The sequence below is a fragment of the Pseudoalteromonas aliena SW19 genome (genome assembly GCF_014905615.1).
In the GTDB taxonomy this organism is placed as follows: domain Bacteria; phylum Pseudomonadota; class Gammaproteobacteria; order Enterobacterales; family Alteromonadaceae; genus Pseudoalteromonas; species Pseudoalteromonas aliena.
In genome coordinates this window covers 403,699-453,684 of sequence record NZ_AQGU01000026.1, presented here as the reverse complement: position 1 = coordinate 453,684, position 49,986 = coordinate 403,699, and the positions used below count along the sequence as shown (strand labels likewise).

The following is a 49,986-nucleotide window of genomic DNA, read 5'->3' as shown; positions in this document are numbered from 1 at the left end:
ATATGACTAAAGTAGATATTACTGAAAGAACGACTTAAAAAATATTATCAGATATTTTCCAAATTCAGTTAGTACGTAGGAATACGGATTAACGCCCAAATTTGCTTGGTGACAATAGCGTTTTGGACCCACCTGATTCCATGCCGAACTCAGTAGTGAAACGAAACAGCGCCGATGATAGTGTAGCATTTGCTATGTGAAAGTAGGACATTACCAGGCTTCAAATTAAAGAAACCCGTTACAGCAATGTGACGGGTTTTTTGCTGTTTAGAATTTAATAAATAGCCAAGAGCCTATGTTGAACTCAGTAGTGAAACAAAACAGCTCGAAGGCGAGCCCCACGGAAGGCCGCCCCGACGCAAAGATAGTATCCCATTTGCACTGTGGCTCTCCACCGCTGTGGGCACTACGACATTCTACTGCGTAGGGCACCGACTTCAAATTAAAGAGAGCCCGAACCTAACGATTCGGGCTTTTTTACGTCTGTAGGAAAGTAAAAAGTGGGGTGGATAAGCGTAGCTTAGCCAATTTTTCTTCATAATGAGCTCTGTCATAACTTCACATTAATTTTTTAATTAAATCTTTTTCAACTTTTATAACAAAGTTAGCCGTAGTTAATCTTAGCGTGTTAAAATTTATTTTTATGTTACTACTTTTTGAGGTGCCGATTGCCTACTGCTGATTATCAAGATGTATTGAACGAAATAACCCAAGAAGTAGCACCTTTACTATCACAAGGTAAAGTAGCTGATTATATACCAGCTCTTGCGGAGGTTGACCCTAAGCAATTTTCAATTGCTATATACACTACTGAAGGTGAAACTATTTGTGCTGGTGATTGCACGCAACGTTTTACTATTCAATCGGTTTCTAAAGTGATGACTCTCACTATGGCGCTGCAACGTTATGGTGATGAGCTTTGGCACCGAGTAGGAAAAGAACCATCAGGCACTGCATTTAACTCGCTTACACAGCTTGAATTCGAAAAAGGGATACCACGTAACCCTTTTATTAATGCAGGCGCAATTGTAACGTGTGACGCGTTGTATAGTCGTTTATCTGCCCCGATGCACTCTATGCTTGAAACGTTTAGATTGTTAGCAGATAACCGAGGTATTGTGATCGATAAAAAAGTAGCTAATTCAGAGTATGAGTTTAGACATCGTAATGCGGCTATGGCGCATTTAATGAAATCGTTTGGTAACTTTGAAAATGAAGTTGATGATGTTTTATGGTCTTACTTTAATTTTTGTTCTATTGAGCTCAATTGCATTGAATTAGCTAAAGCTTATAATTTTTTAGCTAATAAAGGTGTTGATAATAGATCGGGTAATCGTGTTTTAAGTAGTCGTCAAAACAAGCAGTTAAACTCGCTTTTATTTACCAGCGGTTTATACGATGCAGCAGGTGATTTTGGTTACAGAGTGGGTATGCCTGGTAAATCAGGTGTATCGGGGACTATTTTAGCGGTATTACCAAATAAGTTTACTGTGGCGGTTTATTCTCCGGGGCTTAATTCGTTTGGTAATTCTGTGGCAGGAATAGCAGCACTTGAGCTGCTATCCAAAAAGCTTGATATTTCTATTTTTTAGATCCCATCAGGGAGCAATAATTGCTCCCTCAGTGATTTACTGTTCCCAATAAACCTGCTCTAAACAATCTTCACGCTCAGGTAAGCCGCGAGATAAACGAGGCGAATGCTGAACTAATACTTCATAGCTAGCTCGGTTAGCATATTTACTAATTTGCGATAGTGATGAATAAGTAATAGCTTGTTGCTGATGTTTAGCTGAGTTTTCTACGTTAAGTTTATGATAAACATTCGCTGATAAATCATGCAATACAGCAGCTAGAGCACAATCGCCTGCACCATTGGTGTTTTTGATTGAATCAGGTCCACCCATAAAGGGGGCTGTATGGCTGTATGCTCTGATTGGTTCGGCGCATTCATCTTTACGCATAGCTCGTGAGAATTCGTAACGGTTAAAGTCAGGGATTGCACCTGGTAATAACGGGTATTCGGTTTCACGTTTTAAACTGTCATCAACGTAGCCGGCCATAAACAAGCCTTTTTCGCCTGCTGTACAAATAACTAAGTCTACCCAATCAAGCGCTTTGTCAGCGGCTAAAAGGGGGTCTTCAAAGCCTGTAATTGCTAGGCCTTCTTCTTCGTTCATAGCAAGTATATCAACATGCTGTTCAACAAAGTTTGCCCACCAAGCAGGGTCTTGTTCAATTAAGAACTTGGTACCGAGTGTTAATACAACGGGCACGCCTGCATCATTAGCGTATTTAACCGCTTGCAGAGTGGCTTCAGTCATTGTTTCACTGCCTTGAGTACGCATCAGGTAAGCACTGATCACTAGTGCAGATGAGTTTTCAATAAGTTTTTTATCGATTGACTCAGGACGTAAGTGATTCATTAGACCTGCACTTATTGCGAAGGTACGTTCACCGGTTTCATCAATTAACGTAAAGCAGCGGCCAATAGGTCCGTCAACCGGTTGAAGGTAGTCTAAATCTACACGGCTTGAGGTGTTACATAAAAAACGATAGGCGTAGCTACCTATTTTTATGTTTTCGCTCATTACGCCTAACAGAACTGAGCGATCATCTGCAAGTACAGAGTAGTTGTGCATAGTGTTACCAATAGTGCCACCTGCAAACTCGTAATCAACCATGTCGTTTAATTTTAAACGATCGTATAAAGCGTTTGTTATATCGCTATCAATAACTTGCGACATACCTCTGCGCAATTGAAACTCGTCAAGGAAAGCCTGATCAACTTTTGCCTCTATATCAACAACGATTTGATCGATACCCGTAATATAACTACGTTGTAACCGTTCAGTTGCGTTAAGTTGATTGGTAAGTGGATCTTTGGCTTCCACTGGAAAATAATGTTTATGCCTGCGGCGTCCAGGAAATTTCATTTGCTACCCGTGTTGTGAGCTAAATAAAAAAAGCGTGAGATTATAGCGTAAATCAGCACGAGTGAGCCATTACAAACGGGTAAATATTGTTTTATTTTTGCAATAAACTAATCAATAACGCACTTTCAATCGCTAACTAGGTATAATTACAACATAAAAAGTTATTTAAGTAGAAATTATGAACGAGCCATTTGACGATTCTTATTGGATGGAACAAGCACTTTTGTATGCTAAACAAGCAGAACAGCTTAATGAAATACCAGTAGGTGCAATTGTAGTGAAAGATAACCAACTAGTTTCAGCTGGCTATAACCGTTCAATAACGGATAACGATCCCTCCGCGCATGCCGAAATGATTGCAATACGTGAAGCTGGAAAAGTACTAAATAATTACCGCTTAATTGATTGTACGTTGTACGTGACGCTAGAGCCTTGCTCCATGTGTGCGGGATTGTTAGTTCATAGTCGAATAAAGCGTTTAGTTTTTGGTGCTGCGGATGCAAAAACAGGATCTGCAGGCTCTATAATGAATTTGCTGCAAGAGCCTAGATTGAATCATCAGGTAGAAGTGTTTGGTGGCATTTTAAGTGAGCAGTGTGGGAATGCTATTTCGGATTTTTTTAAATCTAGAAGGGCACAAATTAAAGCAGCTAAAAAAGCTGCTCGTGATGCCGCTGATTTTAATTAGTCTCTGTCTTAATTTCTAGTTCTGCCATTTCTTGCACTGCAAACATACGTCTGCGCCAGATTATTTTCTTATGAAGTTTACGTAACATAACACGACGACGTGTGGCGGTAGAGTAAATTACATTACGTTTTAATTTTTGTGTGCGTCTACGTTTTAGCATGTGTTCTCCTAATGCAAGAGTGAGAAAGGCACAATATATACTCAAATCACCTTAAAATGCAGAATTCAGCATTTCACAGGGACTTAATATCAAGGCGTTACTTTGCAATAATGGCAGTCCCTTTTAAGAAGTAACAACGAAGAGAGTAAGCCCCTGTGAAATGCCCTTAGGGTTGGTTTAAAAGCAATTTATACGGCGTTATTGATTTTAACAAGGGAATGACCATCCTTTACAATCAATGCCTTGTCTAAATTGCTTTTAATTCCAACTGAAACTCGTATCTTGAGGTGGTTTGGGTATCTATCTTATAAAATAATGATATACGATAAACACACATTAGTGATCATTTGATGACAAGTAAACAGATATTTAATTTACTTAAATTCTACTTATTAATATGCTCAAAAAAACGGATGCCTGATTAATCTTGGTTATTATTTTCACTCGGCTGTTCAGGCTCAATTAAAGCTTGTTGTTTTTTCTGTTTGAGCTCCACTTGTCTCACTTTTTACGTCACTTGTTTCGTTTAGCTTTGGCTTGGTATCAGTATCAGTGCTCAGCTCTGTGATTGGTTCTGGCTCACGTTCTTCTGTAATGGCATTATTTTCATCTAACCAAACAAGTGCGTCGTAATAGCGACGGATATTATCAACGTATTTAACAGCGACATCGCCACGAGCATAACCGTAGCGGGTTTTACGGTAATAGCGCTTTTTAATTAAAAATGGCAGGCGTTTTTTAACGTCAGCCCATTTATCGGGGCTTGCACCTTGTTGTTCGGTAATTATGCGAGCATCGTTAACGTGGCCCCAACCTACATTGTAAGCTGCTAATGCAAGCCATGTTCTATCCGGTTGCGGGATTCTGTCTGGAATGCGTTTAATCAGCTTAGTTAAATATTTTGCACCACCGCGAATATTTTGTTCAGGTTCTAATCTGTTAGTGACACCAACCTGCTTTGCCGTGCTGCGAGTAAGCATCATTATACCGCGCACGCCAGTAGGAGATTTAGCGCGTGGATTCCACATCGATTCTTGATAACTAAGTGCTGCTAATAAACGCCAATCAAGACTCCCAGCATATTGTTCAAACCATGGCTGATAGGTGGGTAAAGTTTCTTTAATTGCTTCTATATAGGCGAGAGTGTTTACATAATTAAATTGGCGTACGTGACCAAAGTACTTTTCTTCAAGTACGTAAAGTTGGTTGCTTTGTTTTATATCACCAAAAAAAGGTACGAGTAAAGCATATAATGAATCGTCTTTTGTTTTTTGAAGTATCCATGCAATAGGGTCGTTATGACTCACTGAAAAACCAATACTTAAATTTGGGTGATAACGACGAAATAATGACAACGTATGTGTGTCGGCAAGTGTGTAATCTATCTCACCATCAATAACCGCTTGCAGAAGCTCTTCTTCGTCAAACTCTTCGCTTTCTGTCCAAGTTAGCTTGGGGTTGTTTTTCTTTATTTTTTGTAGAGTAAGCGAGTGACTACTTTTAGCTATAACGGTAAAGTTACCATCTAGGTCGTCAAAGTCACGTGGGCGAACACGCCCTTGTTTATAAACTAACTTTTGGCTAATTGTGCGATAAGTTGGGCCATAGCGATATTGCTCTGCCCGAGCTTTATTATAGGTAAGTCCTGAGGCAATTAAATCTAAGTCGCCGTTTTCAAGGCGTTCAAACATATCAGATAAGTTAAAAAATGGTACTATTTCAAGCTCTACACCTAAATATTCGGCAAAAGCTTGTGATAATTCATATTCAAAACCTTGCTCGCCTTGTACCGCTTGATAATAGTTACTAGCACTGGCAAGTGTGCCTACACGAATTTTATTTTGCTCTTTTATTTGGGCGAGTTGAGTTGGTTGTTCTTGCATATCACATGCACATAACAACATAACTAAAGTAATGATTATTATTAGTTTTTCTTTGAACATTGTGTGCCCCTTAATCTCGCTAGCCACCGTTATAGCAAAACTAAGCCATCGCGTCACTTTACGTTTTATTTTATTAACTAAAATAGACTATAAATAAAGCCAAAAAGTTAATTTTATGAAAAGCGTAATTTTGAGTTAAATCTGAATGCTAATTGGACTATAATGCGTGCCTAAAATATCGTTCAATCCCTAACCCCGGATGAAATTATCTATGTTGATCCTTCGTGGTGCACCAGCACTTTCAGAGTTCAGAGTTAATAAAATTTTAGCGCGTTGCCAACAATCGCAACTTCCTGTCACTAACGTATATGCCGAGTATACTCACTTTGCCGATTTAACATCGCCTTTGAGTGCTGCTGAGCAAACCAAGCTTGAAAAGCTATTAACTTACGGTCCAACTATTGCTGAGCATACCCCAGCAGGCAAACTTGTACTCGTTACACCTCGCCCTGGTACCATTTCACCTTGGGCATCTAAAGCAACTGACATTGCCCACAATTGTGGTTTAAAGCAAGTTCATCGCGTTGAACGCGGTATTGCTTATTATGTAGAAGGCGATTTAAACGCAGGGCAATTTGCACAAGTCACGGCGTTATTACACGACCGTATGACTGAAGCCACGCACTGTGAGTTTGAAAATGCAGCGCAGTTATTTCGCAGTGATGCACCGCGCCAAATGTCGTCTGTCGATATTCTAGGTGGTGGACGCGAAGCGTTAGCTAAAGCGAATGTTGAGCAAGGTTTTGCCCTTGCTGATGACGAAATAGACTACTTGGTAGAAAACTTTATAAAGTTAGGGCGTAACCCTAACGACATCGAATTATTTATGTTTGCACAAGCAAACTCAGAGCATTGTCGTCATAAAATATTTAATGCTGACTGGACAATCGATGGAAAAGAACAGCCAAAATCGCTGTTTAAAATGATTAAAAATACGTTTGAGCTAAATCCTGAAAATGTATTGTCGGCGTATAAAGATAACGCGGCAGTAATGAAAGGCTCAAAAGCGGGTCGCTTCTTCCCCAATGCGCAAGGTGAATATGCGTATCATCAAGAAGACATTGAAATACTAATGAAGGTTGAAACTCATAACCACCCAACCGCTATTGCGCCATTCTCTGGTGCGGCTACAGGCTCTGGTGGTGAGATTCGCGATGAAGGCGCAACAGGTCGTGGCTCTAAGCCAAAAGCAGGTTTAGTTGGCTTTACTGTATCAAACTTACGTATTCCAGGTTACGAGCAACCATGGGAAAGCGATTTTGGTAAGCCGGGTCGTATTGTTAACGCACTTGATATAATGACAGAAGGTCCGCTAGGTGGCGCTGCATTTAATAATGAGTTTGGTCGTCCTAACTTATTAGGTTACTTCCGTACTTACGAAGAAAAAGTAACAAGCCATAATGGCGAAGAAGTACGTGGTTATCATAAACCAATTATGCTTGCCGGTGGTTTAGGTAATATTCGCTCTGATCATGTTCAAAAAGGCGATATTCCTGTTGGCGCTAAATTAATTGCGCTAGGTGGGCCTGCAATGAACATTGGTTTAGGTGGTGGTGCTGCATCAAGCATGGCTTCTGGTCAATCGAACGAAGATTTAGATTTTGCTTCAGTACAACGCGAAAATCCAGAAATGGAACGTCGTTGCCAAGAAGTTATCGATAAATGCTGGCAGCTAGGTGATGAAAACCCAATTGCATTCATCCACGATGTAGGTGCTGGCGGTTTATCAAATGCGTTTCCTGAGCTTGTTAATGATGGCGGACGTGGTGGTAAGTTCCAATTACGTAGCATTCCTAACGATGAGCCAGGCATGGCACCACACGAAATTTGGTGTAATGAATCACAAGAGCGTTATGTACTCGCTGTTGGCGTAGAAGACTTTGACCGCTTTGAAGCAATTTGTAAGCGTGAACGTGCCCAGTACGCTGTTATAGGTGAAGCAACCGCTGAACCTCACTTAACAGTGTCAGACAGCCATTTTGAAAATAACCCTGTTGATTTACCGCTGGACGTATTATTAGGTAAAGCACCTAAAATGCACCGCGATGTAACGTCAAAGCAAGTTGTTGGTAAAGCGCTTGATACTACATTAATAAATGCAGCAGATGCAGCGCAGCGCTTAATGCGTTTACCAGCCATTGCAGAAAAAACATTCCTAATAACAATCGGCGATCGCTCAGTTACGGGTTTAGTAGCGCGCGATCAAATGGTTGGTCCTTGGCAAGTACCTGTTGCTAACTGTGCCGTCACTGCAGCAACGTACGATACATACCACGGTGAAGCTATGTCACTTGGTGAACGTACTCCTGCAGCATTACTTAATTACGGTGCATCTGCTCGTTTAGCGGTAGCTGAGTCGTTAACTAATATTGCCTGTGCAAACATTGGTAGCCTTGAAAACATTAAGTTATCGGCAAACTGGATGGCAGCAGCGGGTCACCCAGGTGAAGATGCTGGTTTATATGAAGCTGTTAAAGCCGTTGGCGAAGAGCTTTGTCCTGCGCTTGGTTTAACAATTCCTGTAGGTAAAGATTCTATGTCGATGAAAACGACATGGAAAGATGAAGGTGACTCACAAGAGCAATCAGTAACATCACCGCTTTCACTGGTTATAACTGCGTTTGGTCGTGTTGACGACGTACGTAAAACAGTAACACCAGAGCTACGTACAAATAAAGGCGATACATCGCTTATATTAGTTGATTTAGGTGCGGGTAAAAACCGCATGGGCGCATCAAGCCTTGCACAGGTTTATAAGCAATTGGGTGATGTAACCCCTGATGTTGATAACCCAGAGTTATTAAAAGGCTTTTATAACGCAATGCAAGCGCTTGTGGCTGATAGTAAGTTACTTGCTTATCATGACCGCTCAGACGGTGGTTTATTTACCACGGTTGCTGAAATGGCGTTTACGGGTCATACCGGTGTAACGGTTGATTTAGCAGCTTTAACAGGTTCAGACATTGAAGCGCTTTATAACGAAGAGCTAGGTGCAGTAATTCAAGTTGCAAATAGTGATTTAGATGCAGTAAATGCGGTGTTTAAACAACATGGTATTGCAGCAATTAGCCACAACATCGGTACACTTAATAGCGACGATACGATTATATTTAACCGTGGCGAAAACACGGTACTTAATCATACGCGTACTGAGCTTCGTACTATTTGGGCTGAAACAACGTATCAAATGCAAGCCCGTCGTGATAATCCTGAGTGTGCTAAGCAAGAGTTTGATGCAAAATTTGATGCAAAAGATCCAGGCTTAAATGTAAAGCTTAACTTTGATTTAAACGAAGACATAGCAGCGCCATACATTGCAACCGGTGCTAAACCGCAAATGGCTATTTTACGTGAGCAAGGTGTTAATTCTCATTTAGAAATGGCGGCAGCGTTTAACCGTGCAGGCTTTGCAGCCGTTGATGTACACATGAGCGACATTTTAGAAGGTCGTTTAACACTAGAGCAGTTTAAAGGTTTAGTGGCATGTGGTGGTTTCTCATACGGTGACGTACTAGGTGCGGGTGAAGGTTGGGCTAAGTCTATTTTGTTTAACGACATGGCACGCGATCAGTTCCAAAACTTCTTCCATCGTGAAGATACCTTTAGCTTAGGTGTATGTAACGGTTGCCAAATGTTATCAACGTTGAAAGAGTTGATCCCTGGCACTGAGCACTGGCCGCGTTTTGTAACGAATAAATCAGAGCGTTTTGAAGCTCGCTTTAGTTTAGTAGAAATACAAGAGAACCCGTCTGTGTTCTTTAATGGAATGGCAGGTTCACGTATGCCTATAGCGGTTTCTCATGGTGAAGGTCATGCTGAGTTTGCAAACGATGCAGCCACTAAAGCGGCGCTTAATAGCGGCACTGTCGCGGTTAAGTTTGTAGATAACTACGGTAACCCTACAACGCAGTACCCAGCGAATCCTAATGGTTCCCCAGAAGGTATTACAGGTATTACGTCAACTGATGGCCGCGCCACTGTAATGATGCCGCATCCAGAACGCGTATTCAGAAGCGTTGCCAATTCTTGGCATCCTGATGAGTGGATCGAGGATAGCCCGTGGATGCGTATGTTCCGTAACGCACGCAAAAACGTAGGGTAATTTAATTACTTTTATACAAGTTAGATTCATAATCTAGCTGTAAAATAAAAAAGGCTGCATTGTGCAGCCTTTTTTGATTAGTATAGTTTTAGCTAAAAGCACAAAGCATTTAAGGATAGTATGTTTAAGCGAGTTGGTTTAATTGTTGGAGCTGTATTACTAAGCATCTTGCTGCTTGGTTATGTATTTCGCTTGCCATTATTACAGTGGGTTATAGCGCCTGAGCTTAAAAAAGCAGGCATTACGTTAAGTTGTCTCGATTTTTCAATTACGTCTAGCTTAAATATCCATTCTGATAAAGTGTGTGTAAATTATCAAAATCAACAGTTACAACTCACTGGTATTACTGTAAATACAAAGCGTGTAGACATTGAAAATGCAGTGCTAACAGTTAATCCACTCCCTAAAAGTAAAAATGCCAATCAGCTTGCTAAAAACCTTGATTTAGCACTTCCCTTAAATCGCCCATTAATCAATATTAAACAGCTTGTAGTAAAAAGCGAAGAGCTCAATAAGCCACTTAAAATAAGTATATTAGAACCCGAGCTAAATAAATTTAATGTCTCAGGTGATATAAAAGCGAGTGCAATTTTGACTGCTAATAAAGTAAGTGGTCAGTTTTTAATTAATGACGCTCTTTTAAAGCAAGTTATAAACACTAAAAATACATTAATCTCAGATGCTAATTTTAATTCTCAGCAAGCGTTTAGCTTTGACGGTATAGAACTTGAGTTAAATGGCGATATTAGCTCCCAGTTTACTCACATGTATGAGTTTTCTCATACAAATCAGCAGTGCCAAGTTAACGTATTAACCACTGGTAAATTAGCGACTCGTTTTAATTTAAATAGCCAAGCGTTAATGTTTAATACCGATTTGCTTGATAACAAAATTTATTTAACACCAAGCTGTACTGAGTTAATTCCACCGAGTGTATATGCAGACTTTGTGAGCAATCAAGTTCCTTTAAATTGGCAACTTAAACTCCCTCAATCAATTCGCTTAGAGGGGAGTGAGCTCAGTGTACCTGTAATTAATTTGGTGAGTGAAGGCGATAAGCAATTTGATATTTTAATAACAGATACAACACTAAATATTACATCTCCACTTGAAAACTTACAGACAAATTTATTAGCTCAAATAAATACACCCGATATAAATAATATTAGCGCTAATGCTCAGTTATCTGGCGCTGTGATTAAAGGCGATTACGCCGTTATGCTTGAAAGCTTGCCTGAGTTTGTCCCTGCAACAGCGAATGGGCTTAGCCTTAGTGGTCGCTTTGATATAAGTGAGTTTATAGACTCAAAACCAATTGGGCTTATAAATGCTAAATTAACGCTTAGTAGTGTAGATGCGTTTGATATAAGTGCAGTGCAATACCAAGGTGATTTAACAGCAAAAATGGATACAGAATTAAATGCAGAAGTAACGTTAACCCAACAATTAAAAAGCGCAGAATATAAAGAGTTTACAGTCTCGGGTATAAATAACACACTAACGGCAAAGGCTAATTTAGGTGTAGGTGAGTTATTTGCTGATCTAACAGCAAAAACGAATATAAAGGCTGTTAATAGCCCTGACATAAAACTTAATAATATAAAAGTAGAGTCTACAGGCTTGCAAAGCCGTGCACTAAAAGCCACGCATCACGCATTTATAAACGATGTTGAGTTAGTTATAAATCATCATATGTCGTCGCAAGCTCATCCGTTTGAAGTCATTATTCCTGAACAGAATGCGCTGCCGTTAAATAAATTTATTAGGCAATTTGAGCCACTTGCACAACTAACTAAGGGCGAGTTTAATGGTTATATTAGTGGCGATGTAAACTTACAAAATGCATTGTTCAATATGGGGATTAGTCATACAAGTGCACTGTATAACGATTACCTTGCGAGTGATTTAAATAGCGTGTTTAGTGGGGAATATAATTCAGGTAAGCTTAATGTAAAACCCACTACCTTTAATTTAAATGAGTTTAGAGCCGGTGCCGTAGTTAAAACGATTGAAGGGCAATGGCAAGTGAGTAGCAATACCGCGCTGATAAATGATGTAAAAGGAAGTGTGTTTGGTGGCGAGTTTTCGTTAGATACCTACACAATAGGGAAGCCAAACCAAGTTGCCAATGTTAAGTTTGAAAACATTGATGCAAGTAAACTCGTTACACTCGACGATAAGTCGGGCATTGTATTAACGGGGCGCTTGGCGGGGTCTTTACCTGTTCACTTTGATAATGGAAAAATTGAAATAATTGACGGAAGCTTATTTAGCCAAGGAACAGGTAATTTAAAAATTACCAATAATGCCGCGTTTGATGCAGTAATGCAGCAACAGCAAGAGTTACAACCTGTGTTAGGGTTATTAACTAATTTAGATATTCAAAAACTTAATAGCAGTGTGGCACTAAAAAATGATGGTTGGTTAAAACTAGGGGTTAATTTGCAAGGCTATAATAAAGCAGAGCAGCAACAGGTTAACTTTAATTATAACCACGAAGAAAACGTATTTACACTTTTGCGCGCACTGCGTTTAAGTGACGAAATTACACAGAAAGTTGAGCAACAATACTCACAAAAAGGAAACTAATAATGAGACAGTCGTTATTGATAAAAGTACTGCTCGCGCTGAGTGCTATTAGTGCACTAAGTGCTTGCACGCATCGTGTTGAGGTGTCTGCTAAAGAGCCCATTACTATTAATTTAAATGTGAAGGTCGATCACGAAATTCGCGTAAAAGTAGATAAAGAACTCGACAATTTATTTAGTGACGACAGTGAGTTATTTTAAGGAGCTAGAACATGAATACGAAGAAAAAATTAAACATTATTACGTTAGTTAGTGCAGTATGTATGTCGTTCTCTGCTTGGGCTATTAGCCTTGATGACGCTAAAAACCAAGGTTTAGTAGGTGAAGACAGCTCCGGTTATTTAGGACTTGTTATACAAAACGCAGAAGCTAAAGCCGTTGTTGATGACATAAATGCAAAGCGTAAAGCGCAGTACTTAAAGTTGGCTAAAAAGAATAACTTGTCACTTTCACAAGTAGAAGCGCTTGCTGCCGCTAAAACAATTGAAAAAACCCAAAGTGGCCATTACGTTGAAGTGAATGGTAACTGGGTTAAAAAATAAGCGTTAGTTATTGCTTTTTTTTTGCACAAGGTTTTGCACAAAGCTTGTATAAGCCAAAATAAAACCGAGCATTTAAGCGCTCGGTTTTTTACAGCCTTCAAGTAACTGCTGCCAAAAATCAATCCCCTTACGTCTTGCTAAATTTATATTATGCTCTGGAATCGATTCAGGCTCGTTATAACTATCAAGTGCTTCGCTCATACTTGCTTCGCGAATTAAATGCAAAGTAGGAAAAGGTGCTCTATTTGTGTAGTTTGCGGCATCGGTTTCATCACTGTCGGCAAATACGTAATCAGGATGAAAATTAGCAATTTGATACTTTCCTTCAAACCCTTGCGCGACTAAAAGTGCATTAGCTAAATCGACCAAGTCTAAAAAATCTTCAAAGTCACTAAAGCCGTTGTCAAACATGATAAGCGTTGTTTCGCGCTCTGGTTCGCGGTCAAGCTCAACACATTGCTCAAGCATATCCATTACAGCATCATCCATACTTGCTGCTGGACTTACGATGTAATGAATACAGTTGTTTTCTACTTCTTTGCGAGCAAACGGGCAAAAGTTATATTTAACAATAACAGATGACACCCATTCGCGGGTTTGGCTTATAGCTATGTTGGTCACGGTTTTGGCTCTAAATATTGATTAATAATGGTAAGTGTTTTTTGTATAGCACCTTGATTTTTAGCTACGCATTGCGCAGCTTTAATACCTAAGGTTTGGCATGCTTTGGTGTTTTGGCTAAACGTTATAAGCTGCTTTGCGAGTTCGTCGTTACTATCAACCACTACGGCGCCTTTAAGCTTTATAAGCTCGGGATATACATGATCAAAATTGTATGTGTGCGGACCGGTTATTACGCCTACCGAAAACGCAGCTGATTCGAGTGGGTTATGCCCACCTCTGCGAATTAAGCTGCCGCCAATAAAACTCACATTTGCAGCACCATATAAACACTGTAACTCACCAAGCGTATCAGCAAGGAGTACTTGCTCATTGCTATAGTTATTTTGGCTGCGACGGCTAAAACTAAGTGGGCTTTGTGTTAAAAGCTCTGCCACTTTATCAAATTGCTCTGGATGGCGCGGGGCAATTATAAGTAATACATTGGGTTGCTTTTTTAGTAACTGTTGATGGGCTGTAAGTATCAACTCATGTTCTACAGGGTGTGTTGAGCCTGCTACCCATACAAAGCGTTCATCATTGTTGTGTTTATTACTGTTATAAAGCTGTTTAAGATTAAGTACTTTGGCTAATTGCTCGTCACTTGGTGTTATATCAAATTTTATTGAGCCTGTTACATGGCTTTTTGAAGTTTCGAGACCAAGCTGTATAAAACGCTCCGCATCTGCCTTGTTATGACTCGCAAGTACTGTAATTGAGCGCATGATAATATGCGTTAATTTAGCGACCTTTTGATAGCCTTGCTGCGACTTTTCAGAGAGTCTTGCATTGATAACAAGTACCGGTATATTTTTTTTGTGACTTATCGCCATTAAATTTGGCCATAGCTCGGTTTCTAAAATACATAATGCTTGTGGCTTAATACGCTTTAAAAATCGGGCTGTCGCAAACGGAAAATCGATTGGTAAGTAGCTACACGCCACAGTATTTTTAAACTGGCTAAGTATTTGCTCTCTGCCTGTTGGGGTATTACAGGTTATAAGTATATTTAAATTTGGATGCGCTTTTTGAAGAGCTTTAATAAGCGGCGTTGCGGCAAGTACCTCACCAACAGAAGCACAATGAAAAACTAAAGGTTTGGTTTTAGTCGTAAATAAAGACTTACTGATAAACCCAAAGCGCTCTTTAAAGTGTGCACGATAGCCTTGGTTTTTTTTACCTCGTAATATATAGAGATAAAATACAATCAGTGGGCTAATAAAAATTAATGCGGATGAGTAAAAAATGCGTGCCATACTGATCTTTCTTAAAGGGAGATGGCGTTAGTTTACCGTGAAATAGCCGTTTTCTAAACATACTCACAATAAAATATGGTCTGGGTTCAGTTATTACCCGATAAAATGCACACAATTAAATAAAATTATGGAATAATGGATTTAATTTTCCCTGCTATTTCAGTTCCTAGAGGAATTTTTCATGTCAATTATCGATTCAGTGGCAACTAGCTACGTTGAAACACTAAACCGTCATCAAGCATTATTTGAAACGATGGAAGCTTATCATCAAGAATCTATGCAACTGTTAGAAGCCTGCCACAGTGCATTACAAGCTGGTGGCAAGATTGTTTGGTTTGGTAACGGCGGTAGTGCCGCCGATGCGCAGCATTTAGCAGCAGAATTTGTAGTGCGTTACAAATTAGAGCGTGGCCCGCTTGCCTCAATGGCATTGACTACAGATACATCAATTTTAACAGCACACAGCAACGATTATCACTTTGATACGGTGTTTGAGCGCCAGGTTCAAGCGCTATGTAAGCCAGAAGATTTGGTAATTGGTTTAACCACATCAGGTACTAGTAATAATATTAATTTAGCATTAGAAGCAGCAAATAAACTAGGCGCTTTTACAGTGGCATTAACTGGGCGAGATGGCGGTAAAGTAAAAGATATTGCTAAGTTACCTATCATTATAAAAAATGATGAAACAGCACGCATTCAAGAGGCCCACATGTTTATAGGTCACTGGTTATGTGAAGCCATGGATATGGTTGTTGCGGAGCAGCAGTAATGGATTTATCGTTATTAAAAAACTTATCAGCGGCACGAATATTAGTTGTTGGCGATGTAATGCTAGACCGTTACTGGTATGGCGACACAGGTCGAATTTCGCCAGAAGCGCCAGTCCCTGTAGTAAAAGTAAGCAAGTTTGAAGACAAAGCGGGTGGTGCAGCTAACGTTGCAAAAAATATAGCGCGTTTAGATGCAAAAGTTGGCTTACTGGGCTTAATTGGTGAAGACGAAAGCGGGCAGATTTTAGAGACTATTCTAAAAGGTGAAAAAATAAGTTCACAATTAGTCAGTGTATGTGATTTACCGACTATTTCAAAAATGCGTGTTATTAGCCGTCATCAACAACTCGTTCGTCTTGATTTAGAAGAAACGTTTACTGAGCAACACAGCCAGCTTTTATTAAACCGCTTAGAGTTGGTACTTGATGAATACGACTTTATTGTGTTCTCTGATTACAGCAAAGGATCTTTAAGCTTAATTAAAGAGATGGTAAGCCTTGCTAAGGGCGCCGGAAAAACGGTTTTAATCGACCCTAAATCGCCTGATTTACATTTATATGAAGGTGCTGATTACATTACGCCTAATTTACATGAGTTTAAGTTAGCGGGTGGTCAAACCGATTCAGAAGAAGCTTTAGCTGCAAGTGCGCGTGATTTAATTAGCAAAAATGGCATTAAAGCCATGTTGCTTACGCGTTCTGAGCAAGGTATGTCGTTAATTAATGCAGATGAAAAGTTTGATTTTGCAGCACAAGAGCTTGAAGTAAGCGATGTGACTGGGGCCGGTGATACGGTTATAGCTACATTAGCCGTTATGCTTGGTGCGGGCATGGAACCCAAAGATGCTGTCGAAATTGCTAATTTAGCGGCAGGTATAGCGGTTAGTAAATTTGGTGCAGCAACTGTCTCGCCAGAAGAATTAAGTCGTAAGCTTGGTCAGTATTTACATACTACTGGTGAGCATTACCAAACACCATTTGATGATGTACTTCAGCATATTGAATTTGCAAAACAAAACGGTGAAACCATTGTATTCACTAATGGCTGTTTTGATATTTTACATGCTGGGCATGTGCGTTATTTAGCACAAGCTAAAGCGCGAGGCGATAGGCTCGTTGTTGGATTAAATAACGATGAATCTATTACGCGCTTAAAAGGGGCGGATCGTCCTATTAACCCACTAGATGAGCGTGCAATGGTACTTAGCGCACTTTCATCTGTTGATTGGGTTATTCCGTTTGGTAGCTTAGATGATAACGATACTCCCGCTAAATTAATTGAGCAAATAAGCCCTGATATTTTAGTTAAAGGTGGCGACTATACCGTAGAGCAAATAGCGGGTGCTGAGCATGTACTTCGCCATGGCGGAAAAGTTGAAGTGCTTGAATTTTTAGATGGGTGCTCAACATCAAAGGTAATTAGTAAAATTAAGCAGTAATACCAATTTTATTAAAAACATGATCATTCTAGCGTATTAAATAACTCACTAACTACGTTAAAAATTATTTATATAGAACAAGTATGTATCATAATTTTAGCCTTGTTATTGAGCTGCTTTTTTATCGCTATAATAGATCACTAATTTAATGCAATTGGTATAATTAACCTGAGCTCTGGATAATAAATCTATCTCGAGCAGCTATTTTCAGCGCTAACTGCGTTGAATTTACTTGCAATAGGCCAGCTATTGACGCGTAAATTCGCCTTGTTTTCACTGAAAATCTCTTGCTAGAGAAAATAAATTTAAATATCACCATTATTCAATGCGTTAGTAAATATCTTAACCAAAGTTCAGGTTAATTACTGATTTAAGTTACTAAAAATACAAAAAAAGGGATGAAAACACGGTTTTCATCCCTTTTGCTTTTAATATCTTACTTTATTAAAAATAACGTATTAAAAGTTATATTCGTACTTGGCAAATGCTGATGTATCGTTTTCAGCGCCGTCATTGTTAGAAGCAAAAGCACCTAGCGTTAAGCGTCCGCCCATAGAAAGCATTCTGTAACGTAATTCTAACTGCTTACTATTAAATCCTGTTTTGGTAATTGTATTACCTAAGTTAGGGTTGTTAGGGTAACGGTCGCGATTATCACTGTTGTAATCAACATTGCGCAATTTAACCTGCCAATCATCGCCATTAGATAGTTGGCCTAATAAAGTTAAAACAACGGATTGTGCATCGTTATCATAGGTTGAACCAATAGTGCGACCATGGTAGCGATAACCTGATTTATATTCAGTGTGTTCGTAATAGCAATTTTCAGTGGAAGACTCAGAACTACAAGATACGCCCGTATCTATGTATTCAACATTCACCAATATATTTTGATCGTATATGCGCTGTGTTGTTTGTACACCAAATAAATAGGCTCTATCAGCAGGTTTAAATTGCGAACTTGCATCTTCACCAATTGTGCTCGCATATAATGCATAAGGTTGCTCAAAGAGTGTGTCAGACCAGCGAATGTCGACACCGGCAAGTTGGTTGCCAATTTTTGAATCCAGTGCGCTGTCACAGCTTTCACTGCCATTAGCACACGTCGTTTGCCCGGTGATAACATCAATAAAATCACCCGCTGAACTTGGCTGACCGTCACCAGCCCATTGTGCTGACCAGCTAAGTGCAATTTCTAACTGTTGGAGTGGGCGAAAATTAACACGGCTACTCCAAAGTAACGCATCAGGAATTACACGAGTTGATTCAAGCTTTGCCATTTGGGCGGTAAAGCCCCATTGGCCGATCCAACTTAACCAAGGGGTTTCAAAGGCAGTACTTTGCTCTCGCGTTACGCTTACTGCTGGGAGTGGCTTGGCATTGCCAGACATTATTAAACTGTTATCAACACCAGGTCCCCAAAACTGTTCAACAGCACCTGCTCTAAAAATCCAGTTACCTAAGCGATACGCTAAATAACTATCGTCGAACGAGGTATCTTTACAGTCTATAAGTGCTTGTTCATTAGTAACAATATCATCTGTTTTTTTGTCTTTGGCTAAACACTTCTTTCCATCACTTCTTGAGTTAACGGCGATTTTAGCTGCAAAGTTATTGCCTAAATAAGTGTAAGCTGCTGAAAGTTCAGACTCTTGCGTGTTAGTAGCACCAAAACTGGTTGCAATAATAGAATCTGTGGCTGCAAAAGCGGCAAGTTGAACGTTATGCGAACTACTATTTTCTGATTTATAGCGATGCTTTACGCGCAGTAACGCATCTTGCAAGCTTGGCGTTAATTGCTCAAGTGGCGTGCTGTCAACATCATTTATAAAGCTCTTCCACATCAGCGGGTAAGTGGTTACAGGGGCTAAAATAACACCAGCATCAGCTAATTGTTGAATATCAGCTCTTAAGCCATAATCATCTGGTTTTACCCATGGTTCAGCATTAACTGATACGCTTATTGCACAAAAGAGAGTAGAAAGAAGAAAAATTCTGTTTCGCAAAGTTCAGATCCTTATGATTGAAATTGCCGCCAAGTTTATCAACCTAAGCTAGCTATTGCAGCAAATAATAAAATAAAGAGGGTTAATTTTTTGTATAAAAATGTAAGCTATCTATCGTAATAAGTATGCGATTGATATACTGGATGCAAAATAGGAAATAAGGAATGTAATGAGCAACAAACGACTTTTATTTATTCCGGTATCATCACCACAAGGCATTGGTGAATATATGCGTTCGTTGCTATTGGCGCAAAGTTTACAAATCGAATTTGCGAACTCTATTGATATCCACTTCATATTAAATAAGCATACGGCGTATGCAAAAAATTGCCCTTTTGAAACCACATTACTTGAACATTCAGCCACTAAAGAACTTGATTATGTTTGCGAATTTATAGAGCAATTTAGACCTGATGTTGTGGTTTTTGATTGTGCGGGACGCGCAGGGCATATGAAAGCAGCTAAAAAAGTAGGGGCTAAAGTCGTTTTTATTTCCCAGCATGCTAAAAAAAGAGCAAAAGGCTTAAAGCTTAATCGAGTTAATTTAATTGATGTACATTGGGTTGTGCAGCCCGATTATTGCATAGAGCCACTAACTTGGGCTGAAAGCACCAAGTTAGCAATGTTTTCTCTGGCATACCCAAATAATGTAGGTCCTTTTGTTGCTTTTGCATCTAGTGAGCAAAAACGGGATGTGTTGAATCGATATCATTTAGAGCCAAATAGCTACTTTATTGTTAATGCGGGCTCCGGTGGGCACAGTGTAAATAACTTAAATTGTGCGGATGTTTATTTTAATGCTGCTCTTAAAATTACTAAACGTACAGGGTTAACAGGTGTTGTGGTTTTTGGTCCAAATTATCCTGGCGTTATCCCAAACTCTAATGAACTTATTTGCTTATCAAGCTTACAAAATACTGATTTTTTGGCGCTAATGAGCCAAGCTAAAGTCGCGCTGCTTAGTGGTGGCGATACTTTACTGCAAGCTATTGCAGTTCAAACTCCTGTTGCTGCATGCGCTATATCTAAAGACCAAGCAGCACGTTTAGCGCACTGCGTTGGTACAGGCGTTGTGCTAAAAGCGAATTTTGATACTGATGATATATCGGCTAAAGTCGAGCATATTATTGAGACGTCTTTTTATAATGGGCTTGTTAATAAATATGCTCAGCTTGAAAATATACACAGCTATGATGTTATTACTGAAGGTGTAAAAAATATGCTCATAGGAGAACATTCATGAACGTTGTAATTGTTATTGATTCATTGGTTGGCGGTGGCGCTGAAAAAGTGATGCTTACGCTTGCCGAGGAATTGGTAAAACTACAGCATAATGTCACTATTTTATCTCTTGCTAGCAGTGTTGAATACGATATTCCAGACATGGTAAATGTTGAAAGTTTACTTTCAGATAGAGCATCTAAAGTTGATAGATTTTGGCAGCGTAAAAACAGTGTTTTGAAACTCGAAGCGTGGTTTGAAAAAAAACAGAGCGAGATTGGCAGTATTGATTTAGTTCTTTCTAACCTTGATAGAAGTAATAACTTACTCGCACGCAGTAATATCAAAAATGTTCATTTTGTTATTCATAACTCCGTTAATGCTGAACTTGCTCGTCAAAAAAAGTTAGGTCCATTTTCTTACTTATACCTTAAAAAAAGTAAACAAAATTTAAATGGTAAATCACTGATTTGCGTATCAAAGGGGGTTGAAAAAGAAATAACACAAGGGGATTTAATTCGCCCAAGTGCAATTACGACTATTTATAACCCGTTTGATTTTGAAAAAATAAATCAGCAAGCGAACGAGCAAAATAACAATATCCCAAATGAGCCCTACTTAATTCATGTAGGAAGACTCGCCAAACAAAAACGCCACGATATATTATTTGCAGCATTTGCAAAGCTTGATAAAAAATACAAGTTAGTACTTTTATGTAATAAACCTGCAAAAGCGATAAAGCTTGCACAGGCGTACGGCATAGAAAAGCAGTTAGTAGTGCCAGGGTTTCAACAAAACCCGTACAACTGGATTAAGCATGCCAAAGCTTTAGTGTTGAGTTCTGATTTTGAAGGACTCCCAACGGTATTAATTGAGGCTTTAGCGGTGGGTGCTCCGGTAGTTAGCACTAATTGTACATTTGGGCCAAACGAAATATTAACAGGCGAGCTAAGTAAATATTTAGTACCCGCTGGACAAAGTGAGGCATTAGCCGATGCTGTTAAGCAGGTATTAGCTGACAAACCTAATGTAAAAAACGCAGAAATTTTAAAACAAGTACAGGCAGAGCAGGTTGCTCTGCAGTATTTAGCGCTAGTTAACTAGCGCCTGATAAAGCTTTAAGGTAGTTGCTGTGTAGAGTTTGAAAGTCACTTGCTTGCCAATTAAATGTATTATTTCGGCCTTGTTCTTTTAAAAATGAACGTTCAAGGCGCGTTATATTACTTTGTTGCCACTGTGCATTAGGTTTTTTTATTTCACCTCTATCAAAGTCGATAATATACACATCACCAATGTCATTAAATAAAATGTTATTAATGTTTAAATCGGCGTGGTACACACCTTTTGCATGAAATAGCGCGATTGTTTTCGCAATGCGCTCTAACTCATCTTGAGTCAATGAGCGTTTAATTAATATATCGAGTACGCTTTTAGCGCCTGTAACAGCCTCGGTAATAATATCACCACGATAAATTAATCCGCTGCGGGTTACTTTAGCTGCAATAGGGATTGGCACGTTTAAACCAAGCTCTATAAGTTTACTCATTAAGCTAAACTCTTTATACACGCGGGTTTGTTCAAGCCCTGGATATAAATATTGATCGCTTAGTAATTTACCCACTAAACCACCACGCCAATAATGCCTCAGCACGGCTGTTAATTTGTCTTGTTTAAAAAACCATGCTGTTGCTCTGCCTTTTTTAGCACCCACAATTTTATTTTGTTGTTGCCAAAAATTGGCATCAAACCAATCAAGAGTAATTTGGCTTGTGTATTTAGGGTGGCTTAATACAGTGTGATTGCCTTGCACGTGTTGTTTAAACATAGCTCTGTGTAATTGCTAAATAATGGGCCTATATTAGCGCGTTTTAAAGCGCAGGATAAGTGCTTGCAATAGCGTGATTATAATTTAAGATCGGCTTTTGTATTTAATACCTAAGGGAATGTGTGACTCAAGCTCCTAATTATTCATCTATTTGTATATTAAGACTCTCAGCCATTGGTGACGTATGTCATGGTGTGAGTGCAGTACAAGCTATTCAAAAAGCACATCCTAATGCAAAAATCACCTGGATTATTGGCAAAGTAGAAGCCATGTTACTTGCTGACTTACCGGGCGTTGAGCTGGTTGTGTTTGATAAAAAGCAAGGCAAAGCTGCACTTAAAAGCTTAAAACAACGCTTTAAAGGTCAAAAATTTGATGTGCTACTTAACATGCAAGTAGCACTAAGGGCTGGGTTTGTAGCGCGTTGTATTCCGGCAAAAGTAAAAATAGGGTTTGATTGGGCGCGTTCAAAAGAATTACACAGCTTATTTATTAATAAACGAATAGAGCCACAAGCCCAAGCGCATGTGCTTGAAGGTTTTAAAGGTTTTGCTAAAGTCATTGGTGTAGCTGATTATAAGCCGAGCTGGAACATGCCCTATACCGAGCAAGACCAAGCGGTTGCAGATGAGTTACTAACACCAGAGTACCTAACTAATAAACTATTAGTAATATCGCCAGCAGCAAGTAAAGCACAGCGTAATTGGCTCGCTGATCGTTATGCCACATTGGCTGATTATGCAAGCGAGCAAGGCTTTAAGGTGGTATTGACGGGTGGTCCAACAGAGCTTGAAATTAACCTAGCAAATAGCATTATTGAGCACAGCAACACGCCGATTTTAAACTTGGTGGGTAAAACAAAACTCAAAGAGTTGTTGTGCGTGTTAAAGCGTGGCAGCTTAGTGCTTGCGCCCGATACTGGCCCTGCGCATATGGCGGTGACAGTTGGTACGCCCGTTATAGGTTTGTATGCACATTCAAATCCAGCACGCACAGGTCCTTACTTATATCAAGACTACGTGGTAGAGGTTTATCATCAAAACTTGCTTAAGCAAACAGGTAAAACGGCAAAACAAGTCTCGTGGGGGACGCGCGTTAAAGGCGATGATTTAATGAGCCAAATTACGGTTGATGATGTAAAAGCGATGTTTGACCATGTTGCACAAAAAGAGTCTTTGTAATGAATAAGCAACAAAAAAATAAAGCGCTTTTTTTAGACCGCGATGGCGTGGTAAATGTTGATCATGGTTATGTGTATCAAAGCGATAAATTTGAATTTATTGACGGTGTTTTTAGCACTTGTAAAACATTTTATGATGCAGGCTATAAAATCATAATCGTCACTAATCAATCTGGAATCGGACGAGGTTATTACAGCGAAGCTGATTTTTTAGCACTAACACAATGGATGAAAGATCAATTTAGTGCCCACAGCATTGAAGTTACCGATGTGTATTTTTGCCCGCATCACCCTAAAAAAGCGCACCCTGAGTATTTGAAAGAGTGCAGTTGCAGAAAGCCTGCGCCAGGTATGTTATTGCAAGGTATAGAAGATCATCACATTGATCCTGCTTGCAGTATTATGGTGGGCGATAAACTCAGTGATATGCAGGCTGCGAAAAAAGCGGGCATTACGACTCGTGTTTTAGTGCGTTCGGGTCAAAGCTTTGACGAGAACGCCAAGCAAGAAGCTGATTTAATTATCGATTCTATAAGTAGTTTATCTGCACTTTTAAACACATAAATAAACAGCCTGTAAACTGGCAGGAATTCCTTCCAATTTATAGCGTTTGCGACGAACTGCAAACCGTGCATTTTACCCATTAAACTTTTACAATACCCCGCATAATAAACAGCCGCGTAAGTGCGGTTGTTTACCCGTTCAAATAGATGGAGAACCTAGATGAGAGCATCTGCTTTTTTTAGCCAGTTACAACAGCAAATTGAAGACGTAAAAACCGAAGGTTTGTATAAAAGCGAACGTATTATTAAGTCCCAGCAGCAAGCTCAAATCGAAGTTGCATCAGGTAAAGTAATCAACTTTTGTGCTAATAACTACTTAGGTTTAGCTAATAGCCCAGAGCTAATTGAAGCTGCGCAAAACGGTTTAAATAATCATGGTTTTGGTGTGGCGTCTGTTCGTTTTATTTGTGGCACGCAAGATATTCATAAAACACTAGAGCAAAAAATCAGTGAGTTTTTAGAAACAGAAGATACTATTTTATATTCTTCATGTTTTGACGCAAATACAGGTTTATTTGAAACCATTTTAGGCGCAGAAGATGCCATTATCTCTGATTCATTAAACCATGCATCAATTATCGATGGTGTACGTTTATGTAAAGCTAAGCGTTTTCGTTATGCAAATAACGACATGGCTGATCTTGAAAAGCAATTAATTGCAGCAGATGAAGCCGGTGCTAAAACAAAATTAATTGCTACCGATGGCGTGTTTTCTATGGACGGCGTTATCTGTAATTTAGAAGCAGTGTGCGACTTAGCCGATAAATACGATGCACTTGTAATGGTAGATGACTCTCACGCTGTTGGTTTTGTTGGCGAAAACGGTAAAGGTACACCTGAGTACTGTAATGTATTAGATCGTGTAGATATTATTACCGGCACTTTAGGTAAAGCGCTAGGTGGCGCATCAGGCGGCTATACATCAGGTAAAAAAGAAATTGTTGAATGGTTACGTCAGCGTTCACGCCCATACTTGTTCTCAAATTCATTAGCGCCTTCAATTGTTACTGCATCAATTAAAGTACTTGAAATGCTTGAAAATGGCGGCGAGCTGCGCGCTAAACTTTGGTCAAATGCTAAATATTTCCGTGAGCAAATGGAAGCTGCTGGTTTTACGTGTGCAGGTAAAGACCATGCAATTATCCCAGTCATGCTAGGAGATGCCAAAGTAGCCTCGTTAATGGCTGATAAGCTACTTGCTGAAGGCATTTATGTAACCGGTTTTTCATTCCCAGTAGTACCAAAAGGGCAGGCTCGTATTCGTACACAAATCTCAGCGGCGCATAGCATTGAACAACTTGATATTGCGATTGATGCATTTACCCGTATCGGTAAAGAAATGGGCGTTATTTAATTTTATTTTAAACCGACGCCTCGCTTCGGTTTTTTTAGTTGAGTGTGAATTATGAAAGCATTATCTAAATTAAAAGCAGAACCTGGTATTTGGATGACAGATGCACCAAAGCCAGAAGTGGGTCATAACGACTTACTAATTAAAATTCGTAAAACAGCTATTTGTGGTACCGATGTACATATTTACAAGTGGGACGAATGGGCAAGTAAAACCATTCCTACTCCAATGGTTGTTGGTCACGAATATGTGGGTGAAGTCGTCGATATGGGCCAAGAAGTTCGAGGCTTTAAAGTTGGCGACCGTGTATCAGGCGAAGGGCATATTACGTGCGGGCACTGTCGAAATTGCCGTGCAGGGCGTGTGCATTTATGCCGTAATACAACGGGAGTTGGCGTAAATCGTGAAGGTGCATTTGCTGAGTACTTAGTTATTCCTGCATTTAACGCATTTAAAATTCCAGATAATATATCTGACGAACTGGCTTCTATTTTCGACCCATTTGGTAACGCAGTTCATACCGCACTATCGTTTGATTTAGTTGGCGAAGATGTACTTATAACTGGTGCAGGCCCAATTGGTATTATGGCAGCAGCTGTTGCAAAGCATGTTGGTGCTCGCCATGTTGTTATTACCGACGTAAACGAATACCGTCTAGACTTAGCACGTAAAATGGGTGCATCACGCGCTGTAAACGTGGCAAACGAAAAGCTTGAAGATGTAATGAAAGAGCTAGGTATGACAGAGGGCTTTGATATTGGCCTTGAAATGTCAGGCGTACCAAGCGCGTTTAATTCAATGCTTAATAACATGAACCATGGCGGTAAAATTGCCATGCTAGGTATTCCACCATCAGATATGGCGGTTGACTGGAACCAAGTTATTTTTAAAGGCTTGGTGATTAAAGGTATTTACGGTCGCGAAATGTTTGAAACGTGGTACAAAATGGCAAGTTTGATTCAATCGGGTCTTGATTTGAATCCAATCATCACACATCAGTATTCTGTGGATGACTTCCAAGCTGGCTTTGATATGATGATTTCAGGCCAGTCAGGCAAAGTAATTTTAAACTGGGATTAGTTTTAAAAATTCTAGATAGGGCGGCTTAGGCCGCCTTTTTTATACTATTAATTAAAGAGACTCCAATGGCATTTAAACATATTTCTATAGCGCAAACGTTAGAGCTTTTAGATAAAGAAGACGTTGTAATTGCAGATATTCGCGATCCTAATTCGTATCAGGCTGGTCATATTCCAGGCTCTGAAGCGCTGTCTAACGGTAATATTGCGCAATTTATGATGGAAAAAGAGTTCGATCAGCCAATTATTATCGTGTGTTATCACGGGATGAGCTCTCAAGGTGCCGCTAGCTATTTAGTTGAGCAAGGTTTTGAAGACGTTTACAGTATGGATGGTGGTTTTACTGCTTGGGAAGCGGCTTATAGCGAGAAAGTAGAGCGATGATAGAGCTTGGCAGTTTAAATAACCCGCGCGCCGCACAGGGCTTTATAGATTATTTAAAAAGCCAAGGCCTAGATGCAAAGATACACTCAGCTGATGGCAGTAATGTCATTATTAGTGTGCTTGAGGAAGATTTTCATCAAGTGCAGCCGCTATGGGCTGAATTTACACAAAATCCTAATCATGAAAAATACCAGCAAGCATCATGGGATGTAGGCAGCACACAATCGCCGCTTAAATACCAAGGGCAGTCGCTTAATTTAATGGCGCGATTTAAAGCGCTTAGCTGGCTTAATCAAACGGTTAGTATATTGAGTATTGTTATTTATGTTGCTTTTTTATTGGGGGGATTTAATGAAATTTATACTATGCTGCAATTTAATCCATCGCAACCGCTTAGCTGGTTAACTCCCGCTCTTGTTCACTTTAGCGCGATGCATATTGTGTTTAACTTAATTTGGTGGATGTCGCTTGGTGATAATATCGAAAAGCAGTGTGGGAAATTAAGCTTAATCGGCTTATTTTTGGTGACTGCGCTTATTAGTAATTGGGCACAATATTTAATGGTTGGCCCGAATTTTGGCGGGCTAAGTGGCGTGGTGTATGGATTACTTGGTTTTTGTTGGATACATAGTTTTTTAAACCCTAACAAGCCTGCGTTAGTAAGTACGGCAATAGTTGGTTTTATGTTAGTTTGGTTAGTGCTTGGCTTTGCAGATGTATTGTTTGTAGGTATGGCTAATTGGGCGCACTTAGGTGGGTTAATAAGCGGTATTGCTTATGCCTACACCGCAAAAATATTTAACAAAAACAGTTAGCGTTAAAACCAATCCGCTTGATTATGGCCATTATTTAACTATTTATAAGAATTTACTCTGTTAAATTAAGCAATGCTTACGCGGATTGGTATCAATTACTAATGATATAAATACTTAGTAAACAACACTTCACGGATAATTTCGTGGCCAGTTTCTTCTTTTAACAAGCTTTTAAGTCTTTCGAAGCATTTAGCGCGTATTTCTTCGCGGCCAATAAGTGATTTTATTTTTTCTTCAGGTTCTTTTGATAATATTTCAACCAATGCGTCACGAAGTAAAGGCGTGTGGTGTTCTACAATCGCTATGTCTGATGTATCGGTCAGCATTAAATCCACAGTGACACGCACATAGCCCATTTTTTTACTCGAAACGCCAATGTAGTTAGTAATAATGTCAGGCTCAAAACCAAAATAACCAACGGTCGATTTTGCGTTTGCCGTTAAGCTTATAGCGCTCATTATTAGTGCAAAAAGACCTATGTATACTATTTTTTTCATATTTAAAGCGTTTCCGTAAATCTGTTACAAATAGTTTATACTTAATAAGTCCTAATAAACAGCGCCAAGCAATTATTTATATTAGTTATTTTAGGCTGCCGAATCATCACTTTTTCAAATGCATCGGCAATGTTATCATTACCTTGGATTTTATTTTATTGAGCTAATGTGACTACTTTCCCTATTTCTTTATCTGTTGATTGGTCTCCTGCTTCACAAGTAAGTGATTTATCTAATTCTGAGCACGATTGGCTGTTTGAATCGCATTCTTTAACGGCTAAATTAAAAAGTCATTCGCAATCCTTTAGTGTGAAAGTGCTTAGTGAGCAGGTTTTTGACTTATCAATACAGCAACAAAAATTACTTAATTGCACCTTAACATCAGCATTGAATCGCGAAGTGCTATTATTATGTGACGATAAGCCTATGGTATACGCGCAAAGTTGGCTGCCAGATAATCTATTACTAAAGCAATCAAAAAATCCTTTGCATAATATGGGAGAAAGGCCATTAGGCGATGTGATTTTTCAAGATCCAGAACTTGTTCGTAAAAATATAGAAATTGCGCGCTTTAATTCCATCCATCCATTACAGCAACTCGTGTCACAATTAAATTTGCCTAAGCAAACCTTACTAGGCAGACGCAGTGTATTTTCATTGCAAAGTTATAACTTTTTAGTCTGTGAAGTTTTTTTACCCGGAGCGTATTTGTACTCATGAAGCTAGCCCTTTTAAAAGCCAACCATATTCCTTATTACATACAGCTGATGCGTGTAGATAAGCCTATTGGTACGTTATTATTGCTTTGGCCAACATATTGGGCATTATGGTTTGCTAATAATGGCATGCCAAGCTTGGTTAATTTTGTTGTATTTACACTTGGCGTTATTGTAATGCGAAGTGCTGGATGTGTAATAAACGACTTTGCTGATAGAAAAATAGACGGCTCAGTAAAGCGCACAGCTCAGCGCCCACTGGCTTCAGGGGTCGTTAGTAATGGTGAAGCGCTTAGTTTATTTTTGCTGCTTATTGTACTCGCGTTTATTTTGGTATTAATGTTAAGTATTAATACTATTTTACTTTCTTTCGCAGCGCTGGCATTGGCATTTTGTTACCCGTTTATGAAACGCTACACACAGTTACCCCAAGTTGTACTCGGTGCCGCTTTTGGTTGGGCAATACCTATGGCTTACATGGCTTCAATAAATCAATTACCTATACAAGCTTGGTTGTTGTTTTTTGCAAATGTTTGTTGGACGGTGGCTTACGACACTATGTATGCCATGGTTGATAGGGACGATGATTTAAAAATAGGCGTTAAATCAACAGCTATCTTATTTGGTAGGTATGACCGCCATCTCATTTTTTTACTTAATGCGGTGTTTATTACGTTAGTTGCTTTTATAGGTTTAGTTAATGGGTTGTCTGTCCCCTTTGGAATTGGTTTGGGGGTAGCAGCGGGTTTATTAGTTTATCAACAAGTGCTTATCCATCATCGTGAACGAGATGCCTGCTTTAAAGCATTTTTAAATAACCACTATGTAGGCTTAGCTATTTTTATTGGTTTGTTGTTTTCATATCCAATAGCATTTTAAAGCCTCAATAAAGGTTGTTAAAATACGCTATTTTGAGCTATCGGGGTGGATCAATAATACCGCTAATAGATGCATTTTTTCTAAACCAACCAGCTATTGAGTAACGCTTGTTTATGGCTGGGAGTACCTCGTGAACAAAGCGCTCACTTTCAAATAGCACTAAGGTGCCAGCTGTGGGCTTAATAATGATTTCGATTTCTTTACTTTTATGTTTATAAATAACAAGTTCGCCGCCTTGAGCTGGCGTGTTTAAGTAGAGCACACTCGTTATAACCCTATTGGAGCGGCCTTTAAAAGCATCAACATGTTTTTTATAAAAATCACCCGACGTATATTTGGCATAATGGCATTCATAATCAAATAAGCCGATAAAAAACGTGCGATTGAGTGTCGTTTTAATGTTTTCCATTATAGCTTGATAAGCTACTTGAGCTTGTGAAGTGCCATCAAACCAATAGGTTTTATCTTTGCGAATACTATCGTCTACTTGTAAATTATTTAAACGACCAATACCAGCAAGTGTAAAATGCGGGTTTATACGATAACAATCTGCCATTAAATCGCTAATAAGTCGTTCATCAATAGCTTGATGAATAACACTGTAACCTTGCAATTCTATTTCAGTTAAATAATTGTCGTAGGCTAAGAGGTTGAGCATTTATGTCAGCTGTTTTTTTTAAGGTGCGACAGTGTAGCCGAAAAGATATCAAAAGCTACCACTTTTATGTCGCATAGTTCTTAAAAACAGCGTTGTTTCAGTAACCTGAACTCTGGATAATAAATTCATCTCAAACCGCTATTATCAGTGCTAACTGCGTTGAATTTACTTGCAATAGGCCCGCTATTGATACGTAAATTCGCCTTGTTTTCACTGATAATCACTGGTTAGAGAAAGATAAGCTTACATGTTTTACATTTCAATATGTTAATGAATCTCTTAACCAGAGTTTAGGTTACGTAATCGCCGTTGCTGCCTTTTTGATCAGCGATAACAAGTGCTCTACATGTTCGCCAACAGCTGTTTTTTGGCTTGTTTGCACAACCAATTGTTCATGGCTTACATCTTTATTAGTTTTTAATTGAACCAGTTCAGAATGTTCGGCGACTGTGTTTGCATGCTCAATACTTGCAATAGCAAAATGATCAGACTTAGCAAGGCCAACCATCACCTGATCAATATTACCCACTTTAATACTTGACGATTTATTCAAAGAATCAATCGCTTCATTTAACATCGTTTGCACTTGCTTTGATTGGGAAAAGCAGCCAAACATAGGGTATTTATCTAAGTCACGCTTACTAATATCATTTTGATGAGCAAGTGGGTGATTATTAGAAACGAATAAGATGAGTTGATCTGGTAAATGTATATCACTGCCTATGCTATTAACTGCTTGGGAGTAAACACTAATGTCTATTTCACCTTGCTGCAGTTTACGGCTAAGTTCGTGCTGCTCTTGCAGTTGCATCTCTATTTTTACATGAGGGTATTGTGCTAAAAATTGCCCACAAGAAATAGGAACTATACTGCTTGCTGTATTAGTGTAGCCAATCACGAGTTTTTCATCAGGGCTGCCATTAGCTGATTGAAAAATACGTTTTTTGGTTAGCTCTAGTTCACAGAGGGTGTTTTGGGCGTATTCAAGAAAAAGTTCACCCTCAGGAGTCAGTTTTACTGAACGAGTAGAGCGCTTTACTAATTTATATCCAATTTCATCTTCAAGAGTTTGAATGCTGCGGGTCAGTGCTGAAGTACTTATTTTAGTTTGCTCTGCTGCTTGTCTAAAATGACGTAATACGCCAAGCGCTAAAAATTGCTCTAATTGTTCAAATCTCACTCTATAGTCCCTTTTTATAAGTAAGCTGTAAATTGTGCACACATCAATTATATTAAGTTTAGCTGCGTGGCTAAAAAATTAATATTTGATGTATTTACAATTTTTGGGAATCCCTTTTATATCTCAATATCTAACCGTTAAAAGTTTACTTTTTATTCATCCAATATAAGTAAATAATAAAAAATATTTTTAAAATTAGATTAATAGTCATCTTACATTAAGTTAACCATTCGATTTAATGAAAAAGTATGCCACAAATAAGGGTACTGATTAAAGCACAATTTATAAATAATTGAGTGAAAAATGACTTGTATCAGTTTTTACTTAACAAAATTACGGTTAATACGATTACTAAGAGGTTTATTCTCAATGCTTTGTAATTCTATTTCGATCGCATCGCATGAAATATAGATCTCAAACAAGGAAGTTAAGAGTGACAAGCTTAGGCAGGTCAAACTAATACCAAACAAAATAATACCGGTTGTATTAAATTCAATAAACAAAGCGAACATAGACAGTGTGCACAATAAAAATGCAGCTACGCCATATACCTGCATTGTTCTTATTAGGTTTATCCGTTTTCTTAAATTAGTAATTTGAGCAACTACAACTGGGCGAATTGATTCGCCTTCACGGGCATTTAACTCCCTAATTAATTGCGCTAGCACTAAAAATCGGTTTGTATAGGCTAGTAATAATAGTGATATCGCTGGAAAAAGTAGGCCTGGGGTTGTGAGTGTCATGTTTATTCCTTAGAAAGTGCAGCATGCAAGTAGCGCAGATATTGTTAACATAAAATAAATGAGGTGGATATTGCAAAATATTAATAATAGCAGTTCAACAGATAGTGCTTTTCAATGGGTTACAATATACAAAGCTGAAAATACCCTTGAAGCTAATATTATTAAAGGTTTAATACTCGCAAGTGGGATTGAATGTAAAATTGCAGGTGAAATGCTACAAGGAGCTATCGGTGAGATACCATTTGAACAGACACAGGTTAGTGTGCAGGTTTATGTGATAAAAGAGCGCCATGCGCGGCAAATATTGGTAAACTATCAACAAGTAAAACAATCAGCTCCAGACTGGGTATGCCCTAACTGCAATGAGCATAATGGATCAACATTTGATTTTTGTTGGTCGTGTGAGACGTTAAAAAATGACTAAAGCAAATAATTTTCAGCGCATTAGAGAGCTAAACTATTTACAAAAAGCCGTTTTAGCGAGTGCTTTAATAGAGCGCATGCTACCAAATTACGGTTTATTTAGCGAGGCAACTGGGTTTGGTGATGAAACCTTGTTACGTAGTTCGCTTAATGTTTGTTGGGAAAAAATATTACTGCCTAAAAGTAAAATAGATCTCGAAAAACAAGTTGAAAAAATAGAACCAAATGTTCCTGAACTTGCTGATTTTGATATGTTTGGTACTTACCCTGCAATTGATGCTGCTACCTCTTTACTTAGTTTAATGCATGGTTTAATGGCGCAAGATGAGCAAGAGTTCATTAGTGTGAGTAAAATATCGCAAGCTACCGTTGCGCGCTTTATTGAATATCAAATGACCGTTGAAGGTGAAGTTGCAGATAATAAAGCAGTGAGAGAGCATCCACTAATGCAATACGAAATTGAAGTATTGGGTGAGCTAATTGATTTTGTAGAAAACATGGGGCGTATTACCTCTGAAAGCGTAAAGGCGCTTAAAAAGTTTGCCCTAGAAGATGGCCAAACCAATATTGGCCTAGCGTTATAAAAACAGCGAAGTGAAATTTTAAAGGCAGGAGAAGTACAGTGCGAATTTTAGGCATTGAGTCGTCGTGTGATGAAACAGGTATTGCGATATATGATGACGAAAAAGGCTTATTAGCTCATCAGCTATACAGTCAAGTAAAAGTACATGCCGATTATGGGGGCGTAGTACCTGAGCTCGCATCGCGCGATCATGTTCGAAAAACGCTACCGCTTATAGACGCAGCTTTTGCGCAAGCGGGTTGTGGTCCCGAAGACTTAGATGGCATCGCCTATACAGCGGGGCCTGGCCTAGTAGGGGCATTATTAGTTGGCACCTCTATTGGTCGCTCGCTTGCATACGGTTGGGATATTCCAGCTGTTGCAGTGCATCATATGGAAGGGCACTTACTCGCCCCAATGCTTGAAGAAAATGTACCAGAGTTCCCGTTTATTGCATTGCTTGTATCGGGCGGTCATACCATGATGGTAAAAGTGGCTGGTATTGGTCAATACGAAGTACTCGGTGAGTCAGTTGATGATGCCGCAGGCGAGGCCTTTGATAAAACGGCTAAGTTACTTGGTCTGGACTATCCAGGTGGTCCGCGCTTAGCTAAAATGGCTGAGCAAGGTGTTGCTAAACGCTTTGTATTTCCTCGGCCAATGACCGATAAACCCGGTCTTGATTTTAGTTTTAGTGGTCTAAAAACGGCCGCCTCTATTACTATTCGTGAAAGTGACGATGACGAGCAGACCAAAGCCGATATAGCTCATGCATTTCAAACCGCAGTTATTGATACCCTTGTTATTAAATGTAAGCGTGCGCTCAAACAAACGGGCATTAAACGTTTAGTAATTGCAGGTGGAGTGAGCGCCAATACGCAGCTTCGACTGCAGCTTGAGCGTGTTATGAAAGGTATGAAAGGTGAGGTGTTTTATCCTCGCACTGAATTTTGTACCGACAATGGTGCTATGATTGCTTATGCAGGTATGCAGCGTTTAAAGGCTGGCCAATTTGCAAGTCTTGATATGAAAACAAAGCCACGTTGGCCAATAGACAGTCTTGAGCCGATTTAATGACTCATATTTTAGATATTTTTGTTTTCATCAGTGGGTGCTTTTTTAGCGCCCACCTTTGGTTCATCACCACTAAATAAACGAACAATATTAGTGCGATGACGAAAAATAATTAATAGCGTTATAAATACAACTGGAAGCGTATAAAGAGGTTTTATTAACCAAGTGTAAAGAGGGGCTAGCGATACGGTAACTAATGCGGCAAGTGATGAATAACGTGTTATTGCAACAATAACAAGCCAAGTACATACCAGCAAACCAGCTAGTGATAAGCCAATAGGCAATAATGAACCGAACGCAGTTGCTACAGCTTTACCGCCCTTAAAGCTAAAAAATACAGGGTACATATGTCCTAAACAAGCACCTACGGCGACTAACCCAAGCGCTAAAGGTTCCAGCTCTAAAAAGTAAGCCCCCCAAACCGGAATAGTGCCTTTTAAAATATCAAAAACCAAAACAAGGCATGCGGGCAATGTTCCGCCTAGTCGGTAAACATTTGTAGCGCCGGGGTTGTTAGAACCGTTAGTACGAGGATCAGGAAGTTTGAATAGCCGTGACACTAATATAGCCGATGAAATCGACCCGAGTAAATAAGCTAAAACAAACATCAAAATGGCTAACACACGCTTCCTTACTTTTTTATCATTATACTAATCACATTTAATGCAATTAGCATTGCTTTTGGGCTATTATTGGCGGCAAAATTTATCGTAAAAAATTATTATGCTTCTTTAATTATTAGCTAATCTAGCTATTTCGTTATTGTAGAAGGATTTTTTACATATTTAAACACTGATTAAAGCATAGGCAGTATTAATTTTATTAATGCTTAATATCACTATTCAGTCGTTTTTGTCATTTGGAGTATCAATGGACAAGGTATTTATATCTCAATTGCACGTCGACACCATTATTGGAGTGTACGACTTTGAAAAAGAAAGTAAACAGAGCCTTTATTTTGATATTGAAATGCTTAGTGATATTAAGCCCGCAGCAGCCAATGATGACATTAATTTAGCACTTGATTATTCAAAGGTGAGTGAACGAGTTATTGAACACAGCACCGCTAAGCCTGTTGAATTACTTGAAACGCTAGTGGAGCAGCTAGCAGATATTATTTTGACTGAATTTAATACCCCGCAAGTAACTATTAGAGTGAGTAAGCCCGCAGCTGTAGCACAAGCACGAACGGTTGGTGTTGAAATTACACGCGCTAAGGTAAGTAACTAAATGGCGCAGATTTATATCAGCCTTGGGTCAAATATAAATAAAGCGCATTATATTCAATGTGCATTAATCGCACTTAAGCAGCATTTTAAAAACCTCGTGCATTCGTCTGTTTTTGAAAGTGAAGCGGTGGGGTTTGCTGGCAATAATTTTTATAACTCAGTGGTTGCTGCTACAACTGATATGCCCTTGGCCGACGTATGTACTTTACTAAAAAAAATAGAACGAGATAATGGCCGTACCGCAAACGATAAAAAGTTTAGCCCACGAACACTCGATTTAGATTTACTGTTTTATGATGACGTAATTAGCGACTCCCCAGCGCAATTACCTCGTGATGAAATAACTAAAAATGCATTTGTATTGCAGCCACTAAGTGAAGTGGCCCCAAATTTTTACCATCCAGTGGCCAAGCAAACAATTGCCCAGTTATGGAATGCGTATAATAACCCTCAACAAAAACTATGGAAGGTGGAGTTTTCTAACCCATGAGTATTATCGAAATAATTATTTTAGCCCTTATTCAAGGATTCACTGAATTTTTACCTATATCGAGTTCAGCGCATTTAATTCTACCATCACAAATTTTAGGCTGGGAAGATCAAGGACTCGCGTTTGATGTGGCGGTACATGTTGGTACTTTAATCGCAGTGGTTATTTATTTTCGTAAAGAGGTGGCCGATATACTCAGTGCGTGGTTTAAATCATTTGGCGCGCAAGGTACTACTGATGACAGTAAATTAGGCTGGTGGATAATTTTAGGGACTGTCCCCGCTGCTGTTTTAGGTTTGTTGTTAAAAGATTTAATCGAGTTGTACTTACGCAGCGCATGGATTATTGCTGCAACAACCATCGTATTTGGTTTACTACTTTGGTACGCCGATGCAAAAGGTAAACAAATTAAAACTATTTACCAACTTAATTGGAAAACAGCGCTCATTATTGGTTTTGCACAAGCTGTTGCAATGATCCCAGGTACTTCACGTTCAGGTATAACAATGACTGCAGGTTTAATGCTGGGCATGAATAAACAAAGCGCTGCACGTTTCTCATTTTTATTAGCTATTCCTATCATCTCTATGATGGGGCTATATTACACAGCAGAGCTTGCGTTAGGCGATCATATTGTTGATTGGAATACGTTATTGCTAGGTGTGGTGCTATCGTTCTTGTCGGCTTATGCATGTATATTTATGTTTTTAAAAGTCATAGAGCGAATGGGGATGCTGCCATTTGTAATATATCGCTTATTACTGGGTGTAGGCTTGATTATATTTTTAACGATGTAGTAAATTATCGAATAACAAAAAAGCCTTCTGACTAAGAAGGCTTTTTTGTTATTAAGTGGTCATTTTGGCACGAGTGAAATGCTTACTCGCAATGGTAACTAAGCGCGAATTTTGGCATCATAGCGCCATTAAACTTTGCACCGCAGTAAAGTAGTCACACGATTTAAGGAAAGTATATGCATATACATATTTTGGGCATTTGTGGCACGTTTATGGGGGGGATTGCTGCCATTGCTACATCACTTGGGCATAAAGTAACAGGTTCTGATCAAAACGTTTATCCACCAATGAGCACGCAGCTGCAAGAACTCGGCATTGAATTAACTCAAGGCTATGACGTATCTCAATTAGATCCAAAGCCTGATATGGTGGTTATTGGTAATGCAATGAGCCGTGGTAACCCATGTGTAGAATATGTACTTGATAAAAGCCTGCCTTATACTTCAGGACCTGAGTGGCTAAAGCATAATTTATTACAAGACTCATGGGTGCTTGCTGTCGCCGGTACGCATGGTAAAACAACCACAGCAAGTATGTTAGCGTGGGTATTAGAATATGCGGGCTTAAAGCCTGGGTTTTTAATTGGTGGCATAGTGCAAAACTTTGGTGTGTCAGCGAAAGTGGGCGAAACGCCATTTTTCGTTATCGAAGCGGATGAATACGATACCGCTTTTTTTGATAAACGCAGTAAGTTTGTACACTACCTTCCGCGTACGCTTATTTTAAACAATCTTGAATTTGATCATGCTGATATTTTTGAAGATTTAAACGCAATAAAAAAACAATTTCATCACTTAATGCGTACATTACCTCAAAGTGGCAAAGTAATTTGGCCAAAGCAAGACGTAGCGCTTAATGATGTAATAACACAAGGGCTTTGGAGTGAAAGCGAAACCCTAGGGGATGACTGGGGCTATGAATTAATAAAAGCAGATGGTAGTGAGTTTAATGTACTTTTAAACAATGAAAAGCAAGGCACTGTTTGCTGGCAAGCAATAGGCGAGCATAACGTTAAAAATGCGATTATGAGCATTGCTGCTGCGCGTCATGTGGGTATTGCGATTGACCATAGTATTGATGCGTTAGGGGAGTTTATTAGCCCGAAAAGGCGCATGGAGCTAAAGGCTGATATAAATAATATTAAAGTGTATGACGACTTTGCGCATCACCCAACAGCAATTAAAACAACGCTAGCAGGACTGCGCGCTAAAGTAGGCGATGAAAAAATTATCGCTATTTTAGAGCCACGCTCAAACACCATGAAAATGGGCGTGCACCAATATACATTATTAGATTCACTACGTGATGCTGACGACGTGCTACTTTTTGAGCCAGAGAATCTAAATTGGTCGCTAAAAGAGCAAGCAGATAAAGCCGATATGCAGTGCTTTAGCAGTACACAAACAATTATTGATACAGTGCTCGAAAATATTGAGCCTAATCAACATATTTTAATTATGAGCAATGGCGGTTTTAATGGTCTTCATCAACACCTTGTTGATGGTTTAGCTGCTAAATACAGCGGAGAATAACGTGCAATTTAAAGATAAAATTACGCTCGCTTTTAGTGGCGCATCGGGTGCGCCTTATGGTTTAAGGCTGCTTGAAGTGTTGCTTGAGCAGCAATTTCAAGTTTACGTACTTATCTCAAGTGCTGCGCGAGTGGTGCTTGACACAGAATCAAACATCAAGCTCTCTGGTAATGAAGATAAAGCAACTGAACAGTTAAGTGCGCTGTTTAATGCCAAACCCGAGCAGTTAAAGGTATATGGTAAAGATAACTGGTTTAGCCCAGTAGCCTCGGGCTCTGCGGCGCCTAAAAAAATGGTAGTATGCCCGTGTAGTGCAGGTTCTGTATCAGCAATTGCGGTAGGCGCATCAGATAACCTATTAGAGCGCGCCGCTGATGTGGTTATTAAAGAACGCGGGCAGCTTATTTTAGTACCACGCGAAACACCATTTAACGAAATTCATTTAGAAAACATGCTAAAGCTTTCTCGTTTAGGGGTAACTATTATGCCTGCGGCACCTGGCTTTTATCATAAACCGCAAAGTATTGAAGACTTAGTTGATTTTATGGTGGCGAGAATTTTAGATCATTTAAACATTGAACATAACCTAACAAAACGTTGGGGTTATGGTGAGGGTAAGTAATGAATAAGCAAACTATTGCTTTAAATATTGAAGGCCTTACCAAGGTTTATAAAAATGGTGTTGAGGCTATAAAAGGCGTTGATTTACAAGTGCGAGAGGGCGACTTTTTTGCGCTGCTTGGTCCAAATGGAGCGGGTAAATCAACCACTATTGGTGTTATTTCGTCTTTGGTGAATAAAACAAAAGGTAAAGTAGAGGTATTCGGTTGTGATATTGATGCTGACTTAGAAGCAGCTAAAGCGCATTTGGGCTTAGTGCCGCAAGAGTTTAACTTCAGTCAATTTGAAACGCTTAGCCAAATACTCGTTAATCAAGCTGGTTATTATGGTGTGCCACGCGGTGAAGCCCACAAGCGCGCCGACAAATACCTAGCGCAGCTTGGCTTACTTGAGAAAAAAGACAAACAAGCGCGTACGCTTTCAGGTGGTATGAAACGCCGCTTAATGATTGCTCGCGCACTCATGCACGAACCAAAACTGCTTATACTTGATGAGCCAACAGCAGGGGTCGATATAGAATTACGCCGTTCAATGTGGGACTTTTTACGCCAAATTAATGAGCAAGGCGTGACCATTATTTTAACCACCCATTACCTTGAAGAAGCCGAATTACTGTGTAAAAACATTGCTATTATCGACAGTGGCCGAATTGTTGAAAACACCACAATTAAAGCACTGCTTGCAAAGCTTGATAAAGAAACCTTTATTTTAGATTTAAAAGTGCCAGCAAATCCAGTCACACTTGATGGTTATAAATTTACCATGACGGATGATCATACTGTTGAAGTCGAAGTCGCTAAATCACAGGGCTTAAATGCGGTATTTAGCGCATTAACAAACCAAGGTAATACAGTGTTAAGTATGCGAAATAAAGCAAACAGACTCGAAGAGTTATTTGTCGGATTACTAGAGCAAGGGCGGGGCGAATAAATGTTTAAATATGGCGTAGCCTTAAAAAGTTTATGGATCAAAGAATGTATTCGTTTTTTACGTATTTGGGTGCAAACCTTAGTACCGCCTGCAATTACAATGAGTTTATATTTTGTTATTTTTGGTAACTTAATTGGCTCACGCATTGGCGACATGGGTGGCTTTAGCTACATGGAGTTTATTGTACCTGGCCTTATAATGATGTCGGTTATTACTAATTCCTATTCCAATGTAGCCTCTAGTTTTTATTCAACAAAGTTTCAAAAAAGTATTGAAGAGCTATTAGTAGCACCAGTTCCTAATTACATTATTGTACTGGGTTATATGGGCGGTGGTATGACGCGCGGTATAATGGTGGGCTTTATAGTGACCTGTGTGTCATTGTTATTTGTTGATATTCAAATCCATAATATTTTTGTAATTATGGCGACGGTTATTTTAACCTCGGCTGTATTTGCACTAGGTGGTTTAATTAATGCGATTTACGCAAATAGTTTTGACGATATAAGCATTATCCCTACCTTTATTTTAACGCCATTAACTTACTTAGGTGGTGTATTTTATTCAATTACGCTATTGCCAGAATTTTGGCAAAACGTATCGCAAATAAACCCTATAATTTACATGGTTAACGCGTTTCGTTACGGCTTTTTAGGCGTGTCGGATGTTGATTTAAGCGTGGCGCTTGGGGTTATTTTAGTATTTATAACAGCGTTATTTACATTAGCGCTTACGTTAATTAAAAAAGGTGTGGGGCTAAGACACTAATGAGTGATGCAAATTCACGTAGTATTGTATCTAATCAAGCGGGTATTCACGAAAAGCTTGATGAAATAGTAAATAAGCACTTAGAGGCTGAGTTTAAAAAACCGATTGCAGCGCATACTCAGGCCGCATTTGATGAAGTAAACGCTAAAGTACAGGCCTTTAATGGCCCGCTTATTTTAGACTCGTGCTGTGGCGTGGGTGAAAGCTCAGCTAACTTAGCTAAGCGCCATCCTGATGCACTTGTGGTAGGCATTGATAAATCATCGCACCGCCTTGATAAACATGATGTTGAATATAAACAGACCGACAGCGGGCAATATATTTTAGTGCAAGCAGACTTAAATGACTTTTGGCGTTTAGCGGTTGCAGCTAATTGGCAACCTACACACCATTATTTGTTGTATCCAAACCCATGGCCTAAGTCTAAGCATATTCGAAGACGTTGGCATGGCGCGGCTATTTTTCCGTTTATAGTTAAATTAGGCGGTTTGCTAGAAGTACGTAGTAATTGGGATATTTACGTTAAAGAGTTTGCTAGAGCGCTTGAACTCACTGGTAACTCTTGCGATGTAGCGCTTTATGAATCTGATGATGCGATTACGCCTTTTGAGCGAAAATACTGGGCCAGTGGCCAGCAAAGCCACCGACTTATTATTAATTTAACCTAATTTGATGACCAATTTAGCTTGTTAATTCTTCATTACTTTGGGAATTAACATGTGGCGCTGGGTGAGCAAAGTAAACACCTTGCATCAGCGTCACATTCGCTTTTTTCAGCGCGGTCACTATGGTCGCATTTTCCACCGATCCAGCCATTAACTGTAATCCCAACTGATTTGCAAAGCTAGCAATGTGCTCAATAAATAAATAGATATCTTTATCGTTTACTATTTGCTTTATTAAAGCGCCATCTAGTTTAATGCCATCGACTTCAAGCTTAAGCACGTTAGAAATATTCGAATAACCGCTACCAAAATCATCAATAATTACTTTTACGCCCTTGGTTTTAACCATTCCTATAAATGCTTTGACCTCTGAAAAATTAGCAATTGCCTGTGTTTCCAAAAGTTCCAAAGTGATGTTGCTCGGGTGTGGATAACGTTTTAATTCGTCGGCTATAAACTCACTCAAACTAGGATCAAGCATATCTTGCGCGGTTATATTTAAGCTCCAGCAAATATCTGTTTTTCTAAAGCGGCTAATACATTGTGAAAATAGTGTGCGGGTCAATAAGCCATCCATTCTTGAGCGGGTAACTACATTTAAAAAAGCCTCTGGCTTGAGTATTTCACCACTTGCTGTAACCATCCGTGCTAAACATTCATACTGCACTACGCGTTTAGTGTTTATATCAATAATAGGCTGAAAATAAGGGACAATGCGATTGTTATCAAACGCTTCTCGAACCTCTTTAGCCATTTCGACATTGTATTGATATTGTACTTTTACATCGTGAAGTGCTTTTGAGTAATTAACGACGGTATGGCGACCTTGTTTGGCTTGCAATGCCGCTATGTGGGCATTTTCGAGTAGCAGCGATTTATTGCCACTGGCTATTCCAGCGCACAGAGTAATATAAATAAATGGATCGGTGAGTAATGGAGCATTAAAGTTATAGGTTTCAATAAGATCAGTAAATTCATCGTAAGGGATTTCTTTAGGCGCAAGTAACACTAGCTTATTCGTTGCTAAGCGGTACACACGACAACGAGAAGAGCAGCGGCGTTTAAAATGAATAAGTAAGTTTTTCATTACTTTATCGCCGACCTCAGTACCATAGAAGCTATTTATATCTTCAATTTCGTTGATCCAAATAACCGCAAGTTGCATATGGTGTGCATTACTTTGCTTAATAAAATACTCAAGGGCAATATGATTTTCAAAGCCTGTACTTGAGTCTGTTGCTAAAGAACGTTTGAGCAAATAGATATAAATAGCTGCAACAAGTAATGCGATAAAAAAAAAGAAACTCGCCATCGCCGCTGCTTTAGATACACTTTCCTTAAGCTTTTGGTTTAAATCATAAATTGTAATGTCGGCGCCGGTTAGGTAGGTGTGCCCACTCGCTGTATCAACATAAGGAATAAAAATGCTTTTAAAATGACCCCATTGATCGCTCGATATTTCAAATACGGGTTCGGTTGAATAAAAAGCGCTAATATTTGCATCTGTTGCTTCAGGGTAAATATCTAAAAACTGAGTTACTTTGCCATTGCTCAGATCGTCTTGTGTATAGCTAGAACCACTAAAATAAATTTTGTCGTTCTTTAATATCATAGAGTAAACATAAGCGATATCGAGCGCTTGGGTAAATTCAGAGAGCTGTTTACTCTTAGTTTGATATTCAGAAAAATCAATCGCTTCACCTCGGTTAGCTCTGCTGAGGTACTCCTCGCCCAAAATATGCTTTACGCTAGTTGCTGCATTTAGTAGGCGGGTGTCGACCGATTGCATTATTTCAGCGCGAGTCGTTTGATAGGTGTAGTAAACGTAAGTAAGTAAACTGATTAAAAATAATGAAAAGCCAGCCATTAACCAACTTACTTTCACTCTTCCTTTAAGCATAAATATTCCTTTTTTATTATCGTTTAATTATACGCAAAATATGTAAATGCCCAATAAATAATTGGTATTTATTGGGCCGATTAAAATATTAATTAAATTATCATTTTTTTGTCATGGATTTGAGCGCTTTTATGGCTTTAAACGAGACATTTTAGTTATATTGCAGTAAAGTTAGCGCAATTATTCAAAAACACTGTTGCTTAAAAAATGCCTAAATTGAGCATTTTCCTCTGATAAACACGTGTTTTAGCTACACACACTAGGTATTAAGATGGATCAAAAGCGTTGTGCCGTCGCCTCTAAAGAAAGCCTTAAGCGTATATTTACTGTACCTGAAGCGCCAGACTCAACTTTAAGCAAAATCGAGCTTGAAATTTCGAGTAATTTAGCAGGTTTCTTAAACGAAAATATTGCGGCAATTGAAAAACCATTACATGAAATTGAAAAAGACTTTCAATCGGCTGTTATCCCTGAGGATCCAACGTTTGTATCTGCTTATGCACAGGACATAATGGAACAGCTCGTTGCGCATTCAGTGCATACCGCAGCCCCCAGTTTTATAGGTCACATGACTTCGGCTTTGCCACATTTTTTATTACCGCTGTCAAAATTGATGGTGGGGCTAAACCAAAACCTAGTAAAAATAGAAACGTCTAAAGCATTTACACCTCTTGAGCGCCAAGTGCTTGGAATGATGCATCATTTAGCTTATGGGCAAGAAGACTCATTTTATTCTAAATGGATGCACAGCGCAAAAACCTCTCTCGGTGCTTTTTGCTCAGGTGGTACGGTTGCTAATATTACTGCGCTTTGGATTGCACGAAACCGCTTATTCAAGCCTGATGGTGATTTTAGAGGGATAGGCGCACAAGGCTTAATTGCTGGTATGCTGCATTACGGATACAAAGGTTTAGCGGTATTAATATCAGAACGTGGACATTACTCGTTAGGTAAATCGGTAGATTTATTAGGTATCGGTCGCGAAAATTTAATCGGCATTAAAACCAGCGAAGATAATAAAGTCGATGTAGGAGCGATGCGTGAAAAGGCACTTGAGCTAGAATCGCAAGGCATTAAAGTAATGGCAATTATTGGGGTCGCTGGTACGACCGAAACAGGGAATATAGATCCCCTTAATGAAATGGCCGATTTAGCAGAGCAAATTAATTGTCATTTTCATGTCGATGCAGCATGGGGAGGAGCAACACTTTTATCAACGACTCATCGCCCTTTATTAAAAGGCATTGAACGCGCTGATTCAATCACCATTGATGCACACAAACAAATGTATGTACCAATGGGAGCTGGTTTGGTTTTATTTAAAGACCCTGCGGCAACCGATGCAATAGAACACCACGCAGAGTATATTTTGCGTAAAGGCTCTAAAGACTTAGGTAGTCACACGCTTGAAGGTAGTCGTCCTGGAATGGCGATGTTAGTGCATGCTTGCTTACGTGTTATTGGTCGTAAAGGCTACGAAATGTTGATCGATAGAAGCATTAAAAAGGCGTACTATTTTGCTGATTTAATTAAAGCCGACGAGGATTTCGAACTTATTTCAGAGCCCGAGTTGTGTTTATTAACATACCGCTACGTACCTAAAAAAATAAAACAAGCAATAGCTGAAGCGGATGCCGCAACGCGTTTAGATATTTTTGCATCATTGAATCGCTTTACTGCCAGCATGCAAAAAAGGCAGCGTGAATCAGGTCGCTCGTTTGTATCACGTACGCGTTTAACACCTTCTAAATATGATAACCAGCCAACCGTTGTATTTAGGGTTGTACTTGCAAACCCACTTACATCGGGGGCTATTTTAAAAGATATTTTAGCTGAGCAAAAAGAATTGGCTAAAACCGATCCCGTGTTCAAAAAGTATTTAAGAAAGTACATGTAGTTTAAAAGGGTCCATAAGGACCCTTTTAAATATTAATGTAAAATACGCGCTCTAATTGTTCCCTCAACGGCACTGAGTTCTTTTAGTGCAACTTCTGAATGATCTGTATCCACATCAATAACAACATAACCAATTGCTTCATCAGTTTGCAAATACTGCGCGGCAATATTAATACCGTGCTGGGCAAAAGCTTGGTTAATTTGTGTTAATACGCCAGGGCGATTGTGGTGTACGTGTAATAAGCGGCTACGATTAGCAAGCTCTGGCAGTGATACTTCAGGGAAATTGACGGCGGTGATGGTAGAGCCATTATCTGAGTATTTAGCTAGTTTACCGGCAACTTCAATGCCAATATTTTCTTGTGCCTCTTGTGTTGAACCACCAATGTGTGGCGTTAAAATAACGTTGTCGAACTCACGCAATGGCGATATAAATTCTTCATTGTTAGATTTAGGCTCAACTGGGAATACATCGATTGCTGCACCACTGAGTTTTTTCTCTGTTAGTGCCTCTGCAAGTGCGTCAATATCAACCACAGTTCCGCGAGAAGCATTAATCAAAATAGCCCCATGCTTCATAACCGCAAGCTCAGCGGTGCCAATTAGGTTTTTAGTTTGAGGTGTTTCTGGTACGTGCAAGCTAATAATATCAGAGCGTTGTAATAACTGAGTTAAATTATGTACTTGAGTGGCATTCCCAAGTGATAATTTATCTTCAATGTCGTAAAAATCAACGTTCATACCAATGTTTTCGGCCATGATACCTAGTTGCGTGCCAATATGACCATAGCCAATAATACCTAATGTTTTGCCACGCGCTTCAAACGAACCATTGGCCGTTTTTAACCAACCGCCACGGTGAGCTGCTGCATTACGTTGTGGAATACCACGTAATAATAATAAAATCTCACCAAGCACCAGCTCTGCAACTGAGCGAGTGTTAGAAAATGGCGCATTAAATACGGCAATACCACGTTCGCGTGCGCTGTTTAAGTCAACTTGGTTTGTACCAATACAAAAACAGCCAATTGCGATGAGCTTTTCAGCCGCATCTAATACGGCTTCATTTATATGAGTGCGAGAACGAAGCCCTACAAAGTGTGCATCTTTAATACGTTCTTTGAGCTCGTCCTCAGGTAGGGATGTTTTAACGTAGTCGATATTGCTATAACCATTGCGCTTTAGCGTTTCAACTGCGCTTTGGTGCACACCCTCAAGCAAGAGAATTTTAATTTTGTCTTTTGCTAATGATACCTTACTCATAACCTCATCCTATTTAATTTGAGGCCCATTTTTAGTGCCAATAATTACTTTATCAGCACCACGCTCTGCGAATAGGCCATTGGTAACTACGCCAACAATTGAATTTATTTGTGCTTCAAGTTGTTTAGCATTGGTAATATTTAAATTGTACACATCTAAAATAACGTTACCGTTATCGGTCACTACGCCTTGACGGTAAACAGGATCGCCCCCCAACTTTAACAACTCACGTGCTACGTAGCTGCGCGCCATTGGAATAACTTCTATCGGAAGTGGGAAATCTCCTAATGTCTCTACTAACTTAGTGTCATCAACAATACATACAAATTGTTTAGCAACAGCCGCGACTATTTTTTCGCGAGTCAGAGCTGCACCACCGCCTTTGATCATTTCATTTTGGGCGTTAATTTCATCTGCGCCATCAACGTATACATCTAAAACATCGATGTTGTTAAGCTCAAACACTTCAATACCCAACTCTTTTAAACGAGCAGTAGAGGCTTCTGAGCTTGATACCGCGCCTACAATCGTGTCTTTTACTGAGCCTAATGCATCAATAAAATGATTAACTGTTGAGCCTGTGCCTACACCCACTATGGTGTTTTCTTTTACAAACTCGAGTGCAGCCCATGCTGCAGCTTTTTTTAATTCGTCTTGTGTCATTGCTCTGTGCTCATTTAGTCATAAATATGTCGCTAGTATACAAGTTAACGTGTTACCAGCAGTAGGTTTTATCTGGAGTGATAATAGTTTTAAGTGGTACGTCCCACGATTCAATAGGTAGCTCATCAACTTTTTGGCATTCATGTGCTAAGCCAATTAGTTGTGGTTTTTGCCAGTGTTGATCATGTAAACGTGCCAACGTTCTATCGTAAAATCCACCCCCCATTCCCAAACGATTACCTTGTTCATCAAATGCAACAAGTGGCATAAGTAAGTAATCAAGCATTGGTAACGGGCATATTTGAGTGCAGTTGAGCTTAGGTTCCAAGATACCATAGTGATTTGCTCTCATGGGTGAGTTTTTTTCATAACGCTGAAATAGTAAATTAGCGCCATTGAAGGGGTGTATTATGGGAAGGTAAATGTAGTGATTTAAATCCCATAAACTCTTAATTAACAATGACGTATCTAACTCTCCATCGTTAGTTAAATAAATTGCAATATGCTCTTTTTTAGTCGTTTTTTTATCTTTTAAATGTTGAGTAAAATTCATGTTTAATTGCTGGGCCGCTATACCCTGTTGACTTTTTGATAAGTTATTACGGGTTTTACGGATATATTCTCTTATCTGTGAACGTTTATTGCTCATTTCGTTCCCAGAACATAATTAAAAAGAGAATAAATTAGGAAATGCTAAATATGCAGCTAACACTATGAGCAGTGTGATTACTGTTGCTATAAGTGAGTATAAAACGATATTACTGCGTTCATTAGGCGGGCTAATAAGCTCTTCATCAAGCATGAGATCGTCATCCTGCCATTCTTCACTATTTGAAACGGGTGTTTTTGATTCAATTTCAGGAAGACGTTGCTCTAGCTCTTCTAGTTTTTCTTCAAGGCGAATTAAGCTACTTGTGATGTAATCTAACGCATCAAAAATTCGTTCATCACGTCGATCATTATTTGCTAGAGCAGAAGTGCTTTGGGTGTTACTCGAAACGGCTTGTAGTTTGCTTTGGATCCCTAAACTAGCAAGTAATTTAGCCTGTTTTAAGGCTTTATCTTTATTGCTCGGTGCGAAGAGTGATTTACCCTTAAAAAAAGCAGTTACTTTTTCTTCAGAGGTTTTTAATTTTTCTGCTAGGTTTGTACATGCTGTTTTAGCGTTAGTGCCATCAGCTAACCCTGCAAATATAACGCGAAAATTGTCGGCCATCTAACTACCCTTAAAGCTTTTATTATTTAACGAGTATAAACCTAACTCATTTAGAAATGCAGTCCTACCTATAAATTAAAGTCATTTAAATAATGGCTATCGAATCATGTTGTATTTGGGAGGTAGAGTTATGGCAATTATTTAAAAGCCAGTTTTTACAATAGCAAGAATAATTACAAATCATTACATTTGTTTTGTTGTTGGCTTTTGTTTATTCAGTAAAATTGCGCGCCCATGGATATTTCATTTAAGGACACACCTTTGTTTGATTCTCACACGGCTCCTGCGAGTCGTTGGCTACAGTTTGTAAAAGAAAGTGGGCGTATTGCAACACTATGGTTTGCCGGCGTTTTACTTTTTATGAGTTTTCGCGTTTTCTTTTTGATCTATTTTAAAGACAGAATAACAGCACAGTTAGATGCAGATGCTATTTTTGCAACGTTAAAAGCGGGTTTTGCATTTGATTCAGCAGCTACCGGTGTATGCTTTAGCATCGCATTTCTTTTAAACTGTATTTTACAACCTATGCATTTAGGGCACTGGGTAAGTAAGGCTCGTCTGTATACGGGAAGAATATTTTTTATAGTCACCACGTTACTATGCATTGTGAGTGTTACTTATATAACAGAGTACGGCAGCCAATTTAACTACTTTATGCTAGAAGGGTTGAAAGACGATCAACAGGCTATTGCTTTAACAGTTGTTGAGCAATATAAACCATGGGGTAGTCTTCTTAGTTTAGTTATTTTATTAGCGCTAACGTTTAAAATAAATAAAGTGGTTGATCAAAAACACTATAAATTTGTTAATCGCCTTTTCACTACTTGTATTTATAAGCGCACAATACTAATTATTTTAATAGTTGTGTTATTTGTATGCGCAATACGAGGGTCTTTTGAAACACGTCCAGCGTCCAGAAAATGGTCAGCAGTAACAGCCGATGCATTTGTAAATAACCTAGTAATAAACCCGTTTAGAAGCTTTATTTATGCGATTAAAGACTATAACGACTTACAGAGCTTTGGTTTAAATGGCCACAACCCTTATCTAGAAAAAAACTTACCAACGATAGAAAACCCTCTAGCCGCTTTTGAGCAAAAAACAAATGCTCCATTATTGGCTGCTCCATCACAGGTGTTTTTTATCGTAATGGAAAGTTACGATGCTTGGCCGTTACAACAAAAATATGCATCACTTAACTTAACTAACGAACTAAGTAACTTAGCGAGTAAAGGCATCTATTTAGATAATGTTTTACCTGCCGCAAGTAGCACAATGAATTCGTTATCAAGCCTTATGTCGGGTATTGCGTATGCTGGTGTGAATATGAGCCGTATTGGACCTCAAAAGCCAACCAGTAAAATGTCAATATTTAGCCAAGTAGAGCAGCTAGGTTACAAAAGCCGATTTTACTATGGTGGCTTATTATCATGGCAAAATGTCGGAGAATATGCACTTTCACAAGGTGTCGATAAAGTATTTTCAGCAGTTGATGCTGGAGGAAAAGGCAGTGCTGGTGTGTGGGGAATTGACGATGGGCAATTATTTGATTTAGTTGATAAGACAACAAACGATAAAAGTTTTAATCTCATTATGAGCGGCAGCTACCATGGTCCATTTAACCTAGATTTAGATCAATATGGTTACCCTTTTAAATCTTTGGCAGATTATCCAAAAGAAATCCAAGCCTTAGGTGATGACTTGCTAGACCCTTATGTGTTGGGGCACCTTTGGTACTCAGACAAAATGTTAGGTCAGTTTGTTCGTAAAATGGAGC

General features: G+C 39.1%; 48 protein-coding genes and 1 rRNA gene (1 of these 49 only partly in view). 32 read left to right on the top strand and 17 right to left on the bottom strand.

From position 1 onward, the window contains the following. Positions 1-104: 104 nt before the first annotated feature. Together rrf and glsB are read left to right on the top strand one after the other, a co-directional pair. Positions 105-219: ribosomal RNA gene (gene rrf, locus PALI_RS13340) — 5S ribosomal RNA — on the top strand. A 449-nt stretch (positions 220-668) separates the two neighbouring features. Further along, entirely contained in the window at positions 669-1,592 is a 924-nt protein-coding gene (glsB, locus tag PALI_RS13335; protein WP_138584423.1) for a glutaminase B, read from the top strand. Between the two features lie 36 nt (positions 1,593-1,628). On the opposite strand, the gene PALI_RS13330 is transcribed toward glsB, so the two are convergent. Further along, complete coding sequence (locus PALI_RS13330; protein ID WP_193156145.1) at positions 1,629-2,933, bottom strand: inosine/guanosine kinase; 1,305 nt, start codon at positions 2,931-2,933, stop codon at positions 1,629-1,631. A gap of 178 nt (positions 2,934-3,111) precedes the next feature. On the opposite strand from PALI_RS13330, the gene tadA reads away from it, so the two are divergent. After that, positions 3,112-3,621 (top strand): tRNA adenosine(34) deaminase TadA, encoded by a 510-nt coding sequence (gene tadA, locus PALI_RS13325; protein ID WP_193156144.1) that lies wholly within the window; start codon positions 3,112-3,114, stop codon positions 3,619-3,621. Here tadA and PALI_RS13320 read toward each other — a convergent pair. Both PALI_RS13320 and mltF read right to left on the bottom strand, forming a co-directional pair. Beyond that, positions 3,614-3,781, bottom strand: coding sequence for a hypothetical protein (locus PALI_RS13320; protein ID WP_167368314.1), 168 nt, complete (start codon positions 3,779-3,781; stop codon positions 3,614-3,616). The genes tadA and PALI_RS13320 overlap by 8 nt on opposite strands. A 458-nt stretch (positions 3,782-4,239) precedes the next feature. Then, positions 4,240-5,724: a membrane-bound lytic murein transglycosylase MltF gene (gene mltF, locus PALI_RS13315; protein WP_226894552.1), complete on the bottom strand. Its 1,485-nt coding sequence runs from the start codon at positions 5,722-5,724 to the stop codon at positions 4,240-4,242. Between the two features lie 211 nt (positions 5,725-5,935). Here mltF and purL point away from each other — a divergent pair, with 211 nt between their 5' ends. From purL to PALI_RS13295, 4 genes are all read left to right on the top strand, one after another. Beyond that, entirely contained in the window at positions 5,936-9,826 is a 3,891-nt protein-coding gene (purL, locus tag PALI_RS13310) for a phosphoribosylformylglycinamidine synthase (protein WP_193156143.1), read from the top strand. 120 nt (positions 9,827-9,946) lie between these two features. Continuing rightward, positions 9,947-12,415 carry a YdbH domain-containing protein gene (locus PALI_RS13305; RefSeq protein WP_193156142.1) on the top strand — a complete coding sequence of 823 codons (2,469 nt, stop codon included), beginning with the start codon at positions 9,947-9,949 and terminating at the stop codon, positions 12,413-12,415. Positions 12,416-12,417: 2 nt separating this feature from the next. After that, on the top strand, positions 12,418-12,615 hold the full coding sequence (locus PALI_RS13300; protein WP_007378800.1) for a YnbE family lipoprotein: 198 nt from the start codon (positions 12,418-12,420) through the stop codon (positions 12,613-12,615). Positions 12,616-12,626: 11 nt separating this feature from the next. Further along, a complete protein-coding gene (locus PALI_RS13295; protein ID WP_193156141.1) occupies positions 12,627-12,956 on the top strand; it encodes a YdbL family protein in 330 nt (109 codons plus the stop codon). Positions 12,957-13,028: 72 nt separating this feature from the next. Here PALI_RS13295 and PALI_RS13290 read toward each other — a convergent pair whose 3' ends face one another. Together PALI_RS13290 and waaA are read right to left on the bottom strand one after the other, a co-directional pair. Continuing rightward, positions 13,029-13,577 (bottom strand): DUF1415 domain-containing protein, encoded by a 549-nt coding sequence (locus tag PALI_RS13290; RefSeq protein WP_024598958.1) that lies wholly within the window; start codon positions 13,575-13,577, stop codon positions 13,029-13,031. Then, a complete protein-coding gene (gene waaA / locus PALI_RS13285) occupies positions 13,574-14,872 on the bottom strand; it encodes a lipid IV(A) 3-deoxy-D-manno-octulosonic acid transferase (RefSeq protein ID WP_193156140.1) in 1,299 nt (432 codons plus the stop codon). The genes PALI_RS13290 and waaA overlap by 4 nt, the downstream gene beginning before the upstream one ends. Before the next feature lie 181 nt (positions 14,873-15,053). Here waaA and PALI_RS13280 point away from each other — a divergent pair, with 181 nt between their 5' ends. Together PALI_RS13280 and hldE are read left to right on the top strand one after the other, a co-directional pair. Further along, entirely contained in the window at positions 15,054-15,644 is a 591-nt protein-coding gene (locus tag PALI_RS13280) for an SIS domain-containing protein (protein ID WP_002961065.1), read from the top strand. Then, positions 15,644-17,083, top strand: coding sequence for a bifunctional D-glycero-beta-D-manno-heptose-7-phosphate kinase/D-glycero-beta-D-manno-heptose 1-phosphate adenylyltransferase HldE (gene hldE, locus PALI_RS13275; protein WP_193156139.1), 1,440 nt, complete (start codon positions 15,644-15,646; stop codon positions 17,081-17,083). Before PALI_RS13280 ends, hldE begins: the two co-directional genes overlap by 1 nt. Before the next feature lie 458 nt (positions 17,084-17,541). Here the strand turns inward: hldE and PALI_RS13270 are convergent, their stop codons facing one another. Beyond that, a complete protein-coding gene (locus PALI_RS13270; RefSeq protein WP_077537076.1) occupies positions 17,542-19,089 on the bottom strand; it encodes a capsule assembly Wzi family protein in 1,548 nt (515 codons plus the stop codon). 169 nt (positions 19,090-19,258) lie between these two features. Between PALI_RS13270 and PALI_RS13265 the strand changes: the two genes are divergently transcribed. Together PALI_RS13265 and PALI_RS13260 are read left to right on the top strand one after the other, a co-directional pair. Continuing rightward, positions 19,259-20,332 carry a glycosyltransferase family 1 protein gene (locus tag PALI_RS13265; RefSeq protein WP_193156138.1) on the top strand — a complete coding sequence of 358 codons (1,074 nt, stop codon included), beginning with the start codon at positions 19,259-19,261 and terminating at the stop codon, positions 20,330-20,332. Continuing rightward, the gene (locus PALI_RS13260) at positions 20,329-21,414 is read left to right on the top strand and encodes a glycosyltransferase (protein ID WP_193156137.1); all 1,086 of its coding nucleotides are present in this window, start codon (positions 20,329-20,331) and stop codon (positions 21,412-21,414) included. The genes PALI_RS13265 and PALI_RS13260 overlap by 4 nt, the downstream gene beginning before the upstream one ends. Here the strand turns inward: PALI_RS13260 and PALI_RS13255 are convergent. After that, the gene (locus PALI_RS13255; RefSeq protein ID WP_193156136.1) at positions 21,407-22,135 is read right to left on the bottom strand and encodes a 3-deoxy-D-manno-octulosonic acid kinase; all 729 of its coding nucleotides are present in this window, start codon (positions 22,133-22,135) and stop codon (positions 21,407-21,409) included. The genes PALI_RS13260 and PALI_RS13255 overlap by 8 nt on opposite strands. A 122-nt stretch (positions 22,136-22,257) precedes the next feature. On the opposite strand from PALI_RS13255, the gene PALI_RS13250 reads away from it, so the two are divergent. The 6 genes from PALI_RS13250 (at position 22,258) to glpG (ending at position 27,507) form a co-directional block, all read left to right on the top strand. Then, positions 22,258-23,316: a glycosyltransferase family 9 protein gene (locus PALI_RS13250; RefSeq protein ID WP_193156135.1), complete on the top strand. Its 1,059-nt coding sequence runs from the start codon at positions 22,258-22,260 to the stop codon at positions 23,314-23,316. Continuing rightward, a complete protein-coding gene (gmhB, locus tag PALI_RS13245; RefSeq protein WP_193156134.1) occupies positions 23,316-23,879 on the top strand; it encodes a D-glycero-beta-D-manno-heptose 1,7-bisphosphate 7-phosphatase in 564 nt (187 codons plus the stop codon). Before PALI_RS13250 ends, gmhB begins: the two co-directional genes overlap by 1 nt. 159 nt (positions 23,880-24,038) lie before the next feature. Next, the gene (locus PALI_RS13240; RefSeq protein ID WP_193156133.1) at positions 24,039-25,232 is read left to right on the top strand and encodes a glycine C-acetyltransferase; all 1,194 of its coding nucleotides are present in this window, start codon (positions 24,039-24,041) and stop codon (positions 25,230-25,232) included. Between the two features lie 51 nt (positions 25,233-25,283). Next, positions 25,284-26,309 (top strand): L-threonine 3-dehydrogenase, encoded by a 1,026-nt coding sequence (gene tdh / locus PALI_RS13235; RefSeq protein WP_002961053.1) that lies wholly within the window; start codon positions 25,284-25,286, stop codon positions 26,307-26,309. A 65-nt stretch (positions 26,310-26,374) separates the two neighbouring features. Then, the gene (glpE, locus tag PALI_RS13230) at positions 26,375-26,692 is read left to right on the top strand and encodes a thiosulfate sulfurtransferase GlpE (RefSeq protein WP_077537084.1); all 318 of its coding nucleotides are present in this window, start codon (positions 26,375-26,377) and stop codon (positions 26,690-26,692) included. Continuing rightward, positions 26,689-27,507, top strand: a complete 819-nt coding sequence (gene glpG / locus PALI_RS13225; protein WP_193156132.1) for a rhomboid family intramembrane serine protease GlpG — start codon at positions 26,689-26,691, stop codon at positions 27,505-27,507. Before glpE ends, glpG begins: the two co-directional genes overlap by 4 nt. 98 nt (positions 27,508-27,605) lie before the next feature. Here the strand turns inward: glpG and PALI_RS13220 are convergent, their stop codons facing one another. Then, positions 27,606-28,004 (bottom strand): flagellar basal body-associated protein FliL, encoded by a 399-nt coding sequence (locus tag PALI_RS13220; RefSeq protein WP_077537086.1) that lies wholly within the window; start codon positions 28,002-28,004, stop codon positions 27,606-27,608. Positions 28,005-28,172: 168 nt separating this feature from the next. Between PALI_RS13220 and PALI_RS13215 the strand changes: the two genes are divergently transcribed. Beyond that, positions 28,173-28,724 (top strand): chorismate--pyruvate lyase family protein, encoded by a 552-nt coding sequence (locus PALI_RS13215; RefSeq protein WP_077537087.1) that lies wholly within the window; start codon positions 28,173-28,175, stop codon positions 28,722-28,724. After that, complete coding sequence (gene ubiA, locus PALI_RS13210) at positions 28,721-29,599, top strand: 4-hydroxybenzoate octaprenyltransferase (RefSeq protein WP_138584888.1); 879 nt, start codon at positions 28,721-28,723, stop codon at positions 29,597-29,599. The genes PALI_RS13215 and ubiA overlap by 4 nt, the downstream gene beginning before the upstream one ends. 37 nt (positions 29,600-29,636) lie before the next feature. Here the strand turns inward: ubiA and PALI_RS13205 are convergent, their stop codons facing one another. From PALI_RS13205 to PALI_RS13195, 3 genes are all read right to left on the bottom strand, one after another. After that, on the bottom strand, positions 29,637-30,257 hold the full coding sequence (locus PALI_RS13205; RefSeq protein ID WP_193156131.1) for a 2OG-Fe(II) oxygenase: 621 nt from the start codon (positions 30,255-30,257) through the stop codon (positions 29,637-29,639). 295 nt (positions 30,258-30,552) lie between these two features. Continuing rightward, positions 30,553-31,437, bottom strand: coding sequence for a LysR family transcriptional regulator (locus PALI_RS13200; RefSeq protein ID WP_077537090.1), 885 nt, complete (start codon positions 31,435-31,437; stop codon positions 30,553-30,555). Positions 31,438-31,757: 320 nt separating this feature from the next. Next, positions 31,758-32,180 (bottom strand): DUF2721 domain-containing protein, encoded by a 423-nt coding sequence (locus PALI_RS13195; protein ID WP_077537091.1) that lies wholly within the window; start codon positions 32,178-32,180, stop codon positions 31,758-31,760. A 70-nt stretch (positions 32,181-32,250) separates the two neighbouring features. Between PALI_RS13195 and PALI_RS13190 the strand changes: the two genes are divergently transcribed. The 3 genes from PALI_RS13190 to tsaD are packed head-to-tail and all read left to right on the top strand — an operon-like array spanning position 32,251 to position 34,239. Then, positions 32,251-32,604: a putative signal transducing protein gene (locus PALI_RS13190; RefSeq protein WP_138584664.1), complete on the top strand. Its 354-nt coding sequence runs from the start codon at positions 32,251-32,253 to the stop codon at positions 32,602-32,604. Further along, the gene (locus PALI_RS13185) at positions 32,597-33,187 is read left to right on the top strand and encodes a YjaG family protein (protein WP_138584663.1); all 591 of its coding nucleotides are present in this window, start codon (positions 32,597-32,599) and stop codon (positions 33,185-33,187) included. Before PALI_RS13190 ends, PALI_RS13185 begins: the two co-directional genes overlap by 8 nt. 38 nt (positions 33,188-33,225) lie before the next feature. Then, positions 33,226-34,239 carry a tRNA (adenosine(37)-N6)-threonylcarbamoyltransferase complex transferase subunit TsaD gene (tsaD, locus tag PALI_RS13180; protein WP_193156130.1) on the top strand — a complete coding sequence of 338 codons (1,014 nt, stop codon included), beginning with the start codon at positions 33,226-33,228 and terminating at the stop codon, positions 34,237-34,239. Positions 34,240-34,250: 11 nt separating this feature from the next. On the opposite strand, the gene plsY is transcribed toward tsaD, so the two are convergent. Beyond that, complete coding sequence (plsY, locus tag PALI_RS13175; RefSeq protein ID WP_193156129.1) at positions 34,251-34,862, bottom strand: glycerol-3-phosphate 1-O-acyltransferase PlsY; 612 nt, start codon at positions 34,860-34,862, stop codon at positions 34,251-34,253. A 247-nt stretch (positions 34,863-35,109) separates the two neighbouring features. Here plsY and folB point away from each other — a divergent pair, with 247 nt between their 5' ends. The 8 genes from folB to trmB all read left to right on the top strand — a co-directional run bounded on the left by folB (position 35,110) and on the right by trmB (position 41,274). Further along, a complete protein-coding gene (gene folB, locus PALI_RS13170) occupies positions 35,110-35,469 on the top strand; it encodes a dihydroneopterin aldolase (protein ID WP_138584661.1) in 360 nt (119 codons plus the stop codon). Beyond that, positions 35,470-35,958: a 2-amino-4-hydroxy-6-hydroxymethyldihydropteridine diphosphokinase gene (folK, locus tag PALI_RS13165; protein WP_193156128.1), complete on the top strand. Its 489-nt coding sequence runs from the start codon at positions 35,470-35,472 to the stop codon at positions 35,956-35,958. It begins immediately after the preceding gene. Continuing rightward, a complete protein-coding gene (locus PALI_RS13160) occupies positions 35,955-36,755 on the top strand; it encodes an undecaprenyl-diphosphate phosphatase (RefSeq protein WP_138584659.1) in 801 nt (266 codons plus the stop codon). The genes folK and PALI_RS13160 overlap by 4 nt, the downstream gene beginning before the upstream one ends. Before the next feature lie 176 nt (positions 36,756-36,931). Then, entirely contained in the window at positions 36,932-38,287 is a 1,356-nt protein-coding gene (gene mpl, locus PALI_RS13155) for a UDP-N-acetylmuramate:L-alanyl-gamma-D-glutamyl-meso-diaminopimelate ligase (protein WP_193156127.1), read from the top strand. 1 nt (position 38,288) lies between these two features. Then, entirely contained in the window at positions 38,289-38,909 is a 621-nt protein-coding gene (locus PALI_RS13150; RefSeq protein WP_193156126.1) for a flavin prenyltransferase UbiX, read from the top strand. Continuing rightward, the gene (locus tag PALI_RS13145) at positions 38,909-39,838 is read left to right on the top strand and encodes an ABC transporter ATP-binding protein (protein WP_138584656.1); all 930 of its coding nucleotides are present in this window, start codon (positions 38,909-38,911) and stop codon (positions 39,836-39,838) included. Before PALI_RS13150 ends, PALI_RS13145 begins: the two co-directional genes overlap by 1 nt. Next, positions 39,839-40,606 (top strand): ABC transporter permease, encoded by a 768-nt coding sequence (locus PALI_RS13140; RefSeq protein ID WP_007584748.1) that lies wholly within the window; start codon positions 39,839-39,841, stop codon positions 40,604-40,606. Continuing rightward, positions 40,606-41,274, top strand: a complete 669-nt coding sequence (trmB, locus tag PALI_RS13135; RefSeq protein ID WP_138584655.1) for a tRNA (guanine(46)-N(7))-methyltransferase TrmB — start codon at positions 40,606-40,608, stop codon at positions 41,272-41,274. Before PALI_RS13140 ends, trmB begins: the two co-directional genes overlap by 1 nt. Positions 41,275-41,287: 13 nt before the next feature. Here trmB and PALI_RS13130 read toward each other — a convergent pair whose 3' ends face one another. Further along, the gene (locus PALI_RS13130; RefSeq protein WP_193156125.1) at positions 41,288-43,171 is read right to left on the bottom strand and encodes an EAL domain-containing protein; all 1,884 of its coding nucleotides are present in this window, start codon (positions 43,169-43,171) and stop codon (positions 41,288-41,290) included. 271 nt (positions 43,172-43,442) lie between these two features. Between PALI_RS13130 and panP the strand changes: the two genes are divergently transcribed. Continuing rightward, positions 43,443-45,068, top strand: coding sequence for a pyridoxal-dependent aspartate 1-decarboxylase PanP (panP, locus tag PALI_RS13125; RefSeq protein ID WP_193156124.1), 1,626 nt, complete (start codon positions 43,443-43,445; stop codon positions 45,066-45,068). A gap of 32 nt (positions 45,069-45,100) precedes the next feature. Here the strand turns inward: panP and serA are convergent, their stop codons facing one another. From serA to PALI_RS13105, 4 genes are read right to left on the bottom strand one after another with little or no spacing between them, the layout of a single operon-like run. Continuing rightward, on the bottom strand, positions 45,101-46,330 hold the full coding sequence (gene serA, locus PALI_RS13120) for a phosphoglycerate dehydrogenase (protein WP_193156123.1): 1,230 nt from the start codon (positions 46,328-46,330) through the stop codon (positions 45,101-45,103). Positions 46,331-46,339: 9 nt separating this feature from the next. Beyond that, entirely contained in the window at positions 46,340-46,993 is a 654-nt protein-coding gene (gene rpiA / locus PALI_RS13115; RefSeq protein WP_182701140.1) for a ribose-5-phosphate isomerase RpiA, read from the bottom strand. 52 nt (positions 46,994-47,045) lie between these two features. Beyond that, on the bottom strand, positions 47,046-47,642 hold the full coding sequence (locus PALI_RS13110; RefSeq protein WP_193156122.1) for a 5-formyltetrahydrofolate cyclo-ligase: 597 nt from the start codon (positions 47,640-47,642) through the stop codon (positions 47,046-47,048). 18 nt (positions 47,643-47,660) lie between these two features. Then, a complete protein-coding gene (locus PALI_RS13105; RefSeq protein ID WP_077537108.1) occupies positions 47,661-48,209 on the bottom strand; it encodes a hypothetical protein in 549 nt (182 codons plus the stop codon). A gap of 261 nt (positions 48,210-48,470) precedes the next feature. Between PALI_RS13105 and PALI_RS13100 the strand changes: the two genes are divergently transcribed. After that, positions 48,471-49,986, top strand: partial view of an LTA synthase family protein gene (locus tag PALI_RS13100; RefSeq protein WP_193156121.1) — the 5' portion only. 476 nt of this gene lie beyond the right edge of the window; the window shows 1,516 of its 1,992 coding nt (coding positions 1-1,516); it begins with the start codon at positions 48,471-48,473; its stop codon lies off the right edge, out of view.

Bases quoted from the DNA above. Each gene is read 5' to 3' on its own strand.
- PALI_RS13330 (WP_193156145.1), bottom strand. From the start codon at position 2,933: ATGAAATTTCCTGGACGCCGCAGGCATAAACATTATTTTCCAGTGGAA.
- tadA (WP_193156144.1), top strand. From the start codon at position 3,112: ATGAACGAGCCATTTGACGATTCTTATTGGATGGAACAAGCACTTTTG.
- PALI_RS13320 (WP_167368314.1), bottom strand. From the start codon at position 3,781: ATGCTAAAACGTAGACGCACACAAAAATTAAAACGTAATGTAATTTAC.
- mltF (WP_226894552.1), bottom strand. From the start codon at position 5,724: ATGTTCAAAGAAAAACTAATAATAATCATTACTTTAGTTATGTTGTTA.
- purL (WP_193156143.1), top strand. From the start codon at position 5,936: ATGTTGATCCTTCGTGGTGCACCAGCACTTTCAGAGTTCAGAGTTAAT.
- PALI_RS13305 (WP_193156142.1), top strand. From the start codon at position 9,947: ATGTTTAAGCGAGTTGGTTTAATTGTTGGAGCTGTATTACTAAGCATC.
- PALI_RS13300 (WP_007378800.1), top strand. From the start codon at position 12,418: ATGAGACAGTCGTTATTGATAAAAGTACTGCTCGCGCTGAGTGCTATT.
- PALI_RS13295 (WP_193156141.1), top strand. From the start codon at position 12,627: ATGAATACGAAGAAAAAATTAAACATTATTACGTTAGTTAGTGCAGTA.
- waaA (WP_193156140.1), bottom strand. From the start codon at position 14,872: ATGGCACGCATTTTTTACTCATCCGCATTAATTTTTATTAGCCCACTG.
- PALI_RS13280 (WP_002961065.1), top strand. From the start codon at position 15,054: ATGTCAATTATCGATTCAGTGGCAACTAGCTACGTTGAAACACTAAAC.
- hldE (WP_193156139.1), top strand. From the start codon at position 15,644: ATGGATTTATCGTTATTAAAAAACTTATCAGCGGCACGAATATTAGTT.
- PALI_RS13265 (WP_193156138.1), top strand. From the start codon at position 19,259: ATGAGCAACAAACGACTTTTATTTATTCCGGTATCATCACCACAAGGC.
- PALI_RS13260 (WP_193156137.1), top strand. From the start codon at position 20,329: ATGAACGTTGTAATTGTTATTGATTCATTGGTTGGCGGTGGCGCTGAA.
- PALI_RS13255 (WP_193156136.1), bottom strand. From the start codon at position 22,135: ATGTTTAAACAACACGTGCAAGGCAATCACACTGTATTAAGCCACCCT.
- gmhB (WP_193156134.1), top strand. From the start codon at position 23,316: ATGAATAAGCAACAAAAAAATAAAGCGCTTTTTTTAGACCGCGATGGC.
- PALI_RS13240 (WP_193156133.1), top strand. From the start codon at position 24,039: ATGAGAGCATCTGCTTTTTTTAGCCAGTTACAACAGCAAATTGAAGAC.
- tdh (WP_002961053.1), top strand. From the start codon at position 25,284: ATGAAAGCATTATCTAAATTAAAAGCAGAACCTGGTATTTGGATGACA.
- glpE (WP_077537084.1), top strand. From the start codon at position 26,375: ATGGCATTTAAACATATTTCTATAGCGCAAACGTTAGAGCTTTTAGAT.
- glpG (WP_193156132.1), top strand. From the start codon at position 26,689: ATGATAGAGCTTGGCAGTTTAAATAACCCGCGCGCCGCACAGGGCTTT.
- PALI_RS13220 (WP_077537086.1), bottom strand. From the start codon at position 28,004: ATGAAAAAAATAGTATACATAGGTCTTTTTGCACTAATAATGAGCGCT.
- ubiA (WP_138584888.1), top strand. From the start codon at position 28,721: ATGAAGCTAGCCCTTTTAAAAGCCAACCATATTCCTTATTACATACAG.
- PALI_RS13205 (WP_193156131.1), bottom strand. From the start codon at position 30,257: ATGCTCAACCTCTTAGCCTACGACAATTATTTAACTGAAATAGAATTG.
- PALI_RS13195 (WP_077537091.1), bottom strand. From the start codon at position 32,180: ATGACACTCACAACCCCAGGCCTACTTTTTCCAGCGATATCACTATTA.
- PALI_RS13185 (WP_138584663.1), top strand. From the start codon at position 32,597: ATGACTAAAGCAAATAATTTTCAGCGCATTAGAGAGCTAAACTATTTA.
- folB (WP_138584661.1), top strand. From the start codon at position 35,110: ATGGACAAGGTATTTATATCTCAATTGCACGTCGACACCATTATTGGA.
- folK (WP_193156128.1), top strand. From the start codon at position 35,470: ATGGCGCAGATTTATATCAGCCTTGGGTCAAATATAAATAAAGCGCAT.
- PALI_RS13160 (WP_138584659.1), top strand. From the start codon at position 35,955: ATGAGTATTATCGAAATAATTATTTTAGCCCTTATTCAAGGATTCACT.
- mpl (WP_193156127.1), top strand. From the start codon at position 36,932: ATGCATATACATATTTTGGGCATTTGTGGCACGTTTATGGGGGGGATT.
- PALI_RS13145 (WP_138584656.1), top strand. From the start codon at position 38,909: ATGAATAAGCAAACTATTGCTTTAAATATTGAAGGCCTTACCAAGGTT.
- PALI_RS13140 (WP_007584748.1), top strand. From the start codon at position 39,839: ATGTTTAAATATGGCGTAGCCTTAAAAAGTTTATGGATCAAAGAATGT.
- trmB (WP_138584655.1), top strand. From the start codon at position 40,606: ATGAGTGATGCAAATTCACGTAGTATTGTATCTAATCAAGCGGGTATT.
- PALI_RS13130 (WP_193156125.1), bottom strand. From the start codon at position 43,171: ATGCTTAAAGGAAGAGTGAAAGTAAGTTGGTTAATGGCTGGCTTTTCA.
- panP (WP_193156124.1), top strand. From the start codon at position 43,443: ATGGATCAAAAGCGTTGTGCCGTCGCCTCTAAAGAAAGCCTTAAGCGT.
- serA (WP_193156123.1), bottom strand. From the start codon at position 46,330: ATGAGTAAGGTATCATTAGCAAAAGACAAAATTAAAATTCTCTTGCTT.
- rpiA (WP_182701140.1), bottom strand. From the start codon at position 46,993: ATGACACAAGACGAATTAAAAAAAGCTGCAGCATGGGCTGCACTCGAG.
- PALI_RS13110 (WP_193156122.1), bottom strand. From the start codon at position 47,642: ATGAGCAATAAACGTTCACAGATAAGAGAATATATCCGTAAAACCCGT.
- PALI_RS13105 (WP_077537108.1), bottom strand. From the start codon at position 48,209: ATGGCCGACAATTTTCGCGTTATATTTGCAGGGTTAGCTGATGGCACT.